The 57,671-nt window shown below is 31.7% G+C and carries 58 protein-coding genes and 1 pseudogene (2 of these 59 running past the window's edge); 38 read left to right on the forward strand and 21 right to left on the reverse strand.

Annotated features, from left to right (window positions below; translation table 11 throughout):
- The 7 genes from ACVC5O_RS07025 to ACVC5O_RS07055 form a co-directional block, all read right to left on the reverse strand.
- Positions 1–157: the 5' portion of a hypothetical protein gene (locus tag ACVC5O_RS07025; RefSeq protein WP_452220765.1), read on the reverse strand. 176 nt of this gene lie to the left of the window's left edge; the window shows 157 of its 333 coding nt (coding positions 1–157); it begins with the start codon at positions 155–157; its stop codon lies beyond the left edge, outside the window.
- A complete protein-coding gene (locus ACVC5O_RS07030; RefSeq protein ID WP_452220766.1) occupies positions 157–654 on the reverse strand; it encodes a DUF6787 family protein in 498 nt (165 codons plus the stop codon). The genes ACVC5O_RS07025 and ACVC5O_RS07030 overlap by 1 nt, the downstream gene beginning before the upstream one ends.
- 28 nt (positions 655–682) lie before the next feature.
- On the reverse strand, positions 683–1,117 hold the full coding sequence (locus tag ACVC5O_RS07035) for a DUF6146 family protein (RefSeq protein ID WP_452220767.1): 435 nt from the start codon (positions 1,115–1,117) through the stop codon (positions 683–685).
- 91 nt (positions 1,118–1,208) lie between these two features.
- Positions 1,209–1,847, reverse strand: coding sequence for a DUF937 domain-containing protein (locus ACVC5O_RS07040; RefSeq protein ID WP_452220768.1), 639 nt, complete (start codon positions 1,845–1,847; stop codon positions 1,209–1,211).
- Between the two features lie 106 nt (positions 1,848–1,953).
- Complete coding sequence (locus tag ACVC5O_RS07045) at positions 1,954–2,916, reverse strand: D-2-hydroxyacid dehydrogenase (protein WP_452220769.1); 963 nt, start codon at positions 2,914–2,916, stop codon at positions 1,954–1,956.
- 99 nt (positions 2,917–3,015) lie between these two features.
- On the reverse strand, positions 3,016–4,080 hold the full coding sequence (serC, locus tag ACVC5O_RS07050) for a 3-phosphoserine/phosphohydroxythreonine transaminase (protein WP_452220770.1): 1,065 nt from the start codon (positions 4,078–4,080) through the stop codon (positions 3,016–3,018).
- Positions 4,081–4,184: 104 nt separating this feature from the next.
- Positions 4,185–5,243, reverse strand: coding sequence for an acyl-CoA reductase (locus ACVC5O_RS07055; RefSeq protein WP_452220771.1), 1,059 nt, complete (start codon positions 5,241–5,243; stop codon positions 4,185–4,187).
- Between the two features lie 75 nt (positions 5,244–5,318).
- On the opposite strand from ACVC5O_RS07055, the gene ACVC5O_RS07060 reads away from it, so the two are divergent.
- The gene (locus ACVC5O_RS07060; RefSeq protein ID WP_452220772.1) at positions 5,319–5,672 is read left to right on the forward strand and encodes a 4Fe-4S dicluster domain-containing protein; all 354 of its coding nucleotides are present in this window, start codon (positions 5,319–5,321) and stop codon (positions 5,670–5,672) included.
- Positions 5,673–5,738: 66 nt separating this feature from the next.
- Here ACVC5O_RS07060 and ACVC5O_RS07065 read toward each other — a convergent pair whose 3' ends face one another.
- Positions 5,739–8,426 carry a TonB-dependent receptor gene (locus ACVC5O_RS07065; protein WP_452220773.1) on the reverse strand — a complete coding sequence of 896 codons (2,688 nt, stop codon included), beginning with the start codon at positions 8,424–8,426 and terminating at the stop codon, positions 5,739–5,741.
- Between the two features lie 207 nt (positions 8,427–8,633).
- Between ACVC5O_RS07065 and ychF the strand changes: the two genes are divergently transcribed.
- The 6 genes and pseudogenes from ychF (at position 8,634) to ACVC5O_RS07095 (ending at position 16,759) form a co-directional block, all read left to right on the forward strand.
- Complete coding sequence (ychF, locus tag ACVC5O_RS07070) at positions 8,634–9,728, forward strand: redox-regulated ATPase YchF (RefSeq protein ID WP_452220774.1); 1,095 nt, start codon at positions 8,634–8,636, stop codon at positions 9,726–9,728.
- 155 nt (positions 9,729–9,883) lie between these two features.
- A complete protein-coding gene (locus ACVC5O_RS07075; protein ID WP_452220775.1) occupies positions 9,884–10,351 on the forward strand; it encodes an SRPBCC family protein in 468 nt (155 codons plus the stop codon).
- 138 nt (positions 10,352–10,489) lie between these two features.
- Entirely contained in the window at positions 10,490–12,352 is a 1,863-nt protein-coding gene (locus ACVC5O_RS07080) for a DNA topoisomerase IV subunit B (RefSeq protein WP_452220776.1), read from the forward strand.
- Positions 12,349–13,248, forward strand: a complete 900-nt coding sequence (locus ACVC5O_RS07085) for a hypothetical protein (RefSeq protein WP_452220777.1) — start codon at positions 12,349–12,351, stop codon at positions 13,246–13,248. The genes ACVC5O_RS07080 and ACVC5O_RS07085 overlap by 4 nt, the downstream gene beginning before the upstream one ends.
- 29 nt (positions 13,249–13,277) lie before the next feature.
- Positions 13,278–15,965 (forward strand): DNA gyrase/topoisomerase IV subunit A, encoded by a 2,688-nt coding sequence (locus tag ACVC5O_RS07090; protein ID WP_452220778.1) that lies wholly within the window; start codon positions 13,278–13,280, stop codon positions 15,963–15,965.
- A 65-nt stretch (positions 15,966–16,030) separates the two neighbouring features.
- Positions 16,031–16,759: pseudogene (locus tag ACVC5O_RS07095) on the forward strand (TIR domain-containing protein).
- 203 nt (positions 16,760–16,962) lie between these two features.
- Here ACVC5O_RS07095 and ACVC5O_RS07100 read toward each other — a convergent pair.
- From ACVC5O_RS07100 to ACVC5O_RS07110, 3 genes are all read right to left on the reverse strand, one after another.
- Complete coding sequence (locus ACVC5O_RS07100) at positions 16,963–17,838, reverse strand: hypothetical protein (protein WP_452220779.1); 876 nt, start codon at positions 17,836–17,838, stop codon at positions 16,963–16,965.
- A gap of 46 nt (positions 17,839–17,884) precedes the next feature.
- Complete coding sequence (locus ACVC5O_RS07105; protein ID WP_452220780.1) at positions 17,885–18,256, reverse strand: DNA topoisomerase IV; 372 nt, start codon at positions 18,254–18,256, stop codon at positions 17,885–17,887.
- A gap of 101 nt (positions 18,257–18,357) precedes the next feature.
- On the reverse strand, positions 18,358–18,765 hold the full coding sequence (locus tag ACVC5O_RS07110) for a helix-turn-helix domain-containing protein (protein WP_452220781.1): 408 nt from the start codon (positions 18,763–18,765) through the stop codon (positions 18,358–18,360).
- 314 nt (positions 18,766–19,079) lie between these two features.
- Between ACVC5O_RS07110 and ACVC5O_RS07115 the strand changes: the two genes are divergently transcribed.
- The 3 genes from ACVC5O_RS07115 (at position 19,080) to ACVC5O_RS07125 (ending at position 21,353) form a co-directional block, all read left to right on the forward strand.
- Complete coding sequence (locus ACVC5O_RS07115) at positions 19,080–20,231, forward strand: M14 family metallopeptidase (protein WP_452220782.1); 1,152 nt, start codon at positions 19,080–19,082, stop codon at positions 20,229–20,231.
- Between the two features lie 64 nt (positions 20,232–20,295).
- Complete coding sequence (locus ACVC5O_RS07120) at positions 20,296–20,775, forward strand: Lrp/AsnC family transcriptional regulator (RefSeq protein WP_452220783.1); 480 nt, start codon at positions 20,296–20,298, stop codon at positions 20,773–20,775.
- Positions 20,776–20,837: 62 nt separating this feature from the next.
- A complete protein-coding gene (locus tag ACVC5O_RS07125) occupies positions 20,838–21,353 on the forward strand; it encodes a DinB family protein (RefSeq protein WP_452220784.1) in 516 nt (171 codons plus the stop codon).
- A 1-nt stretch (position 21,354) separates the two neighbouring features.
- Here the strand turns inward: ACVC5O_RS07125 and ACVC5O_RS07130 are convergent, their stop codons facing one another.
- Both ACVC5O_RS07130 and aroB read right to left on the reverse strand, forming a co-directional pair.
- Positions 21,355–21,651 carry a hypothetical protein gene (locus ACVC5O_RS07130; RefSeq protein ID WP_452220785.1) on the reverse strand — a complete coding sequence of 99 codons (297 nt, stop codon included), beginning with the start codon at positions 21,649–21,651 and terminating at the stop codon, positions 21,355–21,357.
- Positions 21,652–21,743: 92 nt separating this feature from the next.
- The gene (gene aroB, locus ACVC5O_RS07135) at positions 21,744–22,811 is read right to left on the reverse strand and encodes a 3-dehydroquinate synthase (RefSeq protein WP_452220786.1); all 1,068 of its coding nucleotides are present in this window, start codon (positions 22,809–22,811) and stop codon (positions 21,744–21,746) included.
- Positions 22,812–22,910: 99 nt separating this feature from the next.
- On the opposite strand from aroB, the gene ACVC5O_RS07140 reads away from it, so the two are divergent.
- A complete protein-coding gene (locus tag ACVC5O_RS07140) occupies positions 22,911–24,083 on the forward strand; it encodes a proline dehydrogenase family protein (protein ID WP_452220787.1) in 1,173 nt (390 codons plus the stop codon).
- A gap of 262 nt (positions 24,084–24,345) precedes the next feature.
- On the opposite strand, the gene ACVC5O_RS07145 is transcribed toward ACVC5O_RS07140, so the two are convergent.
- The 5 genes from ACVC5O_RS07145 to porX form a co-directional block, all read right to left on the reverse strand.
- Complete coding sequence (locus ACVC5O_RS07145; RefSeq protein ID WP_452220788.1) at positions 24,346–24,717, reverse strand: hypothetical protein; 372 nt, start codon at positions 24,715–24,717, stop codon at positions 24,346–24,348.
- A 49-nt stretch (positions 24,718–24,766) separates the two neighbouring features.
- Entirely contained in the window at positions 24,767–25,966 is a 1,200-nt protein-coding gene (locus ACVC5O_RS07150; RefSeq protein ID WP_452220789.1) for an alanine dehydrogenase, read from the reverse strand.
- Positions 25,967–26,027: 61 nt separating this feature from the next.
- The gene (locus tag ACVC5O_RS07155; protein ID WP_452220790.1) at positions 26,028–26,582 is read right to left on the reverse strand and encodes a hypothetical protein; all 555 of its coding nucleotides are present in this window, start codon (positions 26,580–26,582) and stop codon (positions 26,028–26,030) included.
- Between the two features lie 234 nt (positions 26,583–26,816).
- Positions 26,817–27,224: a tRNA (adenosine(37)-N6)-threonylcarbamoyltransferase complex ATPase subunit type 1 TsaE gene (tsaE, locus tag ACVC5O_RS07160; protein WP_452220791.1), complete on the reverse strand. Its 408-nt coding sequence runs from the start codon at positions 27,222–27,224 to the stop codon at positions 26,817–26,819.
- Between the two features lie 95 nt (positions 27,225–27,319).
- Positions 27,320–28,867: a T9SS response regulator signal transducer PorX gene (gene porX / locus ACVC5O_RS07165; RefSeq protein ID WP_452220792.1), complete on the reverse strand. Its 1,548-nt coding sequence runs from the start codon at positions 28,865–28,867 to the stop codon at positions 27,320–27,322.
- A gap of 42 nt (positions 28,868–28,909) precedes the next feature.
- Here porX and ACVC5O_RS07170 point away from each other — a divergent pair, with 42 nt between their 5' ends.
- The 20 genes from ACVC5O_RS07170 (at position 28,910) to hisIE (ending at position 51,356) form a co-directional block, all read left to right on the forward strand.
- Positions 28,910–30,139: an HD domain-containing protein gene (locus ACVC5O_RS07170; RefSeq protein WP_452220793.1), complete on the forward strand. Its 1,230-nt coding sequence runs from the start codon at positions 28,910–28,912 to the stop codon at positions 30,137–30,139.
- 25 nt (positions 30,140–30,164) lie between these two features.
- Positions 30,165–31,193: a UDP-3-O-(3-hydroxymyristoyl)glucosamine N-acyltransferase gene (lpxD, locus tag ACVC5O_RS07175; RefSeq protein ID WP_452220794.1), complete on the forward strand. Its 1,029-nt coding sequence runs from the start codon at positions 30,165–30,167 to the stop codon at positions 31,191–31,193.
- Positions 31,180–32,586 (forward strand): bifunctional UDP-3-O-[3-hydroxymyristoyl] N-acetylglucosamine deacetylase/3-hydroxyacyl-ACP dehydratase, encoded by a 1,407-nt coding sequence (locus ACVC5O_RS07180; protein ID WP_452220795.1) that lies wholly within the window; start codon positions 31,180–31,182, stop codon positions 32,584–32,586. The genes lpxD and ACVC5O_RS07180 overlap by 14 nt, the downstream gene beginning before the upstream one ends.
- Before the next feature lie 85 nt (positions 32,587–32,671).
- On the forward strand, positions 32,672–33,457 hold the full coding sequence (lpxA, locus tag ACVC5O_RS07185; protein ID WP_452220796.1) for an acyl-ACP--UDP-N-acetylglucosamine O-acyltransferase: 786 nt from the start codon (positions 32,672–32,674) through the stop codon (positions 33,455–33,457).
- 102 nt (positions 33,458–33,559) lie between these two features.
- Complete coding sequence (gene efp / locus ACVC5O_RS07190) at positions 33,560–34,126, forward strand: elongation factor P (RefSeq protein ID WP_452220797.1); 567 nt, start codon at positions 33,560–33,562, stop codon at positions 34,124–34,126.
- Positions 34,127–34,202: 76 nt separating this feature from the next.
- On the forward strand, positions 34,203–35,150 hold the full coding sequence (locus tag ACVC5O_RS07195) for a UDP-3-O-(3-hydroxymyristoyl)glucosamine N-acyltransferase (protein ID WP_452220798.1): 948 nt from the start codon (positions 34,203–34,205) through the stop codon (positions 35,148–35,150).
- Entirely contained in the window at positions 35,137–35,547 is a 411-nt protein-coding gene (locus ACVC5O_RS07200; protein WP_452220799.1) for a nuclear transport factor 2 family protein, read from the forward strand. Before ACVC5O_RS07195 ends, ACVC5O_RS07200 begins: the two co-directional genes overlap by 14 nt.
- 88 nt (positions 35,548–35,635) lie before the next feature.
- Positions 35,636–36,508, forward strand: coding sequence for a succinate--CoA ligase subunit alpha (sucD, locus tag ACVC5O_RS07205; RefSeq protein WP_452220800.1), 873 nt, complete (start codon positions 35,636–35,638; stop codon positions 36,506–36,508).
- 91 nt (positions 36,509–36,599) lie between these two features.
- Positions 36,600–39,569, forward strand: a complete 2,970-nt coding sequence (locus tag ACVC5O_RS07210; protein ID WP_452220801.1) for a M16 family metallopeptidase — start codon at positions 36,600–36,602, stop codon at positions 39,567–39,569.
- Positions 39,570–39,701: 132 nt separating this feature from the next.
- A complete protein-coding gene (fabG, locus tag ACVC5O_RS07215) occupies positions 39,702–40,448 on the forward strand; it encodes a 3-oxoacyl-[acyl-carrier-protein] reductase (protein WP_452220802.1) in 747 nt (248 codons plus the stop codon).
- Between the two features lie 36 nt (positions 40,449–40,484).
- Positions 40,485–42,518 carry a VWA domain-containing protein gene (locus tag ACVC5O_RS07220; protein WP_452220803.1) on the forward strand — a complete coding sequence of 678 codons (2,034 nt, stop codon included), beginning with the start codon at positions 40,485–40,487 and terminating at the stop codon, positions 42,516–42,518.
- A gap of 10 nt (positions 42,519–42,528) precedes the next feature.
- Positions 42,529–43,341, forward strand: coding sequence for a prohibitin family protein (locus ACVC5O_RS07225; protein ID WP_452220804.1), 813 nt, complete (start codon positions 42,529–42,531; stop codon positions 43,339–43,341).
- Between the two features lie 274 nt (positions 43,342–43,615).
- Positions 43,616–44,473 carry an ATP phosphoribosyltransferase gene (gene hisG, locus ACVC5O_RS07230; protein ID WP_452220805.1) on the forward strand — a complete coding sequence of 286 codons (858 nt, stop codon included), beginning with the start codon at positions 43,616–43,618 and terminating at the stop codon, positions 44,471–44,473.
- Complete coding sequence (hisD, locus tag ACVC5O_RS07235; protein ID WP_452220806.1) at positions 44,473–45,756, forward strand: histidinol dehydrogenase; 1,284 nt, start codon at positions 44,473–44,475, stop codon at positions 45,754–45,756. The genes hisG and hisD overlap by 1 nt, the downstream gene beginning before the upstream one ends.
- Before the next feature lie 129 nt (positions 45,757–45,885).
- A complete protein-coding gene (hisC, locus tag ACVC5O_RS07240; protein WP_452220807.1) occupies positions 45,886–46,944 on the forward strand; it encodes a histidinol-phosphate transaminase in 1,059 nt (352 codons plus the stop codon).
- Between the two features lie 28 nt (positions 46,945–46,972).
- Positions 46,973–48,118 carry a bifunctional histidinol-phosphatase/imidazoleglycerol-phosphate dehydratase HisB gene (gene hisB, locus ACVC5O_RS07245; protein ID WP_452220808.1) on the forward strand — a complete coding sequence of 382 codons (1,146 nt, stop codon included), beginning with the start codon at positions 46,973–46,975 and terminating at the stop codon, positions 48,116–48,118.
- 90 nt (positions 48,119–48,208) lie between these two features.
- Positions 48,209–48,793 carry an imidazole glycerol phosphate synthase subunit HisH gene (gene hisH / locus ACVC5O_RS07250; RefSeq protein ID WP_452220809.1) on the forward strand — a complete coding sequence of 195 codons (585 nt, stop codon included), beginning with the start codon at positions 48,209–48,211 and terminating at the stop codon, positions 48,791–48,793.
- A gap of 90 nt (positions 48,794–48,883) precedes the next feature.
- Positions 48,884–49,618, forward strand: a complete 735-nt coding sequence (gene hisA, locus ACVC5O_RS07255) for a 1-(5-phosphoribosyl)-5-[(5-phosphoribosylamino)methylideneamino]imidazole-4-carboxamide isomerase (protein ID WP_452220810.1) — start codon at positions 48,884–48,886, stop codon at positions 49,616–49,618.
- Positions 49,619–49,685: 67 nt separating this feature from the next.
- Positions 49,686–50,441, forward strand: coding sequence for an imidazole glycerol phosphate synthase subunit HisF (hisF, locus tag ACVC5O_RS07260; protein ID WP_452220811.1), 756 nt, complete (start codon positions 49,686–49,688; stop codon positions 50,439–50,441).
- A gap of 309 nt (positions 50,442–50,750) precedes the next feature.
- Positions 50,751–51,356 carry a bifunctional phosphoribosyl-AMP cyclohydrolase/phosphoribosyl-ATP diphosphatase HisIE gene (hisIE, locus tag ACVC5O_RS07265; protein WP_452220829.1) on the forward strand — a complete coding sequence of 202 codons (606 nt, stop codon included), beginning with the start codon at positions 50,751–50,753 and terminating at the stop codon, positions 51,354–51,356.
- A gap of 91 nt (positions 51,357–51,447) precedes the next feature.
- On the opposite strand, the gene ACVC5O_RS07270 is transcribed toward hisIE, so the two are convergent.
- From ACVC5O_RS07270 to ACVC5O_RS07280, 3 genes are all read right to left on the reverse strand, one after another.
- Entirely contained in the window at positions 51,448–52,641 is a 1,194-nt protein-coding gene (locus ACVC5O_RS07270; RefSeq protein WP_452220812.1) for a S41 family peptidase, read from the reverse strand.
- A 96-nt stretch (positions 52,642–52,737) separates the two neighbouring features.
- Positions 52,738–53,538 carry a LytTR family DNA-binding domain-containing protein gene (locus ACVC5O_RS07275; RefSeq protein WP_452220813.1) on the reverse strand — a complete coding sequence of 267 codons (801 nt, stop codon included), beginning with the start codon at positions 53,536–53,538 and terminating at the stop codon, positions 52,738–52,740.
- Between the two features lie 77 nt (positions 53,539–53,615).
- Positions 53,616–54,032: a hypothetical protein gene (locus tag ACVC5O_RS07280; protein WP_452220814.1), complete on the reverse strand. Its 417-nt coding sequence runs from the start codon at positions 54,030–54,032 to the stop codon at positions 53,616–53,618.
- Between the two features lie 94 nt (positions 54,033–54,126).
- Between ACVC5O_RS07280 and ACVC5O_RS07285 the strand changes: the two genes are divergently transcribed.
- The 7 genes from ACVC5O_RS07285 to ACVC5O_RS07315 form a co-directional block, all read left to right on the forward strand.
- Complete coding sequence (locus ACVC5O_RS07285; protein ID WP_452220815.1) at positions 54,127–54,906, forward strand: tRNA pseudouridine synthase A; 780 nt, start codon at positions 54,127–54,129, stop codon at positions 54,904–54,906.
- 144 nt (positions 54,907–55,050) lie between these two features.
- Positions 55,051–55,551: a Dps family protein gene (locus ACVC5O_RS07290; protein WP_452220816.1), complete on the forward strand. Its 501-nt coding sequence runs from the start codon at positions 55,051–55,053 to the stop codon at positions 55,549–55,551.
- A 52-nt stretch (positions 55,552–55,603) separates the two neighbouring features.
- Complete coding sequence (locus ACVC5O_RS07295) at positions 55,604–56,509, forward strand: mechanosensitive ion channel family protein (protein ID WP_452220817.1); 906 nt, start codon at positions 55,604–55,606, stop codon at positions 56,507–56,509.
- Between the two features lie 47 nt (positions 56,510–56,556).
- Positions 56,557–56,718 carry a DUF1328 domain-containing protein gene (locus tag ACVC5O_RS07300; protein WP_452220818.1) on the forward strand — a complete coding sequence of 54 codons (162 nt, stop codon included), beginning with the start codon at positions 56,557–56,559 and terminating at the stop codon, positions 56,716–56,718.
- Between the two features lie 106 nt (positions 56,719–56,824).
- Entirely contained in the window at positions 56,825–57,037 is a 213-nt protein-coding gene (locus tag ACVC5O_RS07305) for a hypothetical protein (RefSeq protein WP_452220819.1), read from the forward strand.
- Between the two features lie 25 nt (positions 57,038–57,062).
- On the forward strand, positions 57,063–57,227 hold the full coding sequence (locus ACVC5O_RS07310; RefSeq protein ID WP_452220820.1) for a hypothetical protein: 165 nt from the start codon (positions 57,063–57,065) through the stop codon (positions 57,225–57,227).
- Positions 57,228–57,303: 76 nt separating this feature from the next.
- Positions 57,304–57,671, forward strand: the 5' portion of a protein-coding gene (locus ACVC5O_RS07315) for a DUF2461 domain-containing protein (RefSeq protein ID WP_452220821.1). 304 nt of this gene lie beyond the right edge of the window; the window shows 368 of its 672 coding nt (coding positions 1–368); its start codon is at positions 57,304–57,306; the stop codon falls past the right edge of the window.

Consider the following 57,671-nt stretch of genomic DNA (forward strand, 5'->3'; position numbering starts at 1 on the left):
CTATAGTATGAAAGTGCGAAGTTTGATAATCTGTACAGACGTCATGTTTATGATTCTCTAAAGCATGACTAAACTTTATAATTGAAGGCAATAAAACAGCGACTACAACAATGAGTGTAATTAACTTAAAGATAATATGTTGTTGCTTGTTTTGCATTATTTAATAAATCGTCCTAAACCAAATCGTTTTAACATTTTTTTTTCGAAGTCCCAAAAAAATTTATATTGGCCAAATAGCCAACCAAACGTAACTAATAATATTTGATAGAAAATTAAGCCAATAATAATATAAAGTATCCAATAAACTGTTAAGTTTAAGTTTTCTTTAGTAATTCCAATCCATTTCATTATTGGTTTTCCTATTATTAATGAAGAAGAACCAGTTATTGCAAAAACAAGAAATATAGAAATCATTTCCCATTTGTAAGAGACTTTCCATTTATGTTCTAATTTTTTAAAAAGAAACAAGAAAAAAGCGATAAGTAAAATGCTAACTATTAAAGTTACTATTAACTTTATGCCAAAATGAAGGGTTTCTCCAATAATATTAGAAATTCTGTATGCTGAATAAATTACTGCGAGTAAGCCAATTAATGGAAAGAGTAATTGCCAATTTTTTTGAATCTCCCAACGTTTTTTAAATTGCTCCAACATTTATTATTATTTTGAAGCTGCAAAGATATTAATTTGGAGGGACTCTTCCTGATCCTAGAAGGTTTTGATTGTATTTATTTTGAAAAAAAATAAAGTAGTTGTATAATTTATAATTTACCTCATATCCATAATCTATATTCCTATCATAGTTGATTTGCATTTCATATAGATTACGATTAAAATTAGAGCTTATTACTCTATTGTTCCAAGCATTAACATAAAACTGGTTTTTAGTTTCTAAATAGCTTTGAGAATAATATCCTTCTGGTTGTGCTGTAGATATTAACCAAGCATTAAAACCTGGTTCAATAATTATAATATCGTATTCTAAATTGTCTCCAGAAATTTTTAATGTATCTCCTTCTTGTACTACATCGTTATTAGTGTTTAGTGCTGTTTTTTTTGTTGTGTTACAGCTTATAAATACAATACATAATAAACCAATTAATGCTAAATTTTTCATAGTTATATATTTATTTAAAAATACAAAATTAGCATGAAAACAAAAAGCCAAACTTTTAAAGTTTGGCTTTTAAATTTATATAAGGTAGTTATTATTTTCCTCCAAAAAGACCACCAAGTAAACCACCTAGTCCTCCTTTGTTTCCTGCTTTTCCTAAAACCATGCCTGCAACATCATCAATTACACTACCATCTCCATCTGCATCAAGAATTTTTTCAAGGAAACTTTGCTCTTCTTTAGCTTCGCTTCCACCAAGTAAACCACCAAGTAATCCTCCTAAGTCGTTTGGAGAACTCACATTGTTTTGAGACGCTTGTTTTCCTAAAACTCCCATTAAAATTGGAGCAGCTACTTTTAAAATGTTAGCTACAGATCCCATATCTAATCCAGATTTTTCACCAAGAATTTTTTCTACACCTTGTTTTTTATCACCAAGAACATGACCTAATATTTTGTCTCCATCATTTACTACCTCTTCGTTAACACCACCAGAGAATAAACCTCCAAGGTTATCTAAAATACTACCATCATGCTTCCCTTTTAAAGCTCCTAATAAGCCTTCAGCTCCTTGTGGAGTAGAAGCGTTACGCTCCATAGCTTTCATTAAGACTGGTAAAGCCATTGTTAATACGCTACTAGTTTTGTTTTGGTCTGTACCAGTTGATCCTGAAACACCACTAATAATTGTTTTTCCTAAATCGGAGTTCAGTAAATCTAAAATTCCTGCCATTTTATTATATGTTTTAATTGTTATAGGTACAAATTACATAAAAAAAACCTCAACTTGTGTTTGAGGTTTAATTTTTTAAAACTTAACAATAAAAATCGATAATATGTTATTTTTTATCGACTAAAAGTAAGCTTTTAATTTGTGATGCCAATTCTGTACCAATTCTATCTTGTGCTTCGTTAGTTGCAGCACCAATATGTGGTGTTAAAGATATTTTAGGATTCATTAGTATTTGTACTGCTGGAGTTGGCTCATCTTGGAAAGTATCTAAACCAGCAAATGCTACTTTACCACTATCTAGTGCTTTTACCAATTCTACTTCATTTACAACGCCACCTCGAGCTGCATTTACTAGTCCAACGCCATTTTTCATAATATCAAATTGTGCTTTGCCAATAACATAATCTTTTTGAGCAGGAACGTGAAGTGTAATAAAATCTGAATGTTTTAAAATCTCATCCATAGATTCTGTTTCAATTTCAACATTAATAAATTGACCGTTATAAAACTCGACTTTTATATCTGCTTTACCAACAAATTTATCGGTTGCAATTACTTTCATTCCAACACCTAAAGCTATTTTTGCAACTTCACGACCTATACGTCCAAACCCAATAATACCAAGGGTTTTTCCTCTAAGTTCAACTCCTTTGGCATAATTTTTCTTTAACTTTTTAAATTGTGTGTCTCCATCTAATGGCATATTTCTATTAGAATCGTATAAGTAACGTACTCCTGTAAATAAGTGAGCAAAAACTAATTCTGCTACAGATTGAGAAGATGCTGCTGGTGTATTTATAACATGTTTTCCTTTTTCTCTGGCATATTCAACATCTATATTATCCATACCAACTCCACCACGTCCTATAACTTTTAAATTAGGGCAGGCATCTATTAAGTCTTTACGAACAGTAGTTGCACTCCTTACTAAAAGTACATTTATATCATGCTCATTGATGTAGTTTATTAATTGCTCTTGCGCTACTGTTGTTGTGTTGACTTTAAATCCTGCTTCTTCTAATGCGTCAATTCCGCTTTGAGAAACACCATCGTTTGCTAATACTTTCATCGAAAATTTTTATTTTTCATTTCCGCTATTGCGGAAATCTATTTTTTTTTTTTTGTTAAAATATGCACAGCATACTATTATTGTTTATAGTAAAAATTTTTATGCTTTACTTTCTAATTCACTCATAACTTCTACAAGTGCTTTTACGCTATCTAGTGATAAAGCGTTATACATACTTGCTCTATAACCACCAACACTTCTGTGTCCATTTAAGCCGTTAATCCCAGCTTCTTTCCACATCGTGTCAAAAGTTTCTTTTAAATCATCATTTGTAAGTGTAAAGGTTGCATTCATATACGAGCGATCTTCTTTTGCTGCATAGCCTTTAAATAAAGGATTTAAATCAATTTCAGAATACATTAAACGTGCTTTCTTTTCGTTTTCTTCTTCAATAGCTTTTATTCCTCCAAGATTTTTAAGCCACTCCATAGTTAACATTGAAACATAAACTGCAAAAACAGGAGGTGTATTAAACATACTGCTTTTGTCGATATGAGTTTTATAATCCATCATAGATGGTATTTTACGAGATACTTTTCCTAAAATATCTTCTTTAATAACAACTAATGTTGTACCAGCTGGTCCCATATTTTTTTGAGCTCCTGCATAAATTAAATCAAATTTAGAAAAATCTAATTGTCTAGAAAAAATATCGCTACTCATATCACAAACCATAGGAATAGGAGAGTTTGGGAAGCTTTTCATTTGAGTTCCAAAAATAGTATTGTTTGAGGTACAGTGAAAATAATCGTAATCTGAAGGAATATCATAACCTTTAGGTATGTAATTAAATCCTGCGTCTTTAGAGGAAGCTACTTCATAAACATCGTCATAAATTTTAGCTTCTTTTATCGCCTTGTCACTCCAAGTTCCTGTATTTAAATAGCCTGCTCGCTTTTCTAATAAATTGAGTGCAACCATTAAAAACTGTGTGCTAGCTCCTCCTTGTAGAAACAATGCTTTATAACCTTTACCTTCTAAGCCAAGTAATTCTAATGCTAAACTCCTTGCTTTTTCCATAACATCTACAAAAGGTTTACTTCTGTGTGAAATTTCTAATAAGGACAAGTCATCGTTATTAAAATTTAATACAGCTTCTGATGCTTTTTGTAAAACCTCTTGTGGTAAAATACAAGGTCCTGCACTAAAATTGTGTTTTTTCATGGAAATTTATTTTATACTTTCTATTTAAAAAGAATTAGTTTTAATTAAATGCAAAGTTCCTAATTTATTGCAGACTTTAAAGTGTTAATTTGATAATTTATCAACTATATTTTTAACAAAAAAGCAATAGTATCTATATTATCTGCATAATCCCAAAGGTTTGGTTTTTGCGTTTCTCCAAAAGACACTTCGTTTTTTAAAATACCATCTGACACTACACATTGTATATTTTCTTTGTTTTTTTGAAGTGTTTCTCTTAGTTCTTTTTCCGAATCATAATATTCGTAAAACACTGTAGCAATAGGTGAACCATAGCTTTCGTCTTCCTTAATCATAAGAAAACCATTTTCTAGCATATCAAACTCACTCATTAAATATACTGCTTTGTTATAGTCGTAATTATTAGCATATTTTGCTTCGTTAATTATAGTATTCCAAGGATACATCGCTTTAAAGAAAGATTCGAACTCATAGTTTTTAGGTACAAATAACTTTGAAACATTTCGGCAACCTAATCCATAATATCTAAAAATGTCTTCTGAGAGTGCTTGTAATTGCGTTTCTGTTTCATTTCCTGTTAAAACAGCTACAGAGTTTCTATTTTTTCTAATTATTGACGGTTTGTTTTTAAAATAGTATTCAAAATAACGTGCCGTATTATTACTTCCTGTTGCGATTACTGCATCAAAATCTTCTAATTTACTGTCGCTAAATTCTATTTTCCCTTTAAATTCTGGTTCAATATGTTCTAAATATTTTGCTAAATAAGGCAGTAGGTGTTTATCGTTTGAAGACTGTTTAACTAAAACGCTATGACCAGAAATAAGTACAGACAAAAAATCATGAAAGCCTACTAGTGGTATATTTCCAGCCATAATTATGGCTACTTTTTTTTCTTCATTTATAGTAAAGGTATAGGTTTTGGTCCATTTGCTAATGTTGCGTAAAGTCAATGCATTAGACCAACTATTTAAAGCAAATGTTATATTGCTTTTGGTAAACCAACCGTTATGTTCCTGCGCTAATTTTATTTGATGTTTAAAACCATCAAAAAACAAATCATTATAGTCAATAGCTTCATTTTTATCAATTTTATCAGTACTAAATTGATTTATAAAGGCTCCTAATTTTACAAAAGCGTTAATTCTTTGTTGTAATTGCATTCCAATTTGGTTATGAAGGGTTTTGGCTTTATTTTTGCAATTGCAAATTTACGCAAACAAAAACGAAAAATTACTATGGCAATTATAATAACAGACGAATGTATAAATTGTGGTGCTTGTGAACCAGAGTGTCCTAATACTGCAATTTACGAAGGAGCAGACGATTGGCGATACAAAGATGGAACCTCTTTAGATGGAAAGTTGGTTTTGCCTAACGGAAAATCTGTAGATGCAGATGAAGCACAAGAGCCTATTAGCGACGAAATTTATTATATAGTACCAGATAAATGTACAGAATGTGTTGGTTTCCATGAAGAGCCACAATGTGCTGCGGTTTGTCCTGTAGATTGTTGTGTGCCAGACGACGCTCATGTAGAATCGGAAGAGGTATTATTAGGAAAACAAAAATTTATGCATCCTGATGGATAGTACAAAATCATAAAGTATAAAAAAAACCGAGCACTACGCTCGGTTTTTTTATGATTATTTGTTTTATTAGAATTTGTAATTCATTCTTGCATAGTAATATGCGCCTCCAAATCCCATTTGTACAGAATCCCAGTAACCACCACCTTCTGTCCAATCGTCTTGTTGATCTGGATACACATTAAATAAATTATTACTACCAATATCTAACTTTACGTTATTAGAAAGTTCAAAGCCTAAGTTTAAATCGGTTACCATTTTTGCACCATAAGTATCTGTAGCTGCAGCTATTTGTTGCTCAAAAGTTCCATAATCGGCAACATCTTCGAACGTTTGGAAATCTAACAATTCTACTTCACTAAAACGCGTAAATGTTAAACCAGCATTAAACCATTTTTTATTATAGTTTAGGTTTAAACTTAATTTGCTATCTGGAGCAGAGGCTAACAAGAATGCTTTATCACGCTCACCAAAAAAGGTTTGCTCGTCTAAAGCACCATTGAGTACTTTATCTATTTTCATATCATTAAAGTTACCTAAAAAGGAAGCGCTTAATGCACTATCATCGTCTAAGTTTTTCTTATAAGTTAAAATAATATCTAAACCAGTGGTTTTTGTGTCTGCTCCATTTGCAAAAAATTGTGCAGAAGCCACATTAGGAATCTGTGGTGCATCAAAATTACCAGTAAGTACAATTCTATCTTTTACATTAATCATGTAACCATCTATAGTTGCAGTGAAATTTCCAAAACTTGCAGTAAATCCTAAGGCAGCATTAAATGCTTTTTCTTCACTTAATGCTCCAATACCAAAAGAAGAAGTTACAGGGCTATTGTTAGGTGATAGTTGAGTATCTTCCGCAACACCACCAACAAAATTTGTAAAACGTAGGTTGTAGTATAATTGTGCTAAAGAAGGCGCTCTAAACCCAGAACTTACAGAACCTCTAATGTTAATGTTATCTGTAGCTTTTAAACGTGCAGACAATTTACCATTTAAAGTGCTTCCAAAATCGCTATAGTTTTCAAAACGTGTTGCAGCACCAATTAAGAAGGTTTCAGAAATATCAAATTCTGCATCTGCATATAAAGAAATATTACTTCTGCTTCTATCAACTTCGTTTGCTGGACTGTAACCAGGAAACCCTTGAGAACCACCAGGTCTTGGAGTGCCATCATCATCTTCTGCTTGTGTTTGGTTTTCTGGATCTGTTATAAGAATACCATTTTCAGTGTACGTTCCGTAAGAGCCTTCTTCACCAGCAAAAATTATAAAATTTTCTGTTCTATATTCTGCTCCAAAGGCTAAATTCATTCCGCTTAATACATTATCGTAGTATTTAGAAAAGTCTAAATTTATGGTGTTTTGACTTAAACTATGTCCACCAGCATCAAAATCTGTTGGAGAGCCATCTTCTAAAGAAGCGTTTAAAGTCCCTTTAATGTAGTAGTGGAAATTATTTTTTCCGTAAGTATTACTAATATCTAATTTCCAACCGCTAGCCAATTCAGATCTTACACCAACAGCAACGGAGTTGTCTATTATATTTGAGGTTATTCTTGGTGTAAATCCATTTGGATATATAGATTCTACAACGCGTTCGCCACCATTACGAGTAAACGCATAAGCATCTGTGTCTCTATAGTTTCTTCCTCCAAAGGCATAAATTTCTGTATTATCGGACACTGGAAGTGCAAAGTTTCCGAAGAAATTAAAACCATCTATAGCAGCTTCACCAAATCCTTTTCTAAAATCAAAGGCAGGACGTAGTGTTTTGTTTTTACTTAAATACTCTGTGGTAAAATTAGCATAACCTTCTTTTCCTATTTTCACACCATAATTTGCTGTAACTTTAAGCGAACCTCCATCGAAACTTTGGTCGTCTCCAATAGCATTACCATCTCTATCTGTGTCTAATCTAAAACCATCTGTATTCCAAACGCCATAATCACCATCTAAAAATGCACTTGTATCTACATCTGCGTTTGTGCTATAAGCGCCATAACTAACAGCACCAGTAAATTCGTTAACATTGTCTTTTAATACAATATTAATTACACCAGCAATTGCATCTGATCCATATTGAGCAGAAGCACCATCACGAAGTATTTCTATACGTTTAATAGATGCTGCAGGAATTGCATTAAGGTCTGTACCTGTATTACCACGACCACGTGTACCAAATAAATTGATTAAAGACGATTGGTGACGACGTTTGCCATTTATTAAAACCAGTGTTTGATCTGGACCTAAACCTCTTAATGATGCTGGATCTACGTGATCTGCACCATCAGAACCTGATTGCTTATTTGCGTTAAATGAAGGTGCAGCATATTGTAGCAATTCATTAATTTCTACCTTACCAACTTGCGTGGTTACCTCTTGAATATCTATAATATCAATAGCCACAGAAGTATCTGTAACTGTTCTTTTTGGACTTCTGGAGCCTACTAAAACAATTTCGTCTAGAGCCTCGCCATCGACCAAAGTGACATTAATGTTTGCCTGTCCATCAATATTGACTTCTTGCGTGCCATAACCAACATAGCTAAAGACTAAAGTTCCTGTAGAATTAGCAGAGAGTAAATAGTTACCATCAAAATCTGTAGCAGTTCCGTTTGAAGAGCCTTTTTCTACAATATTTACTCCAGGAATAGGATTACCTTCGCTATCTGTAACTGTACCAGAGACATTGAATTGAGCAAACATAAAAGTGATACTCAGAGTAAAAAAGACTGAAAGAATGATTTTTTTCATATTAAATTGGTTTTGATTAGTTATAAACAAAATTGAACATAAATATTAGTATTTACCTCATAAAACTTAAATTTTATTAACAATCTTGTGTTTAAAAAGTTAAAATAATATAAAAAACACATTAAAATCAAAATTTATACGATTATTATATAAAGTACTGTACTAACTAAGATAAATAGTATATTTGCAGGCTTAAAACAATTATATATGAAAGCAGGAATTGTAGGATTACCAAATGTAGGGAAGTCAACCTTGTTTAATTGCCTATCAAATGCTAAAGCGCAAAGTGCAAACTTTCCGTTTTGTACTATAGAACCAAATATAGGTGTGGTCAATGTACCAGACCCAAGATTACAAAAATTAGAATCTTTAGTTAATCCAGAGCGTGTTTTGCCAGCTACTGTAGAAATAGTAGATATCGCAGGTTTAGTAAAAGGAGCGAGCAAAGGAGAAGGTTTAGGGAACCAGTTTTTAGGTAATATTAGAGAAACTGATGCTATACTTCATGTATTGCGCTGTTTTGATAACGATAATATTGTACATGTTGATGGAAATGTGGATCCTATTAGAGATAAGGAAACTATTGATATGGAGCTACAGTTAAAAGATTTAGAAACTGTAGAAAAAAAATTAGACAAAGTTAAGCGTGCTGCAAAAACCGGTAATAAAGAGGCTCAAAAAGAAGAAGCGGTTTTATTAAAATTAAAAGCAGGTTTAGAAGCAGGTCTATCTGTTAGAGCCTTAGAGTTTTCTGAAGAAGATTTAGAAGAGTTTGTGAAACCAGCACAATTAATTACTGCAAAGCCAGTATTATATGTTTGTAATGTAGATGAAAACAGTGCAGTTTCTGGTAACGACTATGTAAACTTAGTAAAAGACGCTGTAAAAGATGAAAACGCAGAGGTTTTAGTACTAGCAGTAGGAACAGAAGCAGATATTAATGAATTAGACGATTACGAAGAACGCCAAATGTTTTTAGCAGATATTGGTTTAGACGAACCAGGATCGGCAAAATTAATTCGTTCTGCTTATAAATTATTAAATCAGCAAACGTATTTTACAGCAGGCGTTAAAGAGGTTCGTGCTTGGACTATTAATGTTGGCGCAACAGCACCTCAAGCCGCAGGAGTAATCCATACAGATTTCGAAAAAGGCTTTATTAGAGCAGAAGTGATTGCATATAACGATTATGTAGAGTACGGAAGTGAAGCCAAGGTAAAAGAAGCAGGAAAAATGAGAGTAGAAGGCAAGACTTATGTTGTTAAAGATGGAGATGTTATGCATTTCTTGTTTAATGTGTAGTTGGAATCAAGATTCAAGAATTAAGAATCAAAAAAATAGATTAAAGAATTAAGACAAAAACGAGATGGATTTTCATCTCGTTTTTTTTATCTTTAATTATACAATAAAGACAATGCATTTGATACTGTTGTTCTGTGCTTGTCAAAGAATCTTTTATGCCGCTAATAGAAACTAAAACAAGTATTAACGCAGATATAAAAACCTGTTTTGATTTATCCCGAAACATCGATTTTCATACACAATCGCTTCAACATTCAAACGAAAAAGCTATTGCTGGTAAAACCTCTGGATTAATTGGTTTAAACGAATGGGTAACTTGGGAAGCCATTCATTTTGGTATAAAGCAACAGTTAACCTCAAAAATCACTGCATTTGAGTCGCCTAAGTATTTCGCAGACGAAATGGTTTCAGGAGCTTTCAAAAGCTTCAAGCATGAGCATATTTTTATTACAGAAGACGACAAAACGGTTATGATTGATAAGTTTCAATTTCAATCGCCTTTTGGGATTTTCGGACAATTAGCAAATGTATTATTTTTAAAACGCTATATGTTCAATTTAATACACACCAGAAATCAATTTATTAAAGCTAAAGCGGAAGAAATTTCACTTCAAAAACTGTAATTTGTACTAAAATAGTTCAAAAGCCAATGTTCTCAACAACTTTAGCTGTGTATTGTTAATTACTTTCCTTAGGAGCTGTTTCATTTTTTGAAGCGTTGTATTATATTAGCGTCTTATCACAAAAATCCACTCAATTCTATGTCTGAACAAACCAAATATACCGAAGATAACATACGCTCGCTCGATTGGAAAGAGCACATTAGGATGCGTCCTGGTATGTACATTGGTAAATTAGGTGATGGCTCTTCGCCAGACGATGGTATTTACATTTTACTTAAAGAAGTGCTCGATAACTCTATCGATGAGTTTGTAATGGGAGCAGGTAAAACTATCGAAATTTCCATACAAGGCACCAAAGTTATTGTTCGTGATTATGGACGTGGTATTCCTTTAGGGAAAGTGGTTGATGTGGTTTCTAAAATGAATACTGGTGGAAAATACGATTCTAAAGCCTTTAAAAAATCGGTTGGACTAAATGGTGTTGGTACAAAGGCAGTAAATGCATTATCCTCTTATTTTAGAGTAGAATCGTCTAGAGATGGTAAAAGTGCCTCAGCAGATTTTGAACAAGGAAACCTTATAGACCAAGAACTTTTAGAAGAAACTAGCCGAAGAAAAGGAACCAAAGTGTCTTTTATACCAGATGAAAGCATCTTTAAAAACTACAAATTTAGATCAGAGTACGTCGTAAAGATGCTTAAAAACTACGTGTACCTAAATCCTGGTTTAACTATAGTTTTTAATGGCGAAAAATATTTTAGTGAAAACGGTTTAAAAGACTTATTAGCCGAAAAGATAGCCGAATCTGATTTGTTGTATCCAATTATCCACCTTCGTGGTGATGATATAGAAGTGGCATTAACACATAGCAAAATACAATACAGCGAAGAATATAACAGTTTTGTAAACGGACAAAATACCACACAAGGAGGAACACATTTAAATGCTTTTAGAGAAGCCTTAGTAAAAACCATTAGAGATTTTTATGGCAAACAATACGATGCCTCAGATATTAGAAAATCTGTAGTTTCTGCCATAGCCATTAAAGTAATGGAACCAGTTTTTGAGAGCCAGACCAAAACAAAGTTAGGCTCTACAGATATGGGAGGCAATTTGCCAACGGTTAGAACATATATTAACGACTTTCTTAAAACCTATTTAGATAATTATTTACACAAAAACCCCGAAACTGCAGAGAGAATACAACGTAAAATTCTACAAGCAGAACGCGAGCGTAAAGAATTATCTGGTATTAGAAAACTAGCCAAAGACAGAGCAAAAAAAGCAAGTTTACACAACAAGAAATTACGCGATTGTCGTGTACATTTTGGAGACACTAAAAACCCAAGAAATTTAGAATCTACACTCTTTATTACAGAGGGAGACTCCGCTTCTGGGAGTATTACAAAGTCTCGCGATGTAAACACACAAGCCGTTTTTAGTTTAAAAGGAAAGCCATTAAATAGTTATGGTTTAAGTAAAAAAATTGTTTACGAAAACGAAGAATTCAACTTATTGCAAGCCGCATTAAATATTGAAGAGTCTTTAGAAGATTTGCGCTACAATAACGTGGTAATTGCAACAGATGCAGATGTTGATGGTATGCACATTAGATTGTTATTAATCACCTTTTTTCTTCAGTTTTTTCCTGAAGTAATAAAAGAAGGTCATTTGTATATTTTGCAAACTCCTTTGTTTAGAGTCCGTAATAAAAAGGAAACTATTTATTGCTATTCCGAAGAAGAACGAAAAGAAGCTATAGAAAAGCTAAAACCTAAACCAGAGATAACTCGATTTAAAGGACTTGGTGAAATTTCGCCAGACGAATTTGTGCATTTTATAGGTGAAGACATTAGGTTAGATCCTGTGATGTTAGACGATAATATGTCTATTGAAGAATTGCTATCGTTTTACATGGGAAAAAACACACCAACCAGACAAGAGTTTATTATTGATAATTTGAAAGTGGAGGTTGATTTAATTGAGGAAGAGAAGTTATGAGATTAAAATTAGTTTTTATTTGTTTATTGTTTTCAATTTCTATTTTTTCTCAAGAAAAATATATTGTTACAGAATTTACAGGAACTGCTTATGTTTTAAAGAAGCCTGAAGTATCTTCAAGTACATTAATAAAGTTTAAAAAAGGAAAAGAGTGTAATATTTTAAATTATGTTGGTGATGAGTTTTGGAATATAAAATATAAAAAATATAATGGCTATGTTGAGTCCAAATTTTTGATAATAAATGAAGAAATGGAAAAGGCCAAGAAAAAATTTGACTCCATATTAAATTATAGAAAGCAACTCAGAATTAAGAAAATTGAAGAATTAGAAGAGAAAGAAAGATTTGAAGAATTAAATAGAAAAAGAATTCGTTTAAAAAAGGATTCTTTAAGAATGGTTGCAATTAATAATTCAAGAAGACTAGAAGTTGAAAAACGAGAAAAAGAGATTAAACTTAAAATAAAAGAAAGAAGAGATAATTGCCATTATAAAATGAACGGAATTGACGAATTCGATAATGTAAAAATAATTACTACAGAATATTATGAGATAGAAAAAGAATCAGGATTGTATATTAGTTTAAAAAATTATAATGGAAATAAATGGGTTTATATTAGCCTTGATAGTGACTTAGGTTGTGCAAGTAAATATAAAAATGATCGCTCATTTGTTAAATTTAAACTAGAAAATGGCAAGATTGTAACTTTTTATCATAGTGCAGATATAAATTGTTCTGATTTTACTTTGATTGGAAAATTAAGAAATAAAGATATTTTACTTTTAAAAAATTCTCCAATTAGTTCTATTAGATTGCAAGGAACAAAATATTATAGTGATATCTCTAATATTGAATATTCAAATTTTTTCATTGATAAATTAAATTGTATTGATTAAAATTCGCACAAAAAGTGTGATAAAATAATATGACAGAAGAAAACGAGGACCTAACTAACGAGAATCTAGATAACCAAGAACCACAAGAAACCATTACCAGAATTACTGGAATGTACAAAGAGTGGTTTCTGGATTACGCATCGTATGTAATTTTGGAGCGAGCAGTACCAGCAATAGAAGATGGTTTTAAGCCAGTACAAAGACGTATCATGCATTCTATGAAGGATTTGGACGATGGACGCTATAATAAAGTAGCAAACATTGTTGGTCACACCATGCAGTACCATCCACATGGAGATGCGAGTATTGCAGATGCAATGGTGCAAATTGGCCAGAAAGATTTATTAATAGACACACAAGGAAACTGGGGAAATATACTAACAGGCGATCGTGCAGCAGCTTCTCGTTATATTGAAGCGCGTATTTCTAAATTTGGATTAGACGTTGTTTACAATCCAAAAATTACCGAGTGGCAACAAAGTTATGATGGTCGAAGAAAAGAGCCAGTAAACTTACCAGTAATGTTTCCGCTATTGTTAGCGCAAGGTGGAGAAGGGATTGCAGTAGGTTTATCCACAAAAATATTACCTCATAATTTTATAGAATTAATTGAGGCTTCTATAAAACATTTACAAGGAAAGCGTTTTACCATATTGCCAGATTTTCCAACAGCAGGAGTTGCCGATTTTTCTAATTATAACGATGGCTTGCGAGGAGGAAAAGTGCGTGTTCGCGCCAAAATTTCGCAAGTCGATAAAAATACATTGGCAATTACCGAAATTCCTTTTGGTACCACAACATCGTCGCTTATCGACTCCATATTAAAAGCGAACGATAAAGGAAAAATTAAGATTAAAAAGATTGAAGATAATACTGCTGCAAATGTTGAAATATTAATTCATTTGCCTTCAGGATTATCACCAGATAAAACCATTGATGCCTTATTCGCTTTTACAAGTTGCGAAAGCTCAATTTCACCATTAGGTTGTGTTATTGAGGACAATAAACCATTGTTTGTTGGTGTAACCGAAATGCTTCGAAGAAGTACAGACAATACAGTTCAACTATTAAAACAAGAATTAGAAATAAAGCTTGGTGAATTAGAAGAACAATGGCATTTTGCAAGTTTAGAACGTATTTTTATAGAAAACAGAATCTATCGCGATATTGAAGAAGAAGACACTTGGGAAGGTGTAATTAATGCTATTGATAAAGGCCTCCAGCCACACATAAAACATTTAAAACGTGCGATTACTGTTGAAGATATTACACGCTTAACGGAAATTCGAATAAAAAGAATTTCAAAATTCGATATCGATAAAGCACAACAAAAAATCGATGCTTTAGAAGAGCAAATTGCTGAGGTAAAACACCATTTAGCAAATCTTGTAGATTATGCTATTGCATATTTTACAAGGCTTAAAAAAGACTATGGCGAAGGACGTGAGCGCAAAACAGAAATAAGAACCTTTGGCGATGTCGATGCTACAAAAGTTGTAATACGTAACACAAAACTTTACGTTAATAGAGAAGAAGGATTTATTGGTACGTCTCTTCGTCGCGACGAATATGTTTGCGATTGTAGTGATATAGACGATATTATTGCCTTTACAGGAGATGGTAAAATGATGGTCACAAAAGTAGATTCTAAAACCTTTATTGGTAAAGACATCATACACGTTGCAGTCTTTAAAAAGAAAGATAAACGTACCATTTATAATATGATTTATCGCGATGGTACCAAAGGTGCAAGCTACATAAAACGTTTTGCTGTAACCTCTATTACACGAGATAAAGAATACGACTTAACCAACGGAACAAAAGGCTCTAAACTATGGTATTTTTCTGCAAATCCCAATGGTGAAGCTGAGGTGATTACAGTATTATTACGACAAGTTGGTAGCATTAAAAAGCTAAAATGGGATATTGATTTTGCCGATATTTTAATAAAAGGTCGTGCTAGTAAAGGAAACGTAGTGACCAAATACCCAATTAAGAAAATTGAATTAAAAGAAAAAGGGGTTTCCACTTTAAAACCACGTAAAATATGGTTTGACGATGCAGTACAACGCTTAAACGTTGATGGTAGAGGCGAACTTGTTGGCGAATTTAGAGGCGAAGACAAGCTGCTAATCATTAACCAAAAAGGACTTGTAAAAACGGTAACTCCAGAAGTAACGCTTCATTTTGACGACGATATGATTGTGATGGAAAAATGGATTCCTAAAAAGCCCATTTCTGCAATCTATTTTGATGGCGAAAAGGAGAGATACTACGTTAAACGTTTTTTAATCGAAAACGAAGACAAAGAAGAATTGTTTATTTCCGATCACGAAAAATCGCAACTCGAAATTGTATCTACAGACTGGAAGCCTATTGCTGAGGTAGAATTTACCAAAGAACGTGGTAAAGACCGAAAAGACAATCTAGAAGTAAATTTAGAAGACTTTATTGCAGTAAAAGGAATTACAGCATTAGGAAACCAATTAACAAAAGATAAAGTTAAGCAAATAAGTTTGTTAGATCCTTTGCCTTATGAGGCTCCTGAGGAAATTCCAGCAGAAGATATAGATGTTGTAGATGAAGAAACGGTTAAAGAGGAAGTCTCACAAAACAATAATGAAAAACCGACTACAGAACCACAATCGAATACAAACAAACCTGACGAGGATTCCGATTTAGATATTGATGAAACAGGACAGGCTAAATTGTTTTAAAATTTTATTAAATGTCACGAGGAGTCAATAAAAAAGTATTATTTGATATCGAAAGAAAAGTTTTGATGCTTTTGTTTAAAAGTAATAGTTTAAAAGAAGATATTCAAATAATTGAAAATGATACTTTGAATTTGTTTGGATCTTCTTCAAAAGTAATTGAAAGCATTAAATCTTTTAAGAATATAATTACAGTTAAGAATGCTCGTGAATTTCATGTTTTCAAATTAGAATTTATTTCGAAACTTCACTCATTCCAACTTAATAATTCTTTTTCAGATTTAAATGGTGTAATGTCTGAAATGGAATCGTTATTAATTGATATAAAACAAGACAAATTAAAAAGACAAAAAACTAAAGACGTTTTTGTAGTACATGGTCATAATGAAAGAATGATTAATGAAACTGCCGTGTTTTTAAAGGAATTGGGTTTAAATCCAATTATATTATACGAACAACCAAATAGAAATAGAACTATAATAAAAAAATTTTCTGATTATGCTAACGTCGTAAATTTTGCGATTATACTATCATCTGCTGATGATTTGGCTTATAAGAAAACAGATTCTTCAAAAAAAACAATGTTTAGAGCTAGGCAAAATGTAATATTTGAATGAGGTTATTTTCTAGGTATGTTAGGTCAAGAAAACGTTTTTGTTTTACAAGAAAAGGTAAGTAATTTTGAAATACTTTCTGACTATCAAGGCGTGTTATACACTCCTTTTGATGAATTAGGGAAATGGAAAAACGCTTTAAAAATTGAATTGCTAGAAAGTGGTTATGAAGTAGGGAATTAATGGAGTTATAAACCAAGGTGTAAATCCCTTTTTTTTAATGTTACCTCTAATTATGATAGGATTTGGAATTGGATTGGCTAATTATGGATTTAATAGTCAAAAAGGGAAGTCAATAAATGACTTAAAGAGAATTATAAATGGAGAACTAATTGAAAAACCCATATAATTAAAATTAATAATACATAATTTTAATCTTATCAATTCTACTTCCTCCTCAACAACACATTTATAGAACCAGCTAAAAGATCTTCTTCTTTAAAAATAGTGTAATCCTTGTGTAAGTCTAAAGCTTTAAATTTTTTGTATTTATCACTTTTAGGATTTACTGTATCGTGATCTAAATAAACCACTTCAAAACCAGCTTCATCAAAAATATTTAAGTATTGTGGTAAGCGCAATCGGTTATGGTAATCAAATTTTGTCTGTATTTTATTCCATTCTTTTTCAGAATACTTTAAAAAGTCGTAATAAGACAACGATTTGTCTGAATACGCTCTGTGGTCACTTGGCGAAATGAGATGTAGTATGTAAGTATCCTTAGACAAATCGTTATAAAACTTTTTGTGCATTTCTAAAATATCATTTGGCTGCACGTGCTCTAAAACAAACCTGGAATACACCAAACTAGCCTCTTTTGGTAAGTTGCTGTTAATGATATTCGTTTTAGGATAATACTCTATAAATTCTGGTAAATTGTATTTATCTCCAGATTTCTTTTTAAAACTAATCTGTTTTTCAGTTTTAAAAAAAGCATCTAAACGCTTTATATACTCTGTATTGTAATGTGCGTTTAAATCGTAAGTATAAATGGTGTTACAGTCTTGTTCAGCTTTTAAAATATAAGGCATTAATGGGAGCCATCCAGACCCAATTTCTATAATAGTTTTATTCTTTAAATCAAAATTTACAGTATTTAAAATATGCTTTAACGCTGTGAAGCTGCTAGTATTGGCGTTAATATTTTTGTCTAAATTTTTAAAGGTACGTTTCTGTATTTTATGATACAATAAAAACCCTAAGTTACCAGGCAGTACATTAAGCAGTTTTAGTACTAAGGTTTTTTTTTGGTGAAATTTCATATACTAACGTTAACCTTTATGTTATGTTCAAAACTGGTTGCTACTATTATTTAACTTTATAGACAATCCCTTTTTGCTTTTGCGTTTCTCCAACATAGGAATACTCATAAGTATATGAGGAATCTGTGGTTTGCAATATTTTAAAATGAATATCCTTACGCTCAGCTCTGTTTTTAGGATTAATGGTTTTTGTAACTAGTTCACAATCGTTAATCCAGCGCACTTCGGCAGAATCTATTTTACCTCTAAAACGTTCAACTTGCAGGTTTTTTGTTCGCGTAAATACAGATTTATATATAGAATCTTTTGTAATGATTTCGCTATAAAATTCACCAGTTTTAAAATCTTTACAATTACGCTCAGAAGTAAAGCAACTAGTTAAACTTAAAAACAAAACAAATAAAATGGAATATCTCATAGATTCTTAATTTGTGCAAAATTAATAAAAGAAAACTGAGATTTCTATACAATTAATTAAAAGTCGTAAGAATCGCGTATTTGAAAAAAATAAGCCTGTGATTAAGAATTCTCAAAATTTTTAAAACTACCATCTTTATAAAAAATGACGATTCGTTCAATGTCTTTTTTAGAAGAAGGGATTTTTTTAGACAATGAAGACTCGGAATTTAAATCGGAATCCGAAATTAATTTCGAGACTTCTTTTTTTTGAGGCTCAATTATTTTTTCTTCAGTTTTAGTTTCGGCAGGAAAAATTCCTTTTCCATTCATAAGCCAATACAATTCAACTTCAGGAAAGGAGGAAAGTACTTTTAAAACAAATTCCAAGCTTGGTTTATTTCTACCAGATAAAATGTGAGAAATGGTAGAACGTTGCACACCAATTTTTTCGGCAAAAGAAGAACCACTTTCTCCATAAAAATCAATCACTTTTTGTAGCCTTTTGGCAAACGCTTCGTTGTTAATCATTTGTTTAATATTGTAAACACATTGTAGTTCCTATTCAACGTTACAAATGTAAACATATTATAAATTCTTTCCTAATAAGTTTAAAGATATAAAATTATATATTAAATATTTACATTATATAATCATATTTAAAGAACTGAAATAAAGCGTTTTGCTATTTTAAATATAATTCTATTGAATAATCCTCAATTCTAATCGTTACTAGAGCGTGAGCTTGTATCCAAATGTAAACAAACAGTCTTGCATTTAGAATTTTATTCTGTTTACAAATGTAACAATTCAAATGTTTACCTTTGTAACCAATATAATTTACAATGTTAAATACCATACCTAATTCTTTGTATAATGTGTTTAAGGAATCGGCTTTATTTGGTCGTTATATTCACAACAAATCCATTGAACCTTTATTAAATAAATTATCAAAAAGTTGTCTAGTTACTGTCGCAGGACACTCTGTAAATAGTCAACCTATTTATACTATAAAAATAGGAACAGGTAAAAAGCGTGTGTTATTATGGTCGCAAATGCATGGTAACGAAAGCACAACTACTAAAGCGTTGTTCGATTTTTTAAACCTATTAACAAGTAATAATGACGAAGCGACACCAATTTTAGAAGCCTTTACATTCTTAATTATACCTATTCTTAATCCAGATGGAGCAGAAGCTTACACACGTTTAAATGCTAACGGAATAGATTTAAATAGAGATGCTCAAGACTTAACGCAACCAGAAAGCAAAGTATTACGCGCTTGTTTTAATGCTTTTAAGCCTCAGTATTGCTTTAACCTTCATGGTCAACGTACCATTTTTGCTGCAGGAGCAACTAATAAGCCAGCGACTTTGTCTTTTTTAAGTCCATCGCAAGATCAACACAACTCGTTAACGCCAAACCGAAAAGTGGCAATGGCAATAATTACTCATATTAATACTCAGTTACAACAGGAAATCCCAGAGCAAGTAGGTGTTTACGACGATTCGTTTAATATTAATTGTGTAGGAGACTCGTTTCAGCAAAAAGGTATTCCAACGCTATTATTTGAAGCAGGACATTATAAAAACGATTATAATAGGGAAGAAACCAGACGCTTAGTATTTAAATCTTACTTATATGCGTGTAATGCTATTATAAAAGATGAAGAATTAGAGTCTAATTATGCATCCTATGCTTCAATTCCTGAAAATAAGAAACTGTTTTTTGACATAATTATTAGAAATGCAAAAACAAAAGAAGGTAGTAAAGATATTGCCATACAATTTGAAGAGCGGTTAATTGAAAAAACCATTCAATTTATACCTAAAATTGAAGCTATTAAAAACCTTTCAGAATATTATGCTCACAAAACCATTGAGGCTAGTAATAATGCAGTATTAACCTTACAAAATACAGAGGTAGAGGTAGGTTACGAAAACGATGTAGTTGTAATAGATAATAAAGAATTTTCATTAAAAGCTAGTGAATTTTGATTTTTGGTATATAATATTCAATATAATTGTATTATTTTTGTAAATAATTTAAAGAATTGAGATTATGGCAAAATTTAAACTTGATGAAATAGATCATCAAATATTAGACATGTTAATTGATAATACAAGAGTTCCTTTTACAGATATTGCTAAAAAATTAGTGATTTCTGCTGGTACTGTTCATGTTAGAGTTAAAAAAATGGAAGATGCAGGTATTATTAAAGGGTCTTCCTTAACTTTAGACTATAAAAAATTAGGCTATTCTTTTATTGCTTATGTAGGTATTTTTCTTCAAAACACCTCGCAAACCACTTTTGTTTTAGAGCGTATTGCCGAAATTCCTTACGTAACTGTAGCACATGTTACCACAGGAAAATTTAATATATTTTGTAAAATAAGAGCAAAAAACACTGAGCACGCTAAAAACATTATCTTTAGATTAGACGATATTGAAGGTGTGTATAGAACAGAAACCATGATATCGCTAGAGGAAAGCATGAATGATAAGAAACGGTTGATGCACGATATTTTTAGAAATTTATAAACCTATTAAAAAGCCTTCAATTATATAGTTGAAGGCTTTTTTATTGTAAAAAAAATTATATTATGAGAGTCTCTGATTTAAAAAGCAATGAGTATTTACCATATTTCTCAAACTACATTAGTAAAGTGGGAGATTTGCAATTAATGGATGCTTTACATATAAGTTTAAAGGAAGGTTATGACTTTTTTAAGTCTATACCAGAAGATAAACTAGAATATCGTTACGCTGAAGGTAAATGGACTATTAAAGACATTTTATTACATATTATAGATACCGAACGTATTTTTTGTTACAGAGCCTTGCGCTTTGCTAGAGAAGACAAAACAGCTTTACCAGGTTTTGATCAAAATACTTATGCAGAATCCAGTAATGCTAATGATAGGACTATGGAGTCGCTGTTAAGTGAATATATTTCGGTAAGAAACGCAACAGTAGTACAGTTTTTAAACTTTAACAGTGCTATGTTACTGCAAAAAGGCACAGCAAGTGGTGGCGAAATATCTGTTAGAGCGTTTGGATTTTTGGTAGTTGGTCACGAGACGCATCATATAGAAGTAATTAAAGAGCGTTATTTATAATTTACTCTTCTTCATCACTCTGTATATTCATACTTTCATCTACTAAAATATGACCAGATTCGTCAAGTATCAATTCTTCTTTCGGTTCTAAATTAGCCATTGTGTAATGCAATTTGCTACTCACTTTAACTAAGTAAATGGTGTCTTCTGTTTTTACTTCAACCGCTTCAATAGTTTCGTTTCTATGATTATCGAAAGTAATAATATCATCATCACCATAACCATCTGGGAATTTTTCAGACAATAAATGAAGTAGTTCTGGTGTTAATTTTTTGTAATCTACTATTAATCTTCGCATAACTCTTCATTTAAGATATTAATAAATGGAATAAGCGTTAGTTACTTTTAGGTTGTGTTATAAAGTTACGATTTTTTTAACACAAAAATTGATTACGCATTATAATATTCAAAAGCTTTTAAAATAATATCATTCTCTACTATACAATTTATTTTTGGAGTTCCAATTGCTTCTAAAAGTACAAAGTAAACAATGCCATGAGAATTTTTCTTATCGTATTTAAGCAAATCTATAATAGGCGCAAAGTCTTCTTGTAGAATAGGATGGTGTCCAAAAATAGTTGTAATTACAGTTTTTATGTCCTCACAATCTTGTTTTGAAAAGTTTAATAGTAAATGCGAAATATAAGTCGCTAAAACCATTCCAATAGCAATTGCTTCGCCATGTAACATGGCTTCTCGTTTACTGTTTTCTAAATAATACGATTCTATAGCATGACCTAAAGTATGACCGTAATTTAAAGTTTTTCTAATATTCTGTTCCGTTGGATCCTGATTTACGATGTCTTTTTTTATTTGAATCGATTCGTATATCAAAACATCTAAATCGTTAACCGTAATTACCGACAAATCTTTCATTGCATCCCAATATTTGCGGTCTTTTATTAAGCCATGTTTTAGCATTTCTGCAATGCCAGAACGCATTTGATGCTCTGGTAAGGTGTCTAAAAACTGAGTATCTATTAAAACCATTTCGCCAGAATTAATAACACCAATTTGGTTTTTTAAGTGTCCAAGATCTACTCCTGTTTTACCTCCAACCGAAGCATCTACCATAGCCAAAACAGTAGTTGGTACGTTAATATAAGCAATGCCTCTTTTAAAGGTTGAAGCCACAAAACCTCCTAAATCTGTTATAACTCCACCACCAAGATTTATCAATACACTGTTTCGGTCTGCATTAAGTTCTGAAAGCGCATTCCAAACACCAACACAGGTCTCTATGGTTTTGTGAATTTCACCATCTTCAATTTCAATAATTTCTATAGTTAAATCGGTTTCAATTTTAGAAATAAACTCTGGCAAACACAGATTATGAGTGTTATTATCTACTAAAATAAAGAGTGTAGAATAATTTTTAGACTTTAAATGCGAGTTTAAAGCTACGTAACATTGTGTATTAAAGTGGATTGCGTAATCTTGCGTTGTAATGGAATTCATTTAAATAGTGTTGAAATCTATGGTGTGAAAATAACACCTTTTTTGTAAATATAATATGAACTATAATTATATTTGTTACATTAAATTATCCTTTTTTAGATGTCCACAGAACGAATTTTTGAAAACACCGAAATTGCTTTTAAGCTTAAAAGTGATTCCGAATTAGAACGTGCTTATTTTTTATTTAAAATGATTTCTAAACAACCTTTGGTTAGAATAGGCACAGCAGTTACCAATTTTGCTTTAAATATTAATTTGCCTGTAGAAGGGCTTATACGATCTACTGTGTTCGACCATTTTTGTGGTGGAGTTAGTGAGGATGATTGTCTGGAAACTATAGATAAAATGTACTCTGAGGGTGTGTGTTCGGTTTTAGATTATTCTGTAGAAGGTAAAGAAAGTGCTAATCAATTTGACGATGCTAAAGCAAAAATATTGAAGCTTATTGGTTTTGCAGACGAGAAAGAGGCAATGCCAATTATTGTATTTAAACCAACAGGTTTTGGTAGATTTTATTTATTTCAGAAAAAAGGAGAAGGAAAGGCGTTTACAACGGAAGAAGAAGCAGAATGGCAACGTATTGTTGGTCGTTTTGACGAGGTTTGCAAACTCGCAAAGCAAAAAGATGTCGAAGTTTTAATTGATGCTGAAGAAAGCTGGATGCAAGATGCAGCAGATGAGCTAATTGAAGATATGATGCGCAAATACAATACAGAAGTTCCTATTGTTTATAATACTTTACAGACTTACCGTTGGGACAGATTAGACTATTTAAAAACGTTGCACGAAAAAGCTAAGGCAGATAATTTTAAAGTTGGTTTTAAAATTGTTAGAGGTGCTTACATGGAAAAAGAACGAGATCGTGCAGAAGAGAAAGGGTATGAGTCTCCAATTTGCCATAGTAAGCACGACACAGATGTAAACTTTGATACCTGCTTAACGTATATGTTAGATAATTTAGACGACATTTCTGTTTTTGTTGGTACGCATAATGAGGAAAGCACGTACTTAGCGATGGATATAATGGCTAAAAAAGACATTTCTAAAAGTGATAATCGCGTTTGGTTTGGTCAATTGTATGGTATGAGTGATCATATTAGTTTTAATTTGGCAGATAAAGGCTATAATGTTGCTAAATATGTACCATTTGGACCAGTTAAAGACGTGATGCCTTACTTAATACGTCGTGCGGAAGAAAACACTTCTGTAGCAGGACAAACCTCTAGAGAGTTAGATTTATTGAAAAAAGAGCGTAAACGTAGGAAACTTTAAGTTATTAGTTATCTGTTATCAATTAACAATTATCATTAGCCATTAGCCATTAGTCATTAGTCATTAGTCATTAGTCATTAAAAACATAATGTCTGGTCGAGCGCAGTCGAGACCTCATTAAGCTCTAAAAAATTCTTCTAAAAAATAGAGTACTAATTAGTTATCAATAATCATTAGTCATTAGTCATTAAAAAAATATTGTCTGGTCGAGCGCAGTCGAGACCTATTTTACTATAGCTAATTAGTGTATATAACTTTTCAGCTATTTCCAAGTAATAGACTGTAAAGTCGCAATACTATCGCAATTTTCAATACTTAGCCAAGCTTCTTTATCGTTTAATTCGCCTTCAATTTTAAACACACCACATGGTTCTTTCCTGGTATCGCTTTCAGAGAAATTAACATCACCTTTTCTAATTACATAGTTTAGCTGTGTGGTATCTATGCGTTCTTCATTTATAAAGGAAAGAGTAGAGGCGCTAAATACCATTTTTTTAGTGCTTATGTTTTTTAAAACTCTAGCTTCTGGACCATAATCGCAAGAGGCTTTTTTACCGTTTAAAAAAAAGGCTAAAATTACTAATCCGATAGCAAAACCACCAAAGTAGTAGCCAAAACGTTGAAATAAATTCATTTGTTTGTTTTTTTTCTAAGTAACAGCAGTTGTTAGAGTAAACTTCAAATTAAAACAATAGTAAATTAATATCACTATGTTTTAAATCAAACCATTCTCCAACAGACCTGTTAGTTAAAATTCCGTGGTAAAAATACAACCCATTTTTTAAACCTTTATCAAAACGAAGCGCATTTTCTATACCACCATTATCTGCAATTTCTAAAAGATAAGGCGTGAAAATATTACTTATTGATATTGAGGCAGTTCTGGAATATCGTGCAGGAATATTAGGTACGCAATAATGTATAACACCATGTTTTTTAAATGTAGGATGCTTGTGCGATGTTACTTCGCTTGTTTCAAAACATCCTCCCATATCAATACTTACATCAATTACAATGGCACCATTTTTCATGCTTTCTACCATAGCTTCCGATACAATGATTGGAGATCTGTTTTTTCCTCTAACTGCACCAATAACCACATCGCAACGTTTTAAGGCTTTAGTTAGGTATTTTGGTTGAAGTGTTGACGTGTAAAGTGTTGTATTTAAATTGGTTTGGATACAACGTAATTTTGTAATAGAATTATCAAAAACTTTAACGTTAGCACCAAGTCCAATGGCGCTTCGTGCAGCAAATTCGCCTACAGTTCCTGCGCCAAGTATAACCACCTCTACAGGAGGAACACCACTAATATTACCAAACATTAAACCATTACCTTCTGTTGCATTACTTAGTAATTCCGACGCTATTAATACCGAAGCAGTACCTGCAATTTCGCTTAACGAGCGTACAGCAGGATAGGAGCCATCCTCATCTCTAATAAACTCAAAAGCTAAAGCTGTAATGCGTTTTTTTGCTAGAGTTTCAAAATATTTTTTATGTTGTGTTTTTAATTGTAATGCAGAGATTAATATGGTTTGCGGATTTATATGCTCTAGCTCCTCTATAGTTGGAGGTTCCACTTTTAATATCATAGGACAAGCATAAACCTTTTTGGTGTCTTTAGTAATTTCGGCACCAGCTTCGCTATAATCTTTATCGCTAAATTTAGCGCCTTTTCCTGCTCCAGATTCAATAAGTACTCTGTGGCCATTATTAACGAGTGCAGAAACAGCATCTGGTGTTAAACACACACGTTTTTCTTGGAAAGCCGTTTCCTTTGGAATCCCAATAAACAACTCGCTTTTGTGCTTTAAAATTTCTAAAGTTTCTTCCTGCGGAAGCAATTGTGCTTTGGAAAAAGGAGTAAGTGGTTTAGACATGGTTTGCTATTGTATTATAGCAGTTAAAATACAAATAAATTTTGAGATGAAGGTTTAAAGTTTAAAAATACTGCTTCAACTTTCCCCAAATTGTTTTTGGTCTAAACGTAAGCTCGTCTTCTAGTTCTTGCATAGTTTGGTTAACAGAATTTATTCGGTTAAAAATACGAGCGCGAACTAAATAAATGGATGGAATTATGATTGCCATTATTGGAATGAGGTATAATAATTGAAATTCATCAATATACTTTATATCTTCATTTATTGCACCAACAATTTGGTATGAAAACATCGAAATAGGTACAATAATAGCATGATACCACCAATGACGACAGGTAAAAAACCAGACAAATAATAGTAGTAAAGGAATTAGCTTCATCAATATGGACCAAATACCTATTTGTGCGTCTTCATAAAAACTACTTTTATATGTGAATAAGAATGTATCCCAAGTTTCTGTTGTTGGAACATATTCATATAAATAAAAAATAAAGGGAGTAGAAGCTATAAATGTAGCTAAAATACTCCCAATGATAATATCTTTTGTAAACGGCTTTTTATCCGTGTTTTCTGATTTTAAGTTTCGATTTGTCGATTCCGTTTTCTGTTTGATCATTTAAGTCAATTAAATTTGTTGCTTGTGCAGTAAATGCTACACCTCCGAAAATTGCTAATGCAATTAAATACTTTTTAGTTTTCATAATTATAAGGGATTAAATTAATTAATAACCCTAATTTATAGAAACACTATTTATTATTGCGTTTGAAATGTTAAAAAAATGTTAAAATTAACAAAAATCCTGTTTTCTTGTTGCGGATTATCCGCAAAACAGAAGTTTTCTTACAGAAATTAACACTTAAATTCCAAAATTCTGTTCATATTTTTGTCGGTTTTGATAACTATAACGTTATAGTTTTCTGGTAGAAGTGGTAACACCAAATTTGGCCATTCAATAAATATCCAATGGTTGGAGTGTAAATAGTCTTCGATTCCAAAATCGTAAGCCTCTACTATATCCTGTAATCTATACAAATCAAAATGGTATATAATATCATCTTCTAATTCATATTCATTAACCAAAGAATAAGTAGGACTACTAACTTCATCGTTGCTCCCTAAGGCTTTTACTAATGCTTTAATGAGTGTCGTTTTACCCATTCCCATTTCGGCATCAAAAACTATAACCTTAGAAGTGGCACTATTAATTAGTTGTTTAGCCACGTCTTCCAAATCGTTTAACGCATAACTTATTTTCAAATCCTTCAAAAAATTTTCGTTGCAATTATATTTATAAAAATCGAATAAAACTAATTTTTAGTGTATTTCGTCGGATTTTTTTGAATTACAAAGGATTATTTAGGGAGAAGTACTACAAATGGAATAATCATTTCCTCTAAAGACACACCTCCATGTTGGTAAGTGTTTCTATAGTAGCTTACATAATGGTTATAATTATTTGGATAAGCGAAGAACAAATCATTTTTAGCAAATATAAACGAGCTATTCATACTAATAGAAGGTAAAAAAATAGTTTTTGGATCTTTTGCAGCCAAAACATCTTTCTCTTGGTAGCTTAAACTTCTACCAGTTTTGTAACGTAAATTTAAACTGGTATCGCGATCTCCAATAACTTTAGATGGGTTTTTAACATTTATAGTACCATGGTCTGTTGTTATAATTAATTTAAAACCCATTTGTTGTGCCTGTTGTATCATTTCTAATAATGGCGAGTTTTTAAACCAGCTTTGCGTGAGTGAGCGATAGGCTTTATCGTTAGAAGCCAACTCTTTTACAACATCCATTTCGGTTTTAGAGTGCGAGAGCATATCTACAAAATTATACACCACAACCGTTAAATCGTTGTCTTTTAATCCTTTAAAGTTGTCTGCTAATTTTTTTCCATTAGTTAAATTGGTAATTTTATAATACTCGTGTTTTAGGTGTGTGAGTCCTAAACGCTTTAATTGTGCGTTTAAAAAATCGGCTTCGTGCATGTTTTTTCCACCTTCGTCTGTATCGTTTTTCCAAAACTCAGGATGCAGTTTTTCCATATCACTAGGCATTAAACCAGAGAAAATAGCATTTCTGGCATACTGTGTAGCCGATGGTAAAATGCTAAAAAAAGCAGATTCTTTTTCTTTTTTATAATGGGTATTTACAAAAGGCTCAAAAGCTTTCCATTGGTCGTATCGTAAATTATCTACTACAATTAATAAGGTAGGTTGGTCTTTGCTAAGCTCTGGCGCAATTTTATCTTTAAATAAATTATGCGATAGTGTTGGTGCATCTACATTAGGTTTAAACCACTCTGGATAGTTTTTATCTATAAACTTCCCAAATTGTAAATTAGCTTCAGATTTTTGAGATTCTAAAATTTCAAACATACTAGCATCTTCAATATCTTCGAGTTGTAATTCCCAATAAATTAGTTTTTGGTATAAATTCACCCATTCTTCATAAGTGTTAACCATAGCCATATCCATAGCTATTTTTCTAAATTCTTGTTGGTAATTAGAGGTTGTTTTCTCAGAGACTAAACGCGAGTGGTCTAAATTCTTTTTTAAACTTAATAAAATCTGATTTGGGTTTACTGGCTTAATCAAGTAATCTGCTATTTTATTACCAATAGCTTCTTCCATAATATATTCTTCTTCACTTTTAGTAATCATTACTACAGGAAGCGTGTCTTGTTTTTCTTTAATTTCGTTTAATGTTTCTAATCCTGTAAGTCCAGGCATGTTTTCGTCTAAAAACACAATATCAAAATTAGTATCATCTAAAATTTCTAAGGCTTCAGTACCACTTTTACAAGGAGTAACATTGTAATTTTTTTTCTCTAAAAAAAGAATATGAGGCTTTAGTAAATCTATTTCGTCATCAACCCAAAGAATATTTATCATGTTGGTGTATATTTGTTTAGTTATTCATAAAAAATTTAAAGTTTGCAGACTAAAAACAAACTCAAGATATTAAACGATCCAATTTACGGATTTATTACGATACCAAATTCGTTAATTTTTGATTTAATAGAGCATAAATACTTTCAGCGGTTACGTAGAATTACTCAAATGGGATTATCATATTTGGTATATCCAGGAGCGCATCACACACGTTTTCATCACGCTATTGGTTGTATGCACTTAATGCAAAAAGCTGTGCATGTGCTTCGTTTTAAGGGAGTTGAAATTTCTCAAGACGAAGAAAATGCACTATATATCGCTATTTTATTGCACGATATTGGTCATGGTCCTTTCTCACATGCTATGGAACATAGCATAGTAAATGGTATTTCTCATGAGGCTATATCGCTACTTTTTATGGAAGCTTTGAATAAAGAATTTAACGGAAGTTTAACGTTAGCCATCCAAGTTTTTAAAGGCGAATACAAACGTAACTTTATGTATCAGTTAATTTCTAGTCAATTAGATATGGACAGAGCAGACTATTTAAAACGCGATAGCTTTTACACAGGAGTTGCCGAAGGAAACATAAATAGTGAGCGTTTAATTACCATGTTAAATGTAGTAAACGATAATTTGGTAGTAGAAGAAAAAGGGATTTATAGTGTCGAAAAATTTCTGGTTGCCAGACGCCTTATGTATTGGCAAGTATATTTGCACAAAACCAGTGTAGTAGGAGAGCAGTTGCTAATTAGAGTATTAAAACGCGCTAAACAACTAGTAAGTTCTGGTACTACATTGGAAGGAAGTAAACCTTTACAGTTTTTTTTAAATAATGAAATATCTTCTGAAGAATTCGATACCAATGCCTTAGACACTTTTGCCGAGTTGGATGATTACGATATAGTTTCTGCAATGAAAGCGTGGCAATATCACGACGATTTTGTGCTGAAACATTTGTGCGATATGATAATTAACAGGAAGTTTTTAAAAATTAAGGTAAAAAAGAAGCCTTTTGAAAACAAACAATTAGATAAACATATTAATAGATTAGTAAAAGACTATACTATAACTAAAGCTGAAGCTGAGTATTTTGTATTTACAGACACTATATCTAACCAAGCTTATAACGAGAAACAAGACAATATTAACATTTTGCGTAAAAACGGAAAAATCACTGATATCGTTAAAGCTTCAGACCAATTAAACCTCAAAGCCTTAGCGCAACCAGTAACTAAACATTATATATGTTATCCAAAAGAAAAAATGTGATTCTTTTTTTCTATTTTTGCTTTCAATGAATTTTACAGCAGAACAAATAGCAGGTATATTAGAAGGTGATATTGTAGGCAATCCAGATATTGAGGTTTCTACACTTTCAAAAATTGAAGAAGGTAAAACAGGTTCATTAACCTTTTTGTCTAATCCAAAATACACACCATATATATACTCTACTAAAGCATCTATTACAATTGTAGATAAAGATTTTGAGCCAGAACAAGCCATAACCACTACACTTATTAAGGTAGAAGATGCTTATAAAGCGTTTTCTAAATTATTAGAATATTACAACCAAGTAAAGCTTAATAAATCTGGAATAGAGCAATTAAGTGTTATTTCTAAATCCGCAACATTAGGAAAAAACATTTATGTTGGTGCGTTTACAACTATTGGAGAAAATGTAATTATAGGAGACAATGTTAAAATTTTTCCTGGATGTTATATAGGCGATAATTGTAAAATTGATAATGATACTATTATTTTTTCTGGAGCAAAAATATATTCGGAAACAGAAATAGGTAAATACTGCGTTATAAATTCTGGTGTAATATTAGGAGCAGATGGTTTTGGATTTGTACCAAACGAAGATGGAGAATACCATAAAGTCCCACAAATAGGTAATGTTATTTTAGAAGATTTTGTAGATATTGGAGCTGCAACCACTATAGACAGAGCCACTTTAGGCTCTACCATTATAAGACGAGGTGTGAAGCTGGATAATCAAATTCAAATAGCACACAATGTAGAAATAGGAAAAAATACTGTAATTGCTGCGCAAACTGGTATTGCAGGATCTACTAAAATTGGCGAAAATTGCCAAATTGGTGGTCAGGTAGGATTTGCAGGACATTTAACCATTGGAGATAATGTAAAAATCCAAGCACAATCTGGTATAGGAAGAAATATTAAAGACAACGAAATTTTACAAGGCTCTCCAGCTTTTAATTATGGAGACTGGAATAAATCGTATGTCTATTTTAAAAACTTGCCTAAAATGGCAAAAACAATAAATGAATTAGAAAAAAAAGTAGATGGCAATAGTTAACACAGAAACAAAGCAAAAAACCATTGAAAAAGAAGTGTCTTTAACAGGTGTTGGTTTACACACAGGTAAAGAGGTTACACTTACGTTTAGGCCTGCTCCAGAAAACTCTGGTTTTGCATTTAAACGCATTGATTTAGAAGGAGAACCAAGCATACAAGCAGATGCCAATTTTGTAACCAATACGCAAAGAGGAACTTGTTTAGAACGAAATGGAGTAACCATACAAACTTGTGAGCATGTTTTAGCCGCATTAGTAGGTTTAGATATAGATAATGCGATAATAGAACTTAATGCTTCAGAACCACCAATTATGGATGGCTCTTCAAAGTTTTTTGTCGAAGCTATAGAAAAAGCAGGTATTGTTGAGCAAGAAGCCTTTAGAGAAGAATATGTTGTGCAAGATGTCATTTCTTATACAGACGAAGACACAGGAAGTGAAATTTTAGTAATGCCTTCAAAAGAATACCAAGTCACTACAATGGTAGATTTTGGCACCAAAGTATTAGGAACTCAAAATGCGACATTAACACATCTTTCAGAATTTAAAGAGCAAATTGCAGATTCCAGAACATTTAGTTTTTTACACGAGTTAGAAACTTTATTAGAAAACGGGTTAATTAAAGGAGGAGACCTAAATAATGCTATTGTATATGTAGATAAAGAATTATCTCCAGAAACGATGGAGCGTTTAAAAGGTGCTTTTAATAAAGATTCTATAAAGGTAAAACCAAATGGTATTTTAGATAATTTAACACTGCATTATCCTAACGAAGCAGCTAGGCACAAATTATTAGACGTAATTGGCGATTTAGCTTTAGTAGGAGTAAGAATACGTGGAAAAGTGATTGCTAATAAGCCAGGTCATTTTGTAAATACGCAATTTGCAAAAAAATTATCCAAGCTTATTAAAAACGAAAGACGAAATAATGTCCCTCAAATAGATTTGAATCAAACCCCATTAATGGATGTGAATCAAATAATGGAGATGTTGCCTCATAGACAACCATTTTTACTATTAGATAAAGTGTTTGAACTTACAGAGAGTAAAGTTATTGGAGTTAAAAATGTGACCATGAACGAGGAGTTTTTTAAAGGTCATTTCCCTGGAGCTCCTGTAATGCCTGGTGTATTAATTGTAGAGGCTATGGCGCAAACAGGAGGTATATTGGTGCTAAGTACAGTACCTGATCCAGAAAATTATTTAACATTTTTCATGAAAATGGATAATGTAAAGTTTAAACAAAAAGTTGTACCAGGAGATACTTTAATCTTTGAGTGCTCGTTAATTTCACCAATACGTCGAGGTATCTGCCACATGCAAGGTTATGCATACTCAAACGGAAAACTTTGCGCAGAAGCAGAGTTAATGGCACAAATATCTAAAGTAAAATAATTAAGTAAACATAGTTTAGCTGTTTATGTTTAGATGTTAACTAAAACATTTCTACAAAAACAACTTAACAACAAACAATTTATAAATGAACCAACCATTAGCATACGTACATCCAGGAGCAAAAATAGCAAAGAATGTTGTTATAGATCCTTTTACTACAATACATAATAATGTGATAATAGGAGAAGGAACTTGGATAGGAAGTAATGTAACCATTATGGAAGGTGCTCGTATTGGAAAAAACTGTAACATTTACCCTGGAGCTGTTATTTCTGCTGTGCCTCAAGATTTAAAGTATAATGACGAAGACACGCTAACTATTATAGGCGATAATGTAACTCTAAGAGAATGTGTGACCATAAATCGTGGGACAACAGACAAGATGAAAACTGTAATTGGAGATAATTGTTTAATAATGGCTTACTGCCACGTTGCGCATGATTGTGTGGTTGGAAAAAACTGTATTTTCTCAAATAATAGTACACTTGCAGGTCATATTACTGTTGGCGATTATGTAGTATTGGCAGGAATGACTGCTGTACATCAATTCTGTTCTATTGGAAATCATGCCTTTGTAACTGGTGGATCGTTGGTGAGAAAAGATGTGCCTCCTTTTGTAAAAGCTGCGCGAGAACCTTTATCTTACGTCGGAATTAATTCTGTAGGTTTAAGAAGACGAGGGTTTTCAACTGAAAAAATTAGAGAAGTACAAGATATTTATAGAATATTATATCAAAAAAACTACAATACCACTCAAGCTTCAGATTTAATTGAAGCAGAAATGGAAGCCACTCCAGAACGCGATGAAATTCTTCAATTTATTAAGAACTCGCATCGCGGAATTATGAAAGGCTATTTTAAATCTAGTTAAACTTATAACACAAAAACATAAATAATTAAAGGAGAAGAAAATTTCTTCTTATTGAAAATTCGGTAAACGAAAACCTCAATAAAAACTTAACAATAAATAACTATGGCAACTACTAGCGATATTAGAAACGGATTATGTATTAGATACAATAACGATATCTATAAAATTATTGAATTTTTACACGTTAAACCAGGTAAAGGTCCTGCATTTGTAAGAACAAAAATGAAAAGTGTTACTAACGGAAAAGTGTTAGATAACACGTTTTCTGCAGGACATAAAATTGAAGACGTTAGGGTAGAAACGCATAAATTTCAATATTTATATAATGATGGAGAATTTTATCATTTTATGAACGAAGCAGATTATACTCAAATTCGATTATTGGAAGCCGCTTTAGATACACCAGAGTTAATGAAAGAAGGAGAAGTGGTTACAGTTATTATTAATACTGAAGACAATATGCCACTCTCTGTAGAAATGCCTGCAAGTGTAATTTTAGAGGTAACAGCAACAGAGCCTGGAGTTAAAGGAAACACTGCAACTAATGCTACTAAACCTGCAACAGTAGAAACTGGAGCAGAAGTAAATGTCCCTTTATTTATAAATGAAGGCGATAAAATTAAAATTGAAACAGATAAAGGAACGTATAAAGAACGCGTTAAAGAATAAAGACCCAATAAACGAGTATCAATAATCACTTATCAGTGAATTTGATAACTAATCATTGATAACCGAAAATTGAAAAATGAAATTCCCCAAGCCACATGCTTTAAAACAAATTGCACAATTAATCAATTGTGAGTTTGTTGGTTCTGAAGATTTTCCTGTTTTAGGAATGAATGAGATTCATGTTGTAGAATCTGGTGATATTGTTTTTGTAGATCATCCAAAATACTACGACAAAGCATTGCAATCTGCAGCTACTGTTGTATTAATAAATAAAAAAGTAGATTGTCCACAAGGGAAAGCGCTTCTTATAAGTGATGATCCTTTTAGAGACTTTAATAAACTCACACAACATTTTAAACCTTTTCAAAGCTCTAATGTAAGTGTGTCGCCTTCAGCTAAAATTGGAGAAAACACAATACTACAACCCAATTGCTTTATTGGTAATAATGTAACAATTGGCAACAATTGCGTTATACACTCAAATGTTAGCATTTATGACGATACTGTTATTGGAGATAATGTCACTATACATGCAGGAACCATCTTAGGAGCTAGTGCATTTTATTATAAAAACAGACCAGAAGGTTTCGACCAATTAAAATCTGGAGGACGTGTAGTAATCGAAAACAATGTAGATATTGGAGCGCTTTGTACTATAGACAAAGGTGTTACGGGAGACACTACAATTGGAGAAGGCTCTAAATTAGACAATCAAATACAAGTAGGTCACGACACCATTATTGGTAAAAAATGTTTAATAGCCTCTCAAGTTGGGATTGCTGGCTGTTGTATTATTGAAGATGAAGTGACAATTTGGGGACAAGTAGGCACCAATAGTGGAATAAAAATAGGCAAAAAAGCAGTGATTTTAGGTCAAACAGGTGTTACAAAATCTGTTGCTGGTGGAAAAAGTTATTTTGGAACTCCAATCGAAGAATCTCGTGCAAAACTAAAAGAATTGGCCTATTTGAAAAAAATTCCAGAATTATTAAAACAAATAAAAAAACAAAATGATGGAAGCTAAAGCAATAGTTAAAGCGTTTTACGATTCAGATTTAGCAAAAGATGAAACCATAATCGATACGTTTCATAAAGACTGTATTTTACATTGGAATAGTAGTCAAGGTTATACAAAATTTGATAAAAACGGGATAGCAAATATGCTTTCAGGAGTTAGAGATGCTTACACATCTTTTAACTACAGACTTAGCCATCTATTAGAAGATGATAATACGGTTACTGCTAGATATACAATTTATGTAACACCAATAGAAAGTCCAGAATTAGGCGAGCAGCCCTTAGCTCAATTTATTTCTATTTGGGAAGTTAAAGAGGGTAAACTCTATAAAGGATACGAGATTAGCCAGCTATACGACGATAGTATAGGTAATGAAGCATCCTATTCAGAAATAAAAGTTTAAAAATTAATTTATTAATCCTATTCAAAATATTACTTTTGCAAATAATTGCAAACTATTCAACAATAAATAAATAAAAAGAACATATAATATGAGCGTTTTAGTTAATAAAGATTCAAAAATAATAGTTCAAGGATTTACAGGTAGTGAAGGTACGTTTCATGCTGGACAAATGATTGAATATGGAACAAATGTAGTAGGAGGCGTAACACCAGGAAAAGGTGGACAAACGCATTTAGACAAGCCTGTTTTTAATACAGTATCAGAAGCTGTAGAAAAAGTAGGAGCAGATACTACCATTATTTTTGTACCACCAGCTTTTGCTGCAGATGCAATTATGGAAGCTGCAGACGCAGGAATTAAAGTCATTATTACAATTACTGAAGGTATTCCTGTTGCAGACATGATTAAAGCGGCTGCTTATATTAAAGATAGAGAATGTAGGCTAATTGGACCTAACTGTCCTGGAGTTATCACTCCTGGTGAAGCAAAAGTAGGTATTATGCCAGGTTTTGTATTTAAAAAAGGTAAAGTTGGTATTGTATCTAAATCTGGTACATTAACTTATGAGGCTGCAGATCAAGTTGTAAAGCAAGGTTTAGGAATTACTACTGCAATTGGTATTGGTGGAGATCCAATTATTGGAACTACAACAAAAGAAGCTGTGGAGTTATTAATTAACGACCCAGAAACAGAAGCAGTTGTAATGATAGGTGAAATTGGAGGTCAATTAGAGGCAGATGCTGCAAATTGGTACAAGGCAAGTGGTAGTAAAAAGCCTGTAGTTGGTTTTATTGCTGGAGAAACTGCACCTGCTGGACGAACAATGGGTCACGCTGGAGCTATTGTTGGTGGTAGTGATGATACAGCACAAGCAAAGAAAAAAATTATGAGAGCTTGTGGTATTCACGTTGTAGATTCACCTGCAGAAATCGGAAAAAAAGTAGCAGAAGTCTTAGGCTAATCTGTTAAAATATTTATAATTCATTAACGTTATAAGTTCGTAGGCAGTACATTAGCCTACGAACTTTTTTTTTAAATCTAAATTACCAACAATGAAACACTTTAAAATTCTTTACCTTTTTGCAGTTCTATTATTTGTTACTGGCTGTAAAAAGACTAATAGCGACACCTTAGCTATTAAAACCGAAACTCAAAAAGATGCTCAAGGCTTCTCTTACGAGGCTGTATCTAACGATCCAACAGGATTACGCTTATATACTTTAGACAATGGTTTAAAAGTATATTTAAGTAAAAATACCGATGAGCCTAAAATACAAACTTACATTGCTGTAAGAGCTGGACATGTTAACGATCCTAAGGAATCTACAGGTTTAGCACACTATTTAGAACACATGCTTTTTAAAGGAACCGATAAATTTGGTACTACAGATTGGGAAAAAGAAAAAGAATATATTGCTAAAATTTCAGATTTGTACGAGCAGCATAGAGCTGAGCAAGATCCAGAAAAGAAAAAAGCGATATATAAAGAAATAGATAAAGTTTCTTTAGAAGCTTCAAATATATCTATTGCAAACGAGTATGATAAAATGATAAGCTCACTGGGAGCTACAGGTACAAATGCACATACTTGGTACGAAGAGACAGTTTATAAAAATAAAATTCCTGCAAACGAATTATCTAAATGGCTAGATTTAGAAAGCGAGCGTTTTAGCAAATTAGTATTACGCTTATTTCACACAGAATTAGAGGCAGTTTACGAAGAATTTAATAGAGGTCAGGATAGCGATGGTCAAACAGCTTATACAACAATGTTAGAAAACTTATTTGCAAAGCATCCTTATGGTCAACAAACAACTATTGGCACTAGCGAGCATCTTAAAAACCCATCATTAGTAGATATTAATAATTATTTCAATAAATATTATGTGCCAAATAATATGGCAATGGTATTAGTTGGTGATTTAGATTTTGATAAAACTATTAAAATGGTTAACGATAGTTTTGGTAAACTTGAAAGAAAAGAATTAGAGCACCCAACATTTCCAACTGAAGACGAAATAACAAGTCCAATCGAAAAAGAAGTTTTTGGACCAACTGCAGAATATGTTTCTGTAGCCTATCGTGCTCCAGGAATTAATACTGATGATGCTAAGCTTTTAATATTATGTGATATGATATTAGCTAATGGCAACGCAGGTATTATAGATTTAAACCTTAATCAAAAACAAGTCGTACAACGTGCCAATTGCTCTCCTCGTTTATTAAACGATTATGGGTTTCATAGATTTACTGGGTCTCCTAAAGAAGAACAAACTTTAGAAGAAGTGAAAGATTTATTGTTAGCACAAATCGATAAACTTAAAAAAGGAGAATTCGACGAGTGGTTATTAGACGCTGTAATTAACGATTTAAAATTAAGTGAAACAAGAAATTTTGAGTCTAGTACAGGATTGGCAACTGCTTACTACGAAGCATTTATACATGAACAAGATTGGAAAGATAAAGTAAATTACTACAACGAATTAAAAAAATATACTAAGCAAGATGTTGTAGATTTTGCAAATAGTTTCTATAAAAATAATTACGTAACTGTTTATAAACGCAAAGGAGTAGATAAAACTGTAGTTAAAGTTGAAAATCCAGGAATTACACCTGTTAATTTAAATAGAGACAAGACTTCAGCTTATATGGAAGCCTTTAACAAAATAGAATCTGAAGACTTAGCGCCTAAATATGTAGATTATAAATCTGCAATTAAAAATACTAAAACAGATAATGGTATAAAAGTATCCTACATCGAAAATAAAAATAACGATTTGTTTGACATGAATATCATTTTTGATATGGGAAGCGATAGTGACAAAAAATTAAGCCTAGCTGCTGGTTATTTAGACTATTTAGGTACAGATAAATATACAAACGAAGAGCTAAAAAAAGAGTTCTATAAATTAGGTATTTCCTATTATGTAAATGCGCAAGGCGAACAAACTTATGTTGGTTTAAGTGGTTTAAAAGAAAATTTACCTAAAGGTTTAGAGTTGTTGTCTCATTTATGGTCAAATGCTGTTCCTGATGCAGATGCTTACGACAAATATGTAGAGTCAATTGCAAAAGGAAGACAAGACAACAAAACAAATAGAGGAAGTATTTTACGTTCAGGATTATTAAATTATGGTAAATATGGCGAAAATTCTAGGTTACGTAATATTATTCCTGTTAGCGAATTAAAAACTATAAACCCTCAGGAGTTAGTAGAGATTGCAAAAGACCTTAAAAATTATAATCAACGTATTTTTTACTACGGAAAAGATGTTGATAATGCTATTGCAGCAGTAAATGATTTTCATAAAGTATCTGAGGAGTTAAAAGACTATCCAGAAGCAATTACCTACGAAGAAAAGGAAACAGGAGGAAATGTCTATTTCGTAGATTACGATATGGTACAATCGGAAATGATGTTTTTAGCAAAAGGAAAACCATTTACACCAGAAAACATGGCTGCTTCAACATTGTTTAACACCTATTTTGGTGGCGGATTATCATCTATTGTATTTCAAGAAATTCGCGAATCTAAATCATTAGCCTATTCTGCGTGGTCTAATTATTCTACAGCCAGAAAAAAAGACGATGCAAATTATGTAATGGCATATATTGGCACGCAGGCTAATAAAATGCCACAAGCTGTAGATGCTATGATGAATTTAATGAACGAAATGCCACTTGCAGAAGAGCAATTTAACGCTGCCAAAGAAGCCACATTAAAAAAGATTGCTGCGCAACGTATTACTAAATCTAATATTTTTTGGAATTATGAGAGACTTCAAAAGTTAGGAATAGAAAATGACAATCGCGAAGAAATGTATAATGCCATAAAAGACATGACTATTGAAGATTTAAAAGAATTTTTCAATAAAAACATTAAAGGCGAAAGCTACAATGTTATGGTAATTGGTAATAAAAAGGATATCGATTTTAATGCTTTAGGTAAGCTAGGAAAAGTGCAAGAAATGGATGTCGATTATTTATTTAATTACGAAAAATCGCAAGATGTAAAGCTTTAAAATTTTTAAAGAATTTTTAAGTAAAGTATTCAACACCAAAATCCTCATAATTAACTCTAAATTATGAGGATTTTTTTATTCAATAGAATTAGTAATTAGTATATTTGAAGTGCTAACCAGAAAACATATCACATGAAATTATTAGAAGGTAAAACCGCAATTATAACAGGAGCCAGTAGAGGAATTGGTAAAGGTATTGCTGAAGTATTTGCAGATCAAGGAGCAAATGTAGCATTTACTTATAGCTCTTCTGAAGCTGCAGCAAAAGCATTAGAAATAGAGTTAAATAGCAAAGGCGTAAAAGCCAAAGGCTATAAAAGTAATGCCGCTAGTTTTGACGAGTCTCAAAATTTAGCCGAACAAGTACTTGTAGATTTTGGGAGCATTGATGTTTTAGTTAATAATGCAGGAATTACAAAAGATAATTTATTAATGCGAATGGGAGAAGAAGATTTTGATAAAGTTATCGAAGTCAATCTTAAATCTGTTTTTAACATGACCAAAGCTGTACAACGCACAATGTTAAAACAACGTAAAGGCTCTATTATAAATATGAGTTCTGTTGTTGGTGTTAAAGGTAATGCAGGGCAAGCAAATTATGCAGCATCTAAAGCTGGTATAATAGGATTCTCAAAATCTGTAGCACTAGAGTTAGGATCAAGAAATATACGTAGTAACGTTATTGCTCCTGGTTTTATAGAAACCGAAATGACTGCAAAATTAGACGAAGAGACTGTAAAAGGCTGGAGAAATGCTATCCCTTTAAAAAGAGGTGGTACACCAGACGATATTGCTAACGTATGTGTATTTTTAGCAAGCGACATGTCTGCTTATGTTACAGGCCAGACCATAAATGTAGATGGAGGAATGTTAACTTAATACAACACAATTTAAGCCTGTTTTAAGGCATTATAAATGCAAACCCAAACACTTTTATATATAATACTTGCTGGAATAATAGCGCTTTTATTAGCGCTATTTCAGTATTGGTATAACTCTAAACATAAGTCTAAAACTAAGGTGTTATTTACCTTTTTAAGGTTTTTAACCTTGTTTTCAATATTTCTTTTGCTAATAAATCCAAAATTTGAGCAAAATAAAATTTATACCGAAAAACCCAATTTGGTTGTTGCCATAGATAATTCGAGTTCAATACCACATTTAGAACAAAGTGAGAATGTATTAGCATTTTCAGATTTTTTAAAAAGCAATACGCAACTTAGTGATAAGTTTAATATCGATATGTTTTCTTTTGGGAACACATTAAATTTAAACGATTCTTTATCTTTTAAAGAAGAAACCACAAACATTAGCAAAACGGTTACTCAACTAAATCAAATTTATAAAAACACTGTGTCGCCAACCATTTTAGTAACCGATGGAAACCAAACACTTGGTAGTGACTATGAGTTTGCTGGCAAAAAGCTAAATCAACCCATTTATCCTATAATTTTAGGCGATACCATAAATTATACAGACCTAAAAATAAGCAGATTAAACGTTAATAAATATGCGTATTTAAAAAATCAGTTTCCAGTTGAAGCTGTTTTGGTTTACAACGGAAACTCCAATGTTAGTACTAAATTTGTAGTTAAAGCAGGTAACTCTACAGTATATTCTAAGGCGGTTCAGTTTTCAAAAACAAATAATTCGCAACTAATAAATTTCACACTGCCAGCAAATAGGGTTGGAGTACAAAGTTATAAAGCGCAATTGGTGCCTATTTCAAATGAAAAAAACACTGTAAATAACTATAAAAATTTTGCAGTTGAAGTGATTGATGAAAAAACAAAAGTAGCCATTGTAAGCTCAATGGTTCATCCAGATTTAGGTGTTTTAAAAAAGAGTATAGAAAGTAATCAACAACGTACAGCTTCATTTTTTAAACCAAATGAAATAATTAATAAATTAAATGATTTTCAATTAGTTATACTTTATCAGCCAAACAATTCATTTAAACAATTGTATTCAGCTTTAGAAAAAGAAAACAAGAATAAATTTGTAATAACTGGTCCACAAACAGACTGGAATTTTTTAAACAAAGAAGCTAAATTTTACTCGCAAGATATTACCAGCCAAACCGAAGACTACCAACCAGAATTAGACACTAATTATGGTGCGTTTATAATTGAGGATTTGGACTTTAGTTCCTTTCCACCAGTAGCATCTAGTTTTGGAGAAACTCAATTTAAAGTGCCTTTTCAAACACTACTAAATAAAACAGTTGATGGGTTTTCAACAAACGAACCTTTATTGGTTACTTTAGAAAGCGATAGTAGAAGAGAAGCTGTTCTTTTTGGAGAAAATATATGGAAATGGAGAGCGCAAAGTTTTATTAATAATAAAAGCTTTACTAATTTCGATAATTTTTTAGGTAAATTAATTCAGTATTTAGCGTCCAACAAACGAAAAAACAGACTAGACGTAGATTACGAATCCTTCTACCAAGGCAATAATAATGTGCTTATAAAAGCACAATTTTTCAATAAAAATTATGAATTTGATGCTACCGAAACACTTGCTATAACTGTAACAGATAAAGTTTCAAACATCGTTAAGCAATTTCCTTTACTGCTAAAAGGCAATAATTACGAAGTGGATTTAAGCCAACTTCCTGCTTCAGATTATAGTTTTACAGTAAAAGCAAGTAGAGAAAATATTTCTAAATCTGGTAATTTTAAAATTTTGGAATATAATATAGAACAACAATTTTTAAACGCTAATGTTTCAAAATTAAAGCAACTCGCTATAAATAGTAACGCAAAGTCGTATTTTATAACAAATTATCAATCAATAGTTAATGATTTAGTAAATGATGATCGTTACAAACCTATTCAAAAAACAGATAAAAAAATCGTACCTTTAATCGATTGGAAATATCTACTATTCTTTATAGCGTTAACCTTAGCTTTAGAATGGTTTTTAAGAAAATATAACGGATTAATATAAAAATATATACATGGAAAAATTACCAAAATTAGGATTGCCAATTATTATAGGAATAGTAATATTAGTGTTTTTACTACTCAAATCAGCAGTAACTATTGGACCAGGAGAAGGAGGTGTTATTTTTGAACGTTTAGGAGACGGAATAAATACAGATAAAACCTATGGCGAAGGGTTTCATATCATTATGCCATGGAACGATATGATTGTGCGTAAAGTGCGTCAACAGTCCATATCAGACGAAATGAACGTATTATCAGTAAATGGATTAGAAGTTAAAGTAAACGGAACCATTTGGTACGAACCAGAATACGAAAACCTAGGAAAATTAATCCAAACTAAAGGTGAGGATTACGAAATGGAATTATTGGATCCTGCAGTAAATGCTGCAGCACGTAGCGTTGTTGGTCGTTACACTCCAGAGCAATTATACTCTAGTAAACGAGATGTTATTGAGCAAGAAATTTTAGACGAAGTGACTAAGTTATTAGAAGGTCAATATTTAACTGTAAAAAAAGTATTGGTTGAAGATGTTAAGTTACCACCAACAATCAAACAAGCTATAGAGCGTAAATTAAAACAAGAGCAAGAATCTTTAGAGTATGAATTTAGATTAGTCACTGCAGATAAAGAAGCAGAAAAAGTTAGAATTGAAGCTAAAGGTAAAGCAGATGCTAATAAAATTTTAAGCGCTTCATTAACCGATAAAATTTTACAAGATAAAGGAATTGAAGCAACTATAAAGCTTGCAGAATCTCCAAATAGTAAAGTTATCGTTATAGGTTCTGGAGATAGCGGAATGCCTATTATACTTGGAAATCAGTAGAGTTAAAAAAAATATATAGTATAAATTAGGATTTGTGCAATTAATTTTGCAATCTTTGTTAAGACAAAAAAAGACATGAATACTATTCAATTACATCATCATCATTTTCATATTTGCACTCAAGCGAACTGAAGATGTATTGAATAGAATCAACATATTTTAAAAACCGTTTGAGTAAATCAAACGGTTTTTTTATTCCAATATATTCGGAAATTACTTCCAAAAGATTTACTTAAACATAAAACAAAGCCTTCCGCTTTCTCGGATTAATGATATGAGTAAATTAAAAATTGCAGTTCAAAAATCAGGAAGATTAAACGAGGATTCTATGCGACTCCTCAAAAACATTGGTATATCTATAGATAACGGTAAAGACCAACTAAAAGCATCAGCCAAAAACTTTCCATTAGAAATTTTCTATTTACGTAATGGAGACATTCCGCAATACCTAAAAGATGGTGTAGTTGACATTGCAATTATTGGAGAAAATGTCTTAATAGAAAAAGGCAATGACATTAAAATTGCTGAAAAATTGGGTTTTTCTAGCTGTAAAGTCTCTGTAGCTATACCAAAAGGCGATACATACAAATCGGTTAAAGATTTAGAAGGAAAACGCATAGCAACATCGTACCCAAATACAGTCAATCAGTTTTTAAACGAGAACGGAATTTCGGCAAATTTACATATCATTAATGGTTCAGTTGAAATAGCGCCAAATATAGGTTTAGCAGATGCTATAGTTGATATTGTCTCTAGTGGAAGTACCTTATTTAAAAATGGTTTAAAAGAAGTTGAAGTCATTTTAAAGTCCGAAGCTGTATTAGCAGTTTCTCCTAAAATATCTGATGAAAATCAAAAGTTACTAGATAAAATTCAATTCAGAATTCAAGCAGTATTAAAAGGTCAAAATTCAAAATATGTTTTGTTAAATGCTCCAAATGATAAGTTGGAAAAGATTATTAGCATTTTACCAGGAATGAAAAGCCCAACGGTTTTGCCATTAGCTGAAGCAGGTTGGGGTTCTGTACACTCGGTAATTGATAAAAACCAATTTTGGGAAGTCATTGACGAATTAAAACTGAATGGAGCACAAGGTATTTTAGTATGTCCAATCGAAAAAATGGTGATATAATGAAGACGATACTTAATCCGAATAAAAACGATTGGAAAACAATCTTAAAAAGACCAACACAAACCGTTGCTGATGTTGAAAAAATCGTTAATCAAGTTTTTGAAGATATCTCTCAAAATGGTGATATCGCAATTGCAAAATATACTAAACAATTTGATGGTTGTGAATTAAGATCTAATATAGCTACTGATGACGAAATAAAAAATGCTTCACTATTAGTTTCAGAAGATTTAAAACAAGCCATTCAACAAGCTAAAAGTAACATCGAAGCCTTTCATAAAGCACAAAAAACAGATAAAATTAGTGTACAAACTACAAAAGGTGTTACCTGTTGGCAAGAAAAACGAGCGATTCAAAAAGTTGGAATTTATATTCCTGCAGGAACAGCGCCTTTATTTTCAACTGTTTTAATGTTGGCTGTTCCAGCTCAAATTGCAGGCTGTAAAGAGATTGTATTATGTTCACCTCCAAATACAAAAGGCAAAATAGCTAATGAGATTTTATACACAGCACAATTATGTGGTGTGACTAAAATTATTAAAGTTGGTGGTATTCAAGCTATTGCTGGACTAACGTTTGGGACTGAAAGTATTCCGCAAGTTTATAAAATTTTTGGACCTGGAAACCAATTTGTTACTGTTGCAAAGCAACTAGCAACAAAATATGGTGTTGCTATTGATATGCCTGCAGGACCAAGCGAGTTGTTAGTTGCAGCAGATAGTAGTGCTAATCCAAGTTACGTGGCTTCAGATTTGTTAAGCCAAGCTGAGCATGGTGTAGATAGCCAAGTTATTTTGGTTTCAGATTCTATAGATATAGTCGAAGAGGTGCAAAAAGAAATTGAAAAACAAATTGAAGCGTTACCAAGAAAAGATATAGCTAAACAAGCCTTGAAAAATTCTAAAGCTATTATTATGGAAAACGCAAATGTTGCGCTAGATATAATTAATGATTATGCTCCAGAACACTTAATATTATGTACTAATGATAATGAGTTTTTTGCGAATAACATCATTAATGCTGGATCAGTATTTATAGGTAATTACACACCAGAAAGTGCTGGAGATTATGCTTCTGGAACCAACCATACCTTACCAACAAACGGATTTAGTAAAGCATATTCTGGAGTAAATTTAGACAGTTTTACAAAAGCGATTACATTTCAAAAAATCACTAAAGAAGGTATTCAAAATATTGGTAAAACAATAGAGTTAATGGCTGAAGCCGAAGGCTTACAAGCACATAAAAATGCAGTTTCAATCCGACTTAAAGATTTAAAATAAAAAGTCACCTCGAGCATTATTGAAATCAAAATATATTTTGATTGAAAGTACCGAACGCAGTTCTCGAGAGGTTTTTCAAAAGCAATAAAAATTAAATAGGTCTCGACTGCGCTCGACCAGACAACAAAAATGAAACAAAATTTTAACATAAATAACCTAGTTAGAGCTAATATCAAAACGCTAAAACCGTATTCTTCCGCAAGAGACGAATATAAAGATGCAACCTCACAAGATATGGTATTTTTGGATGCTAACGAGAATCCTTTTGAGAATGGAGTAAACCGTTATCCAGATCCTCAACAGCAAGACGTAAAAGCATTGTTATCTAAAATAAAAAACGTTCCAACTCAAAATATGTTATTAGGAAACGGAAGTGACGAAGTATTAGATTTAATATTCAGAGCCTTTTGTGAGCCTAATCGAGATAAAATTATTACACTTCCGCCAACTTATGGTATGTATGAAGTGTTAGCCAATACCAATGCAATAGAGGTTATTAAAATTGAATTAACTAAAGACTTTCAACCTGATTTTGATGAAGTTTCAAGAGCAGCACACACACATACCAAATTATTGTTTTTATGCTCACCAAATAACCCAACAGCCAATAGTTTTGAGGCTTCAATTATTGAAAAGTTAATAAATGATTTTCAGGGTATTGTAGTGATTGACGAAGCTTATATTGATTTTTCAAATCAACAAAGTTGGATTAATAGACTACAAGAGTTTCCTAATGTAATTGTAACACAAACACTGTCTAAAGCTTATGGTATGGCAGGAATTAGGTTAGGTGTTTGTTATGCTTCCGCAGAAATTATTGCAGTTTTAAACAAAATAAAGCCACCATATAATGTTAATGAGTTAACACAGCAAAAAGCAATTAAGCGATTAAAAAATCAAACGAAAGTTTCAGAAGAAATAAAAACGATTATTACTGAAAGAAAGCAATTAATTTCAGCATTAAAAACAATAGGTTTTGTATCAACTATTTATCCATCAGATGCTAATTTTGTATTAGTTGAAGTAGATGATGCCAACCAACGTTATAATCAATTATTAGAAAAAGGGATTGTTGTTAGAAACAGAACCAATCAACCGTTATGTGAGAATTGCTTACGCTTAACTGTAGGTACTTCTCAAGAAAACAAAAAATTAATTAAAGCATTGAAAGACCTCACAGGTTTTTAAAACCTGTGAGGTCTAAAAAAATATAATTATGAGTAAGCAAAAAGTACTTTTTATAGACAGAGACGGAACATTAGTCTTAGAACCACCTGTAGATTATCAACTAGATAGTTTAGAGAAGTTAGAGTTTTACCCAAAAGTATTTCAATACATGGCTAAAATAGCTTCAGAGTTAGACTTTGAGCTTGTTATGGTAACCAATCAAGATGGTTTAGGAACAGATGCTTTTCCTGAAGACACCTTTTGGCCAGCTCAAAACAAAGTGATTTCAGCATTCGAAAAAGAAGGTGTTGTTTTTTCTGAAGTATGTATAGACAAAACATTTCCGCATGAAAATGCCGAAACACGCAAGCCAAGAACAGGTTTGCTTACTAAATATTTTAATAAAGCTAAATACGATTTAGAAAACAGTTTTGTTTTAGGTGACCGAATTACAGACATGGAATTAGCTAAAAACCTTGGAGCAAAAGGTATCTTTTTGTCTGAAGATCCAGAATTAGGAGCAGATGAAATAGAAAGCTCAAAACAAGCCATTTTAGATTGTATCGCCTTAACAAGTACAGATTGGAAAGCCATTTACGAGTTTTTAAAACTCAATGATCGTGTAGAAGAAATTACACGTAATACCAACGAAACCAAAATTTACATTAAGTTAAATTTAGATGGTTCTGGTAAAAATGATATTGATACAGGATTAAAGTTTTTCGACCATATGTTAGACCAAATTGGTCGTCATGGTGCAATGGATTTAACTATTAAAGTTGATGGCGATTTAGAAGTTGATGAGCACCACACGATTGAAGATACCATGATTGCTTTAGGCGAATTATTTAATAAAGCTTTAGGTAATAAATTAGGTATCGAGCGTTACGGTTTTTGTTTACCAATGGACGACTGCTTAGCACAAGTAGCTGTTGACTTTGGAGGTAGAAACTGGTTAGAATGGGAAGCCGATTTTAAACGCGAAAAAATAGGCGATATGCCAACCGAAATGTTTTTCCACCTCTTTAAATCATTTACAGATGGCGCAAAATGTAATTTAAATATAAAAGCCGAAGGAACTAACGAACACCACAAAATAGAAGGCATTTTTAAAGCATTTGCAAAAGCAATGAAAATGGCTGTAAAACGTGATGCTAATAACATGTTTTTACCAAGTACAAAAGGAATGTTATAATGTCATTCAGAAGGAGGAACGACTGAAGAATCTTGATTTATTTAAACAAGAGATTCTTCGCTTCGCTCTGAATGACAAAAAAATATAAAAATGAAATTAGTAATTATAGATTATGGAGCAGGAAACATTAAAAGCATACAGTTTGCTTTTAAGCGTTTAGGTTTTGATGCTATACTATCCAATAATCCAGAAGAAATAAAATCTGAAGATAAAGTGATTTTTCCAGGAGTTGGAGAAGCTAGCTCTGCAATGCAAAAGCTAAAAGAAAGTGGTTTAGATACTTTAATTCCAACTTTAAAACAACCAGTTTTAGGGATTTGTTTAGGGATGCAATTGATGTGTAAATCTTCAGAAGAAGGTAAAACTAAAGGTTTAGGTGTTTTTAATACAACAGTAAAACGTTTTAACAATACAGTTAAAGTGCCACAAATGGGATGGAACACGATAACAGATTTAAAATCAGAGTTATTTAAAGACATTAAAAATGAAACATTTATGTATTCTGTACATAGTTTTTATGCCGAAAATTGTAAAGAAAGTATTGCAACAACTACTTATAGCTTAGATTTTGCTTCGGCTTTAAAAAAAGATAATTTTTATGGTGTACAATTTCATCCAGAAAAGAGTAGTGTAGTAGGAGAACAACTATTAAAGAATTTTATAGAGTTAAAATAGCTTTTAGCTGTTTACTGTTAGTCATTTGCTAATAGCCAAAAGCTAAATTATTAATTTAAAAATAGATTCCCACTTCCGTGGGAAATGAATATGAGAATAATACCAGCAATAGATATCATAGACGGAAAATGTGTACGCTTAACAAAAGGCGATTACAATACCACCAAAATTTACAATGAGAATCCTTTAGAGGTAGCAAAACAGTTTGAAGGCGCAGGAATCGAGTATTTGCATATGGTCGATTTAGATGGTGCAAAAGCAGCTCATGTTGTAAATTATCGTGTGTTAGAGCTAGTGGCTTCTAAAACCAATTTAAAAATCGATTTTGGAGGTGGTTTAAAGTCTGATGACGATATTATAACAGCATTTAATTCTGGAGCTAGACAGATCACTGGAGGAAGTATTGCTGTTAAAAACAGAGATACTTTTGAGCGTTGGATTAGTAAATATGGCTCTCAAAAAATCATTTTAGGAGCAGACTGTAAAAACGAAAAAATAGCCATTAGTGGTTGGTTAGAAGAAAGTAGTTTAGAGGTAATTCCGTTTATCAAAGACTACCAAAAACAAGGCATTCAATATGTGGTGTGTACAGATATTTCAAAAGATGGAATGTTAGAAGGTCCATCAATAGACTTGTATAAAAATATCATTGAAGAATGTACTAATGGTAGTTCTGGTCAGTCCATAAAACTTATTGCTTCAGGTGGAGTAACGACTATTGAAGATATAGAAAAGCTTTCAGAAATAAATTGTGAAGGCGTAATTATTGGTAAAGCGATTTACGAAAACAGAATCACTTTAAAAGAATTAGAACGATTTATTTAAATAGCCTTTAGCTATTGGGTTTTAGCAGTTAGCTAATCGCCAAAAGCTAAAAGTCAAAAGCTAAAATATGCTTACAAAACGAATTATACCTTGTTTAGACATTAAAAACGGAAGAACCGTTAAAGGTGTCAATTTTGTAAACCTTCGTGATGCAGGAGATCCTGTAGAATTAGCCAAGCAATATGCTGTAAAAGGAGCAGACGAGCTTGTTTTTCTAGATATTTCGGCAACTTTAGAAGGCAGAAAGACCATGATTGATATGGTTTTAAAAGTTGCAGAACAGGTTAATATTCCGTTTACTGTTGGTGGAGGAATATCATCTGTTGAAGATGTAGATGTACTTTTAAAATCTGGAGCAGATAAAGTGTCTATAAACTCTTCTGCTGTAAAACGTCCAGAATTGGTAAACGAATTAGCTAACAAATTTGGTAGCCAATGTGTGGTTGTTGCAATAGATGCTAAGCACATTAATAATGAATGGATAGTGCATTTAGCTGGAGGAAGTATTCCAACCGAGTTAAATTTATTCGATTGGGCTAAAGAGGTTGAAAGCAGAGGAGCAGGCGAGATATTATTCACATCCATGAATAACGATGGTACTAAAGCTGGTTTTGCAAATGAGGCTTTATCTAAATTGTCTGGCACATTAAATATTCCTATAGTAGCTTCAGGAGGCGCAGGAAACGTGCAACATTTTGTGGATACTTTTAAAGTCGGAAAAGCGGATGCTGCTTTGGCTGCAAGCGTATTTCATTTTGGAGAAATAGAAATTAAAGACTTAAAAGAAGCATTAAGAGATAGTAATATAGCAGTAAGATTATAAATACATTGTCACTTCGAGTGATTTTGAGGTACGAAAAATTGTATCAAGAAGTCAAATGAAGTTTTCGATACAAAATTGCTAAAAAGCAATTTCACTCGAACTGATGAGAAAAAACAAGGTTATGCTAAACTTGTTTCAGCATCACACAAAATTAAAGTTACCTCGAGCGCAGTCGAGAGGTTATTAAATAAATAGAGGTCTCGACTGCGCTCGACCATACAAAGGATTGACTATAAGTCGTCATGCAGAACTTGTTTCAGCATTTTATAATAATAAACAGATTTCCACTTTTGTGGGAATGAAAAAAGAATTTTTATGAACATAGATTTCAATAAAAACAACGATGGATTAGTACCAGCAATCATACAAGATGCAACAACAAAAAATGTGTTGATGTTGGGTTACATGAATAAAGAAGCGTTTGTAAAAACACAAGACACGAAACTGGTTACTTTTTTTAGCAGAACAAAAAATCGTTTATGGACTAAAGGTGAAGACAGTGGTAACGTTTTAAACTTAGTGGATCTAAAATTAGATTGCGATAACGACACGTTACTGATTCAAGTTAATCCTAAAGGTACAACTTGCCATAAAGGAAGTGATACGTGTTGGAATGAAGAAAATGTAGAATCTTTTGGTTTTATTTCAAAATTAGAAAACACGATAGAATCGCGTGTTAAAGAAGGAGATTCTAAAAAATCTTATGTTGCTTCTTTATTTGCTGAAGGTATCAACAAAGTGGCTCAAAAAGTAGGAGAGGAAGCAGTAGAAGTGGTTATTGAAGCAAAAGACAACAACGACGATTTGTTTTTAAACGAAAGTGCGGATTTACTGTTCCATTATTTAATGTTATTACAGGCTAAAGGTTTTAAACTTAACGATGTGGTTAATGTTTTAAAGCAAAGAGAAAAGTAAAAGCTGCTACTAAAATTAGCAACAGCTTTATTCTAATGTTTAAATAGAAAGTTTAATCTTGCATTAGAACCACGTAAAACTTTTATATGTGTTATTTAGTATCTGCTTTTATAATTTCTAAAGTTTGCTCAATCCAATCACTATTAAAATCTAATGGAAATTCTGGCGCAACACCTTTACTTTCAAATTCAAAAAACTCATGAAAATTCATATCTGTTGGTAAAACTGAAAAGTAACCAGATGGAGTAGTGTAACTGGTACCATAATTTAAACCATAAGAAATAATACCAAAAGTAGCTTGACCTAAATGTTTTGCATTTTTAAGTTTTTTTAGTTTTGTAGTAAATTGTTCGCCATTACTTACTGTAAAGGCATTTGTAATGATGTATACATTTTTGTTTTTTAATAGTTTTAAAAAAGGGTCAGAAAACTTCTTGTTTCCGCCAGTATTACTTCTTAAATCTATAATAATATTTTGAGCTGTTAGTCTGTTTTTTGTATCTTCAAAAAATGCTCTATGTTCCCTTTTTTTGCTGTTACTAAAATTTCCAAAATATAAGTATTGAGTATTGTCGTTTAGTTGTTTAAATTCCAGTTCAGCTTGATCTTTTGATGGCAATTCAAAATTAAAAGTATTGTTAACCTTTTTGTAGCTTAGTAATCTTCCGTTTTCAAAACTTATACTTTTTACCAATCTTGGCGCTTTAGTTTTTAATCTGTATTGATATACATTGTATTTATTAGTTCTTACTGGATAGGCTTGAAAACTAATATCTCCAACTTGCCAATGTGCTAATTTACTCTCTAAAACAACTCCTGTTAAGTCTTTATTATTTTTATCAAAATAGATACCTATTAATAAATCCTCTCCATAGTTATAAGTCCCTTCTAATTCGTTTTCGTCTTTCTTTAATAACTCTTCTTTAAGTTCGATAATGTTTTTATTAGATTTTGGATGTTGTTTTACTTTTGATATATCATCTTGGTATTTATCAGTAATGTATAAATTAAAGTGATTATCATTTACTAAATCCATTTGTTGAAGTAGTAATTTGTAACACGCTTCAACACCAATTGGTTGCTTCATTTTATTAGAAAGCATTTTATAAGTGTTTTCAAATTGAGTTGCTTTGTCTCCTTTAATCTGCTTTTTGTAAGAAGGCATTTTTCTCATTTTTTCTACTACAAAATCTAAATCGGTTTTACAATCGCAAGTTTCAGTTTGTGAAAATGAAAGATTGATTGAGAATACAAAAAGCACTAAAATTGATACTAAATTTTTCATAATGACTAGGTTTTAATTGATTAAACTTTCTGAAGCAAAGATAATTTTGAAATCAAGTAAAACTCAATTGTAATAGGTGTTTGGGGTGAAATGATGCTATTCTGTGGCGAAATTTAAAACCCTTTTTACTTCTTCTAGATAAGTTTTAGAAATAGGTGCTTCTATAGTATGTGATAGTGTTAATAAATGTTTCCCTTTTTCGGTTTTCCAAGATTGAAAATGATAAGGATTGATAATATTAGAACGATGTGTTCTTAATAATTCTGGAAACGTGTCTTCAATTACAGATAATTTATTTCGTATTAAACTTTTCTTTAAAACCGATCCAGAGAGATAAAAAACTTCGATATAATTATCTGAGGATTGGATGCAAATCAAATCGTTGAGATGAAGCTTCAAGTTTTCAAAATTACCTTCTCCAGAGATTTCAATTTTTTGATCTTCAAGTTTCTTCTCATAGTATTTTCCAAAAGCAAAACGACCTATAATTATAATTGGTAATATAATGGCTAATGCAGGCAACAAAAGCGAGGTTAGCATATATTTTAAATCATAAGGGTTGGGTTGACCAGCTACAACAACATATAAGTAGTAACATCTGGCTAAAATTATCGATATGACTGATAAACAAAGTAGAAAAATTAATTCATGTTTTAATAACCATTGTCCATTACTTTTATGATATAAAAATTGTTGAAGCGGAATAAACATAAGGTAAGATAAACTTCCAATTAAGCCATAAAAGGGCAAATACATTAGCTTTTCTTGGTTATTTAGCTCGTCGACATCCAAAGGTTCTGTAAAATATAAAAACATAAAAATCCAGATAGCAATACCAATAGCTATTAAGATGTGGTGTTTTAGTTTTGGATCAAATGGATAATGGAAGTTTAACATATTAAATTGTAAAAGAATGTAAAGAAAAAGCATCAGAAATAAATCTGATGCTTTTTTAATATTATAAACACTTCATTTTAAGAAATCCAACCTTTTTTAGTGGCGTGTTTTGCTAGCCAGACTAAAGCAATACATACAATAATTATAAAAGGTGTCATTACATTTGCCATTTTTAATACAAAGGCCAAATAGCTCATTTGTATAATGGCAGCAATTAAAGATAATAACAATAAAAAATAAGACCATTTTTTTCTTAATAATAAAGCTAGGCAACCTAAAGCGCCTGCAAAAACTGCAATTGCAAATGCAGCAGTGTACCAAGCAGGTAAATTGGCATACATTTGTTGGTCTGTTTCAGAGAGTTGAGCAATGACTTCATCACTCATATACGCTTGACCTAAATAAGAGATAACGCCCATTACATTCCAAAGTAGAGCAAGAATACTTACAATCCAAAACCAAATTGGTGGTTTGGTGGTTAAATTTTGTGTCATAATTTATGGTTTTTGTTAGTTAATTAGGCTTCAAGGTATAAAATTTTTGTGAATGATAATGAATGCTGTATTTTCGAGCTTCATTATACTTATTATGAATAAACAGTTTTTCTACGTTATAACCATTCAATATTTAGGATATAGATTTCATGGTTGGCAAAAGCAACCAAACCTTAAAACCTTACACTTAATGGTAGATAGGACTTTAAATTTCATTTTAGAAAAAAAGAATTTTAAGACCTTAACTTCCGGCCGCACAGATGCAATGGTAAGTGCAGAAAATGCTGCTTTCGAGCTGTTTTTAGAAGAACCAATTGAAGATTTCGATGCCTTTTTAGAACTCTTTAATCAAAATTTACCTCAAGATATTAGAGCCAAAGCAATCCGAGAAGTTGATGCAAAATTTAATATTATACAACATTCTAAGATTAAAGAATATCTTTATGTATTTGCTTTTGGAGGTAAATTCCATCCGTTTTGTGCACCAATCTTAACAACTATTTTAGGGGACTTAGATATTGAGCTTATGCAACAAGGCGCAAAGTTGTTTGAAGGTCAGCATTACTTAAAAGCCTATTGTTATAAACCAACAGATAAAGGGATTTATAATAGAGAAATATTACATTGCGAGCTTATAGAAAATACAATTTATACTGCAAATTTTTTTCCTGAAAAAAGTTATATGTTACGTGTAAGAGGTAAAGGATTTATGCGTAACCAAATTAGACTAATGATGGGAACATTAATAGAATTAGGACAAGGCAAACGTACTCTACAAGATATCAGTGCCAGTTTACAACCAGACTATCCTTATAATATGCAATACATTGCTCCTGCATCTGGCTTAATTTTAAACACTATTGAGTTCGAATAATTTTGTTAAAAATATTAACAGACACTAAATCTGCTTAACATAATTTATGTTAATAAAAACTTAACTCCGTTAAAGCCTGTTAAATCACTTGACAAATCCACTCTTACGTTTATATTGAATTTAAACCAATATAAAAATTTAGTTATGAGTTATTTGAATATGCAAGATGAAAAATTATTACCTGTAGTAATGGAGTTAAACACATTATTAGCAGATTTTCACGTTTATTACCAAAAATTAAGAAGCTTCCATTGGAATGTAGTTGGGAAAAATTTTTTTGATTTACACGAAAAATTCGAAGAAATGTACAATGATTCTAAAGTAAAAATAGATGAAATTGCAGAGCGAATTTTAACATTAAAGCATCATCCTGTAAGCAAAATGGTAGATTATTTAAAAATATCTTCTTTATCAGAAACTTCAGCAATGATTACAGACCAAGAAATGATTGAAGAGTTATTAAACGACCATAAAACCATTTTAACTCAAATGTCACAAGTTATTAATAAAGCTACAGATGCTGAAGATGAAGGTACAATAGATTTAATTGGAGCTTACATTAGAGAATTAGAAAAAACAAGTTGGATGCTTAGTGCATGGTCTAAGAAAACTACAGACCAATTTAAAAAAGAAGCGGTTTCATAACGTTTAAAGATAACAATTTAAACCAATTAGAAACTTTAAAAAACCAAAACACATGAAATCACAATTATCAGAAGCCTATAATTTATTAATTGATAAATTAGAAAGCTGGCTAAATGCCATAATAACAAATATCCCTAATCTTTTACTAGCTATTCTAGTACTAGTAGCTGCATATTTTATTGCAAAATATGTTAATAAATTTGTGTCTAGATTAGTTGCAAAAAAGGTTGATCAAAACTCAATTACCAATATGATTGGTCGACTCTCTGCAGTAATAGTAGTGTTAGCAGGTTTGTTTTTAGCCTTAGGAATATTAAATTTAGGTAAAACATTAACATCCTTACTAGCTGGTGCTGGTGTTGCTGGTTTGGCTATTGGATTAGCATTACAAGGTACCTTATCCAACACTTTTGCTGGTATAGTATTATCGTTTAGAAAGAAAATACAAATAGGGCACTGGGTAGAAACCAATGGGTTTTCTGGAGAAGTTATAGATATAAATTTAAAAGATTTTACCTTAAAAGAAGCCGATAATAATATGGTAGTAATACCAAATAAGTTGATTTTAGAAAATCCACTAAAAAATTACACATTAACAACAAAAATGAGAGTGTTTTTAGAGTGTGGAGTAGGCTACGAATCGGATTTAGAAAAAGTTGAACAATTAACTAAAGAAACCATTTGTAATACTTTTGATCAAATTGAAAAACCAGAAGATGTAGAATTTTACTTTACAGAATATGGTGGAAGCTCAATTAATTATTTATGTAGATTCTGGATTGATGCAGAAAATGCACTAGAAAAATTAAGAGCCAAAAGTAAAGCGATTATAGAAATTAAGAAAGCCTACGATAAAGAGAATATTAACATACCATTTCCTATTAGAACGTTGCAGTTTGATAATAAACTATCTTTTGATGCACCTAAAAATATGGAAAAGTCATTCTCAGACAATTAAAAGTAAAGCACTTTTAGTTTAATTATTAACATTAAAACAATAAAATTATGTTACGATGGACAGTTGCATTTATTATACTTGCATTTATAGCTGGAGTCTTTGGCTTTGGTGGTTTGGCAGGAGCATTCGCAGGAATTGCAAAAATTTTGTTTTTTGTTTTTATTGTGTTATTTTTAATTACACTAATTAAAAACGTAGTAAAAGCATAAATAATTATTATGTAAATACTAATCAGTTTTAATCTATTAAAGAAGCAAAAATATAGTTGGCTGATTAGTTATTTATTTTTAAATAACAATCAAAAAAAATAAACAAATGAAAAAATTAGTATATATTAGTATGTTGTTATTTTCTATGGCAGTAGTATTTACTAGCTGTAGAGAAGAGAAAAAAACACCAGAAGAAAAGATTGAAGAAGCTATTGACGAAGTAGGAGAGGATTTAGAAAATGCCTCAGACGATGTTAAAGATGCAATTGAAGATGTTGAAGATGAAATTGAAGAAGTAAAAGAAGAAACAAACAACTAATAATAACCACTAAAACTAAAATAAAATGAAAAAATTAGCTTACACATTTATCTTGTTATTTTCGCTATCAATAGTATTAACAGGATGTAGAGATGAAAAATCAACAGGAGAAAAAGTTGAAGATGCTGTAGAAGATGTGGCAGACGATGTTGAGGATGCAGCAGATGATGTAGAAGATGCTGTAGATTAAACAGTTAAATAAATAACATTCAAAGTCTCGATTTATTTCGAGACTTTTTTTTAGTTTTAAAAGCAAACTTTAGAACATGAATATTAAAATAGCCTTAGACTTTCTTAAAAAACTTGAGAAAAATAATAATAGAGAGTGGTTTGCAGACCATAAATCAGAGTATGATAGCGCTTTAAAAGAGGTTAAATCACTATTTAATGCTATTTATAACACTATGCAAACACACGATGAGTTTGAGAAAATGAAGGTGTTTAGGATTTACAGAGATGTACGCTTTTCTAAAAATAAGTTGCCTTATAAAAATAATTTTGGCGCAGGATTTCAGAGAACAAAACCACGATTAAGAGGTGGTTACTACGTTCAAATTCAACCAGGAAATAGTTTTTTAGGCGTAGGGTTTTGGGATCCTAATAAAGACGATTTATTGCGAATTCGTAAAGAATT

This window comes from Lacinutrix salivirga, assembly GCF_053604675.1.

Bases quoted from the DNA above. Each gene is read 5' to 3' on its own strand.
- ACVC5O_RS07030 (WP_452220766.1), bottom strand. From the start codon at position 654: ATGTTGGAGCAATTTAAAAAACGTTGGGAGATTCAAAAAAATTGGCAA.
- ACVC5O_RS07035 (WP_452220767.1), bottom strand. From the start codon at position 1,117: ATGAAAAATTTAGCATTAATTGGTTTATTATGTATTGTATTTATAAGC.
- ACVC5O_RS07040 (WP_452220768.1), bottom strand. From the start codon at position 1,847: ATGGCAGGAATTTTAGATTTACTGAACTCCGATTTAGGAAAAACAATT.
- ACVC5O_RS07045 (WP_452220769.1), bottom strand. From the start codon at position 2,916: ATGAAAGTATTAGCAAACGATGGTGTTTCTCAAAGCGGAATTGACGCA.
- serC (WP_452220770.1), bottom strand. From the start codon at position 4,080: ATGAAAAAACACAATTTTAGTGCAGGACCTTGTATTTTACCACAAGAG.
- ACVC5O_RS07055 (WP_452220771.1), bottom strand. From the start codon at position 5,243: ATGCAATTACAACAAAGAATTAACGCTTTTGTAAAATTAGGAGCCTTT.
- ACVC5O_RS07060 (WP_452220772.1), top strand. From the start codon at position 5,319: ATGGCAATTATAATAACAGACGAATGTATAAATTGTGGTGCTTGTGAA.
- ACVC5O_RS07065 (WP_452220773.1), bottom strand. From the start codon at position 8,426: ATGAAAAAAATCATTCTTTCAGTCTTTTTTACTCTGAGTATCACTTTT.
- ychF (WP_452220774.1), top strand. From the start codon at position 8,634: ATGAAAGCAGGAATTGTAGGATTACCAAATGTAGGGAAGTCAACCTTG.
- ACVC5O_RS07075 (WP_452220775.1), top strand. From the start codon at position 9,884: ATGCCGCTAATAGAAACTAAAACAAGTATTAACGCAGATATAAAAACC.
- ACVC5O_RS07080 (WP_452220776.1), top strand. From the start codon at position 10,490: ATGTCTGAACAAACCAAATATACCGAAGATAACATACGCTCGCTCGAT.
- ACVC5O_RS07085 (WP_452220777.1), top strand. From the start codon at position 12,349: ATGAGATTAAAATTAGTTTTTATTTGTTTATTGTTTTCAATTTCTATT.
- ACVC5O_RS07090 (WP_452220778.1), top strand. From the start codon at position 13,278: ATGACAGAAGAAAACGAGGACCTAACTAACGAGAATCTAGATAACCAA.
- ACVC5O_RS07100 (WP_452220779.1), bottom strand. From the start codon at position 17,838: ATGAAATTTCACCAAAAAAAAACCTTAGTACTAAAACTGCTTAATGTA.
- ACVC5O_RS07105 (WP_452220780.1), bottom strand. From the start codon at position 18,256: ATGAGATATTCCATTTTATTTGTTTTGTTTTTAAGTTTAACTAGTTGC.
- ACVC5O_RS07110 (WP_452220781.1), bottom strand. From the start codon at position 18,765: ATGATTAACAACGAAGCGTTTGCCAAAAGGCTACAAAAAGTGATTGAT.
- ACVC5O_RS07115 (WP_452220782.1), top strand. From the start codon at position 19,080: ATGTTAAATACCATACCTAATTCTTTGTATAATGTGTTTAAGGAATCG.
- ACVC5O_RS07120 (WP_452220783.1), top strand. From the start codon at position 20,296: ATGGCAAAATTTAAACTTGATGAAATAGATCATCAAATATTAGACATG.
- ACVC5O_RS07125 (WP_452220784.1), top strand. From the start codon at position 20,838: ATGAGAGTCTCTGATTTAAAAAGCAATGAGTATTTACCATATTTCTCA.
- ACVC5O_RS07130 (WP_452220785.1), bottom strand. From the start codon at position 21,651: ATGCGAAGATTAATAGTAGATTACAAAAAATTAACACCAGAACTACTT.
- aroB (WP_452220786.1), bottom strand. From the start codon at position 22,811: ATGAATTCCATTACAACGCAAGATTACGCAATCCACTTTAATACACAA.
- ACVC5O_RS07140 (WP_452220787.1), top strand. From the start codon at position 22,911: ATGTCCACAGAACGAATTTTTGAAAACACCGAAATTGCTTTTAAGCTT.
- ACVC5O_RS07145 (WP_452220788.1), bottom strand. From the start codon at position 24,717: ATGAATTTATTTCAACGTTTTGGCTACTACTTTGGTGGTTTTGCTATC.
- ACVC5O_RS07150 (WP_452220789.1), bottom strand. From the start codon at position 25,966: ATGTCTAAACCACTTACTCCTTTTTCCAAAGCACAATTGCTTCCGCAG.
- ACVC5O_RS07155 (WP_452220790.1), bottom strand. From the start codon at position 26,582: ATGATCAAACAGAAAACGGAATCGACAAATCGAAACTTAAAATCAGAA.
- porX (WP_452220792.1), bottom strand. From the start codon at position 28,867: ATGATAAATATTCTTTGGGTTGATGACGAAATAGATTTACTAAAGCCT.
- lpxD (WP_452220794.1), top strand. From the start codon at position 30,165: ATGAATTTTACAGCAGAACAAATAGCAGGTATATTAGAAGGTGATATT.
- ACVC5O_RS07180 (WP_452220795.1), top strand. From the start codon at position 31,180: ATGGCAATAGTTAACACAGAAACAAAGCAAAAAACCATTGAAAAAGAA.
- lpxA (WP_452220796.1), top strand. From the start codon at position 32,672: ATGAACCAACCATTAGCATACGTACATCCAGGAGCAAAAATAGCAAAG.
- efp (WP_452220797.1), top strand. From the start codon at position 33,560: ATGGCAACTACTAGCGATATTAGAAACGGATTATGTATTAGATACAAT.
- ACVC5O_RS07195 (WP_452220798.1), top strand. From the start codon at position 34,203: ATGAAATTCCCCAAGCCACATGCTTTAAAACAAATTGCACAATTAATC.
- ACVC5O_RS07200 (WP_452220799.1), top strand. From the start codon at position 35,137: ATGATGGAAGCTAAAGCAATAGTTAAAGCGTTTTACGATTCAGATTTA.
- sucD (WP_452220800.1), top strand. From the start codon at position 35,636: ATGAGCGTTTTAGTTAATAAAGATTCAAAAATAATAGTTCAAGGATTT.
- ACVC5O_RS07210 (WP_452220801.1), top strand. From the start codon at position 36,600: ATGAAACACTTTAAAATTCTTTACCTTTTTGCAGTTCTATTATTTGTT.
- fabG (WP_452220802.1), top strand. From the start codon at position 39,702: ATGAAATTATTAGAAGGTAAAACCGCAATTATAACAGGAGCCAGTAGA.
- ACVC5O_RS07220 (WP_452220803.1), top strand. From the start codon at position 40,485: ATGCAAACCCAAACACTTTTATATATAATACTTGCTGGAATAATAGCG.
- ACVC5O_RS07225 (WP_452220804.1), top strand. From the start codon at position 42,529: ATGGAAAAATTACCAAAATTAGGATTGCCAATTATTATAGGAATAGTA.
- hisG (WP_452220805.1), top strand. From the start codon at position 43,616: ATGAGTAAATTAAAAATTGCAGTTCAAAAATCAGGAAGATTAAACGAG.
- hisD (WP_452220806.1), top strand. From the start codon at position 44,473: ATGAAGACGATACTTAATCCGAATAAAAACGATTGGAAAACAATCTTA.
- hisC (WP_452220807.1), top strand. From the start codon at position 45,886: ATGAAACAAAATTTTAACATAAATAACCTAGTTAGAGCTAATATCAAA.
- hisB (WP_452220808.1), top strand. From the start codon at position 46,973: ATGAGTAAGCAAAAAGTACTTTTTATAGACAGAGACGGAACATTAGTC.
- hisH (WP_452220809.1), top strand. From the start codon at position 48,209: ATGAAATTAGTAATTATAGATTATGGAGCAGGAAACATTAAAAGCATA.
- hisA (WP_452220810.1), top strand. From the start codon at position 48,884: ATGAGAATAATACCAGCAATAGATATCATAGACGGAAAATGTGTACGC.
- hisF (WP_452220811.1), top strand. From the start codon at position 49,686: ATGCTTACAAAACGAATTATACCTTGTTTAGACATTAAAAACGGAAGA.
- ACVC5O_RS07270 (WP_452220812.1), bottom strand. From the start codon at position 52,641: ATGAAAAATTTAGTATCAATTTTAGTGCTTTTTGTATTCTCAATCAAT.
- ACVC5O_RS07275 (WP_452220813.1), bottom strand. From the start codon at position 53,538: ATGTTAAACTTCCATTATCCATTTGATCCAAAACTAAAACACCACATC.
- ACVC5O_RS07280 (WP_452220814.1), bottom strand. From the start codon at position 54,032: ATGACACAAAATTTAACCACCAAACCACCAATTTGGTTTTGGATTGTA.
- ACVC5O_RS07285 (WP_452220815.1), top strand. From the start codon at position 54,127: ATGAATAAACAGTTTTTCTACGTTATAACCATTCAATATTTAGGATAT.
- ACVC5O_RS07290 (WP_452220816.1), top strand. From the start codon at position 55,051: ATGAGTTATTTGAATATGCAAGATGAAAAATTATTACCTGTAGTAATG.
- ACVC5O_RS07295 (WP_452220817.1), top strand. From the start codon at position 55,604: ATGAAATCACAATTATCAGAAGCCTATAATTTATTAATTGATAAATTA.
- ACVC5O_RS07300 (WP_452220818.1), top strand. From the start codon at position 56,557: ATGTTACGATGGACAGTTGCATTTATTATACTTGCATTTATAGCTGGA.
- ACVC5O_RS07305 (WP_452220819.1), top strand. From the start codon at position 56,825: ATGAAAAAATTAGTATATATTAGTATGTTGTTATTTTCTATGGCAGTA.
- ACVC5O_RS07310 (WP_452220820.1), top strand. From the start codon at position 57,063: ATGAAAAAATTAGCTTACACATTTATCTTGTTATTTTCGCTATCAATA.